Raw genomic sequence first — 57671 nt, 5'->3', positions numbered from 1 at the left:
TTATCTGGATCAGACAAGCTTTGAAGTCCCTGACTAATACCATAATTCGTTCGAAGGTCCCGTTATAAAAGTCGTCACGCATCAGACAGGTATTAAACGCCACGGGCAGGCCTATATCATGACACATTTTAACTCCGTCCAGCATAGTATCCCAGGCTGAATTGCTCCCCATAAATCGATTGAAAGCATCGGCATCGGGGCTGTGCAGGGAAAACATAATCGCAGTTACATGCAAATCTTTAAGCTCGACCAGCTTTTCTCTATCCATACCAGCGCCCGTGGAATTTATCCAGATTTCCGACCTGACATCAATGGCAGAGCATAACCTCTTCAAGCGGTCATACACTAGAAAGGGCTCGCCACCCTCAATATTAAAAAAAGCAATTCCCATCTTCTGAAGTTTGCTCACTGTCCTGATCAAAATCTCTATATAGACATCCTTGCCCTTATCAAGTTTCTGATAACAGTAATTGCAACTATAGGGACAGGCCGACGTAATCGATAATAAAACCGTTGTACAGGGCATTCTTTCTGAGAATTGACTAAATTTCTGACAGGCCGTGTAAAAAGCCTGGGATGGAAAACCCGGTACATAAAGTCCTATTCTAGTCTTGCCATTAATTGTGACAAACTTATTATGCTGCATCCTGGATACAAAAAATAGCAGCCTTTTTAAGAGAAGGATAAACCTCTTGAAGGAAATATCCCCATTCCAAAGTAAAGGGATAAAGTGAAAAAACACGCTTAGTTTCAGCCTGAGATTAAAGACTGTTTTCTGTCTACCAGTAACATTATTTCCTTTAATCATGCCACCCTCTTTCAAATCAGACCGTGGTCTTTGTACCATGAGACCGTTCGTTTAATACCTTCCTCAAGGCTATAGACATCTCTAAACTCGAGGATCTGCTTGGCTTTCTCCACTGAAAACTCTAGATTGTCATAGAACATATTTACCCTACCGCGAGTCAGGAGTGGCGGATTTGAAGAATTAACCAGAGTGTATAAAAACTCCATGAGCAAAGCGACAGGATAGGTCAGGGCCTTGGGAAGATTGCCTGGCTTTTTTACTCCTGCCTCAGAACAGAATAATCGATAAATTTTGTCCATGCTTTCAACCTGTTCATTCCCGACAAGGATACAGTTTAGGCCTGCCAGCTGTTTTGTGTAGGCCGAGACATAAGCCTTAGCCAGGTCGCCTGCGTAGATGACATGAAATTTATTCTGCTTTGCTCCCGGCACAAAAGGAATTCCAGCCTTGGCAGTCTTGAGGTATTCATAAAACCCTCCGTTCAATTCCCGCTCCCCATAGACCCAAACAGGCTCTAAAATAGTCAGGTTTAAGTCCAGCGTAGCTGCAAAGGCTAAGGCCTCTTTTTTGGCTAGAGCTTTGGTATCGCGATAGTAATTCAACTTGCAGGGGAAAAGGTGGTCTCCGAAGTACCTGTAATGAGAATTATAGGGTGAGCCTTCATCCTTAACGATAGGACTATTCTCTTCGCCATAAACGGAGTTGGAGCCTGTCATGAGGATGTTTTTAATCCCGGCCTGAACACAGGCCGTCAGTACATTGACTGTGCCCGTTACATTCGTGTGATAAAAATCATCGTAATCTCCCCAATCGGCTACTTTGGCGGCATTATGAATAACCCAGTCGTAGCCGGTGAAAGCCTTGGTCAAATCCCCGGTATTCTTGATATCACCAATCCTAAACTCTACGGGTAGACCCTTTAGGTTAGCAAGGCTACTGCCCTTTCTGACCAAACAGCCAACCTGGACCCCATTTTCACAGAAGGCTCTTGTAATGTGACTTCCAATAAAACCTGTCGCTCCCGTAATCATGACTTTATTCATTGTTGTCATACCTCTTTAGAAGAATTAAGGCATTATGCCCACCGAAACCGTAAGAAGCCGAAAGGGCATAGTCAATCGGAGTTGCAAGGGTCTCTAGAGGAAGATTAAGATTATTTAAAGGTTCAGAGGTTAAGTTCCCATGGATTTTTGACTCATTGATGGATAGGGCCATGACTGCCACCTCGAGAGCGCCGCTGGCTCCGATGCTGTGGCCAAGGATTCCCTTAGTGGAATTGATATATGGTTGAGCATTTTTAGATCCGAAAATCCGTTGGATTACTTTGGCTTCAATGTCATCGTTGGCAATTGTGCCCGTACCATGGGCATTTAGATAGTCCAGCTTGATTCCGCTGGTGATCTTCTGAAGAAGGCTAGCGATGCTGGCCCCGGAGGGATCCATTTGGACAATGCTGTAAGCATCGCTACAGGATTCATACCCTACAATCTCAGCATATATGTGGGCCCCTCTTTCTCTGGCCTTTTCTAGTTCCTCTAAGACTAAAACACAGCCGGCTCCTTCATTAAATAGAAACCCACTTCTCTCTTGGGAGAAGGGCTGAGGCCTCCCGTCTTTTGCTCTCGTGAGGGTTGACAGCATGTCAAAGCCTCTCATAATTCCGCCATTTTTTTCGACTAAGGCTTCAACACCACCCGCTAGGATCACATCACATCTGCCGTCCAAAATAGTTCTGTAAGCCTCGCCTAGGGCATAGCTCCCCGAAGCGCAGGCCGCATTAAGGGTATAACTGAAACCTTTAAGGCCAAAGAGTATCGATATCCAAGCGGCAGGAGAATTGGTCATCAGCATAGGAATAACCATTCGGTTGTAACGAGGTTTGTTAGGATTAAAATTAGATCCCGATCCAGAACATGATGCAGACGCAGAATGGTCAGTCTCAGCCGTATGGGCGGAGTAGGCTTCTAAGGCGGTTTGAAGACTACTCATCCCAATGCCCATGATGATACCACAGTCTTCCAGACCCTCAACCTGCCAGTATTTCTCAGCATCATTAATCTTAAAGCCCGCATCCTCCAAAGCCAGCATCGTGCATAGGACCGAAATTTTCGAGGACTCCTCCATCAATCCTTCAAGTGATTTATGAATTCCAAACTCGCTTAAGGAAAACTCCGGTTTAGGTACGAAATAGCGGGATTTGAACGTATAGTTCTGCTCATAACTATTCGGGATTTCCGCTATACACGTTTTTAATGTAAAAATACCTGTAGAGAAATCCTTTTTGCCAATCCCTATGGCTGTGGCCGGTCCTAGTCCGGTAATTACAACTCTTCGTTTCACATTGTCCTCCCCCTAAAATCGAGGTGCGATGTTCGAGGCACGAAGTTCGAGTGCCTGTAGTCTTTCGGGCTTCCAGTGAACTTGTTCAGCTAAAGCTCAACATCAATACTTCGGTGACGAGAGCATCCAGTATAGCTCATTTCCATGCACTGTTAGAGCCGTTATTAAGGCGGCATGGAGTCTAGTTCAGGAAATTCACCACCGCTTGTAAATATTCTTTAGGATATGGGAAATCCCTAGCACTTAAATCGTAAGAGGCTAAATCAATTTCCCTACCTCTCTCCTGAAGTGATTTTGTCCCCTCTTCTCTTACTTGACCGATTTTATAAAACTTCAAGTTTTTCTCCTGGGCTTCATTTAAAAACTCTTCTTCAACTTCTTTTCTTAGAGTAAAAAGCAATTCATACTCTCCGCATTCACCTAAGAACAGAAGTTCTTTAGGCACGTTAAGGGCCTTAGCAAGTAATAAGCCACTTTTCACATAAGGCAGGTTACCTACAACGAAACCCGTCCCGCTCATCTCCGAAACAGTGTTGAGAGCATTAAAGACCCCATCACTGGTATCAATACAGCAGCGGCTGTGACGTTTTATCATCTCTGCCTCTTGGCATCTCAGCCGAAAGGGGTTTTTCCATCTGTCCATTAGATGTTTGACTAAGGGATTTTCAGCGTACAGCACTAGGGCGGCTTCAACATTCCCTCTGCCGATTGGGCCTGTAATAAAGATCCCGTCTCCAGCGTTTGCCCCACTTCTTAACAGAGGCGGACCCTCCAGATCCCCAATGACTGAACCTGTATAGCGCCAGGTTTCGGAGGTCCCAAAATCCCCCCCGATAAAAACAGCCCCGACTTCCTTGAGCACTTCGGCAATTCCGAGAGACAATTTTTCGACATAGTCCTTCGTCCAAGAATTTTGCATAACCAAGCTATGGGCGTAATACTTAGGTTTTCCCCCTGAGGCCCAGATGTCGCTAATACTGCCGATTGCCATGTTCCAGCCTAACACAAAGGGATCCTCAACCCGAAATAGATCTTCTTGGGAAAACTCGTCTAGATTATATAGAAGACTGCAGCCATGAAAATCGACGATTTCCGAGTCGGCCTCAAAGAGCTTATTCCGCTGGCTGGCACACCTAGGCAAATGCTTATGGATAACCTCAATCATTTCTTTTTCTTTACTCATCAAGAACCTCACACACATATCAAGTCTAAGGGGTCTCGGGCAGTTTCAATCAGACAGGGAAGAAATCCTCTGGGATCACCATCAAACTCCAATTCGGGATTTCTATTGTTACCGTATACTTCGATCGATGAGGCGTATTGCAGGGACATCGTCTTGTTATTGGTAAACCTCTTTCCGCTGTATAGCTTACTGATCACACCGGCCCAATTAGCAACTCTTAGATCATTAATAAGCAAGGTATAGAAACGGCTGTCCCCGAGGCTTAACAGGTTATTTACTTTAATTCCTGAAGCTATGTAAGTTGTCTTTCCTACAGCGATATTGTAAACATTTTTGAGAACCTGTTCTTGTCCGTCAAAACTAACTGTAAAGTTACTAGGTTGATACTTAAGCAAAGATTTAATTAAGGAGACAAATGTCCCCGCGATATCGCCGATATAGTGTCTGATCCCACTATTAGCCCCTCTGGCTATGGAGGCCCCCAGACCGATATTGGCACAGCAAGCGAAATAGCCCGTTTGGACATGTCCTCTTTCATTTTCCTTACTTAGAGGCAGACCCTCCATCTCAATGTCATAGACACTGGTATAGGTTATTTTACCTATGGGAATTTTCTCGCATTTCCCCGCAAGGATTGTGTTAAGAGCCTGCTCGCTATCCAGAGGTACATTATAGCTCTTACATAAGTCAGGGCTGGAACCGGTGTGAATTACACCCAGCTTGGAATTGGAAATTCGATGGCCCAACGTATCATAAAACCCATTAATTACCCGGTTAATCGTTCCATCTCCCCCTACAGCAACGATGACATCATAGCCCAATTTATTCCCTGTGACGGATAGGGTATAAGCATCATCCAAGGCGTCTGTGAGTTTATAGTCAAATTGAAGTCCGTTGTCATGAAAGAAGGCCAGGATTTTCTTAATCTTTTCCTTACTTCCCCCTCCAGAACCGGGATTCATGATTAAGAAATAGTTCATGAGCATCCGATCCTTTGAATAATTTCCGCGGCTTCGGCCACTGAATCTTCGCTGAGATTGGCTCCGGCAATCAACCTTACCCGTCCATCATTGATCGGGACGGAGGGCTCAATGAACGGTGTGGAAAGAATCCCTTGGTCATAAAGCATTTTGGCCAGGATAAACGTTGCTTCTTTACTGCCGCATTGAATGGAATTAATAGGGGCCTCACCTGGCAGCACAGTAAATCCTCCTTTAACCAGGCTTTTATATATCTCTTGTTGATAGGTAACCAGCCTACCTTTAATCGTCCCAAATTCAGAATGAATAATGTCCAGAACAGCCTCGGTGCCAGCCAGAACTGCCGGCGACAAGGCTGTAGAATAGACTAGATGAGGGCAGTAATATTTAAGATAGTCGATCAGTCTTTTTTCACCGCTGATCATTCCACCTGAAGAAGCCATTGCCTTTCCTAACGATGCCGTATAAACCCCTCGGTATCTGCTTATCCCCTGCTCCTCAAGGATTCCACGCCCTGATCCGCCCAACACTCCTATGCCGTGGGAATCATCAATCACCGGCAGGGCCTGGTATTTCTCACACAATTGCACGATCTCCTTAAACGGTGCAACACTGCCCTCAGTAGAAAACACCGACTCAGTCACGACAAAGACCTGCCGATACCCTACGGAACGCTGTAAAATGCCTTCTAAATGCTCCAAATTATTATGAAGAAAGGGCCTGATTTTACAGCCGGCCGCTTTGATCCCCTGGATCAAGGAAGAATGAGCACATCGGTCAAATATGATCAGATCCTGGGGGCCGGCAATAGAACTAAATAATCCATTATTAGCCTGGTAGCACGAAGGCAGGAGGATTGTCTCCTCCAGCCCTACAAAGTTTGCTAATTTTTCTTCCAGCCTTTGGTACAAATCGCTGTAGCCTGTAGCGATCGGTGTGCCGCAGAGTGATACTCCATATTTTTGGACAGCTTGTACTGCAGCCAGCTTTACCCTCTCGTCGGTTGCCAGGCCCAGATAGTTGTTGGATGCCAGGTCAATCATCGTATGTTTATGCACCAGTATTTTTGCATCCAGTCCAGAATCCATTCTCTGGTAATAGGGATTATGACAGGCAACCTCGGCCGGTCGCTCATCCAGGCTAAACCGGTTATAAAAATCATTCAAATACATGCCTATAATCTTGTACCCCCTTAGCTCTTAGCTTTACGACAATATCATTGACAGTAACCACATCTGAAAAATCCTCTTCAGATAGGGTTGTAGCAAATTCATCCTCTAGATCCGCCAGAATCATCAGTAAGTCTAATGAATCCACATTCAAGTCTTCACGCAAACGACTCTCCAGGGTTATTTTCATATACCTTTTGTTTAAAATGTGTTTTAAGGTAAAGATTACTCTGTCTTCCATTTCAATTCACGCCTTTCCACTATAAATTAGAACATTTTTGGTAACAACGTGTTGGTTGATCGGAATCACACATAATGGCACAAATATTACAATTGATACATTGCGCAGAATAGTTCAAGTCTTGCACTAGCTTTTCAGCGAGGTTCGGCTCACAAATAAAGGGTCTGCACAGACTGATAAAATCAGCAAAGCCATTTTCTAGACACTCCCCCATCTCCACTCCCTTCCGGAAACCACCCACACTAAGAATGGGGATAGTTGTCAAGGATTTGGCCATTTTGGCGTACTCAAGATTATAAGTAGGCGAAAACGGTTTGAGTTTTACCCTCATCAAACAAAAAACCAGCAAGTTATGAAGTGTTTTCCTTATACCATGATTGGTTTTGAACACTGGGTTATGCCGGAAGAGCACTTTGCAGGGTATTTCCCCGCGAAAGATATTCAAGGCATGATCCATCGTTCCATAACTGATCTCTAAGCCATCGACTTTTTGAGCATCAAGGAACCGTATCAGATTGACAAACTGTTCGGAAGTGAATTTGGTAAAGTAGTCATCACTCCCACTTACCTTGACCAACAGAGCAAAATCATAGCCACACGTCTTTCTAATCTCCTGGATAACCAAGCCCAGAAATTTCGTACCGATCCTGCTCTTAGCATCAACGCCAAATTCATCGGTTCGACAATTGATTGACGGCAGCAGAAACTGATGGATAAGGTAGCCATGGGCAGCATGAACCTGAACACCGTCAAATCCGGCCGCTTTAGCATACCCTGCGGCTTCGGCAAATCGTTTGACCAGCGCATACACTTGATCAGTAGCCAACTCTCGAGGAGAACCTCTAAAATATAAGGACCTTTTATTAGACACTCCCCAGACATCCAGCCCTGTTTCTTTTTTCCTGGTCTGTCTCCCAGTGTGAGCCAACTGCATAAAAATCTTACAGTCGTATTTATGAACCTCATTAGTAACCGGCAAAAAGTATTCGACCATTTCCTGACGATCTATTCTGACCTGACCCGGCTGCATCGCTTTTCCTTCGGACGAGATATACGCAAAACCTGTAATGATCCCTCCCACGCCTCCTGAGGCTAAAGTTTTATACAACAGGCAGTATTCTGGGAGTGGATAACCTTGATGATCAGCCATACCCTCGAAGGTTGCTGACCGGATAAGTCTATTTTTCAACCGGCAGGGGCCCAACGTTGCCGGTTCAAATAATTTCATAACAGCCCTCCCAATTCGATATTCGATATTCGATATTCGATATTCGATATTCGATATTCGTAGTTCGTAGTTGTGGTTCGTGGCTCGAATATCGAAAGCTGAATTTAGCGCATGGATAAGTCTGACTGAGCTTCAGTTCAAGTTAGACGCCATAGGAAGAAGATTTTCTTCATGATTTAGGATCAGTATGCAGATCAAATAAGAATCCTACAAACATATAGGAAACTAAAAAAAGGATCATTGCCAGTTCTGTGTTGAATAGAGCAATAAGGGTTGCCTGGCCACAGATACAGGCCCGAAAATTAGTTGCCAAAGAATAATAAGTTCTTTCTCCCTGAGGGTTTTTAAAGAAAAGATACCCCGTCCACAGTTCCAAAAAAACTGTTAATCCAGCTAGGATAAGGAAAATAGTGTTGACCCTAGCTTCAATATAATGATTAAAATATAGTGACGCGAAGATCGCTGCGGGAAGAAAAGCAGAGATTGCAGCAAGATACCTGGATTTCTCGATCCCCAGCAAGACGATTAGCGTCCGTTTTTCTGTGGCCTTATCCCCTTCATAGTCTTTGAAATAAGTATAAAAAGTCATCAATCCGTTCATCACAGCTACTAGGATTAACACCGAAACCCGGCTGGGTGTAAAATACGGGGACTGAGTTGGGCCTGCTGCCAAAAACCCGAAGGCTGTACACATGGAAATCATCAGTCCAAAGCAAATATTACCGAAAATGCCATAACCTTTGGCGTACTCATATAAAATGTTCAAAACTATTCCCCCGATTGCAGGAATAAGGGCAATTGGTTCCAGATACAGGTATGTAATCAATAACGTTATGATCAGCAGCGCACCTGTTAAGAGCAAGGCATTTCCTGGATCCAGTTCACCGGTAACCATCGGACGGTGAGGCGCATTGACCTTGTCCTCTTTCAAACCTAAGTAGTCATTGATAATTTGGTTAATCCCCCAACTGAGAAACAGCATGCTCAATATTAAGGCTTTTTTTTCCGTTGCCGGAATTATTTCCACTGTCTGAAAGGGAGATTTGGCAATATATTCGTAAAATGCCATCCCGATCCAACCTGAAATTCCGGTTACAAAAGCGTAGTAAAGCCTCATTGATTTGATGTAAGCCTTAATGAATTTTACCATTTCAAACCCCACAATCATCGGAAAGCTCCTGGAGTCTCGTTTTGATAAATCCATAATCAAAGGAAGAACAAATTCTCCTATCCTGACCATCTAGAATCCGATAGTGCTCCGAGACTATATTCTGCTGGATTCGAAATTCATCAGTCCACTTAATATTTATCCACCACACCTTCCCCCCCATGGTTTTTTCCTTACGTTCATAATCGGTAAAGGCTAAAGAAAGGATAATATCTTGTGGGTCCCCTCCAAAGGTCATCTCTAATATTTCACTATTTCTAAAAATTGTACATAGGGTTACAGAACCCGCCCAACTCAGAGTGGATCGGCCTTTTTCAATCTGAACGAGGGTCTTCTTGGATATACCCAAAATGTCAGCCATTTTGTCCTGCGTAAATTGATTTTCAATGCGGATAAGTTTTAATTTTTCAGAGGCCTTATTTATAAAATCAAGTCTGGTCATAAAGTAACACTCCTTGAGTGTAATTTTACACTATCGGTGTCATTTGTAAATAAGGTAATAGCAAGATACCAAAATTAAATAGCAAAAAAGATGCCTGTCAGGCACCAATTGTCTTTCTTGAAAAAGGGGACTACAATCCCTCACTTAAGCTTGCAGCAAAAGTGGCCTGTGTTCTGAATTCGACGATTGAAGAGATCTTTATTTTCGAAGACAGCGATTTAGAGTAGATTTTTTGCTAAAAAGTCTGAAAACAGTGTTATAATTCGTTATCTATAAAATTCAAAGGAGGCAAAAGGTATGCCACAAGAAAGTTATGATTTAAAACGCCGGGCTAAAGAACAGTTAAGTGGCAATTGGACCCAAGCGGTTATCGTATGTTTTATTGCGTGGCTTCTTACACAGGCCTTTGCAAACGGAAATGAGATTCAGACTCTACGAAATGTATGGCAGAATGGTGAACTGGTTAGTGTCCCTACGACCAGGCACTCCTCAGGCCTGGGTGATTTAGTGTCCTTCATTTTAGCAGGTCCAGTAGCCCTCGGGGTAGCAGGCTATTTCGTTAAGCTGATGAGGAATGAAGGACCAGTAATCAAGGATATGTTTGGCGGTTTTAAATTTTTCCTCAAAACATTTGTTCTGAATCTTTTGATAACTGTTTTTACGCTATTATGGATGTTACTTCTTATTATTCCAGGAATTATTGCCATCCTAAGATATTCCATGGCCTATTATATTCTGTGCGATAACCCTCAACTCAGTGCCTTAGAAGCCTTAAAACGAAGCAAACTCATGATGGTTGGTTATAAATTTGACCTATTTAAGTTATGGTTAAGCTATTTAGGGTGGTTCCTTTTGGGAATAATAACACTCGGTATAGGGTTTTTGTGGGTTATTCCTTACTACAATACTGCTTTGGCTAACTTCTACCAGGACTTGAAAGATTATGGGAATTAAATACCCATAATTGGGGTTCTGTACACATATCGTCCAAAAGTCCGGTAGAGGGACCAGTGCCCAAAACTCAATATTGAATGTAACAGAACTAAATAAGTTACATTTAGCTGATTAAATAGACATAATTTTCATTGAGTTTCTATGTATCGGTAACAACTAGCAACTTATTCCAAGTTTAAAGCAGACATCGACGCAATCTATAAAATGGCTGCAAGCCCTTGTGGATATGACTGATAAACGACGTATGATGTGCGGTAGCGCCTTCTCTAAAAAACAACTCTCTAGGTACATGTTTTCCCAACCTAATGCGTTCTTCATATGCGAACTAGGGGCTGTGCTGAAACTTTGTTTCAGTACGGTCCCCTTCGTCGTTATTAATGCAATAAACTCCATAAAATGTACAAAAAAAGAAAGACGGCAACCATCATACACTGAAGGCTGCCATCTTTCTCATATTATGGGCTATACAATGTAGGCCCCATTCTAATTTAACCTTGGTCATTCCTTTGAGTATAAATCGCCTGACACCAAAATTGCCTTTGATATTACCAAAGACGCTTTCGACTTCTACTGGCCTCAGACTTCGCATCTCTAGACCGTACTCACTCGTTAAGTTAGCCCGCGCTTGAGCTTTTAGTTCATTACCTCGTCTATTAATGTAAATCCGTTTGTTGAATTCTGGTTTATCCGTCTTCTTTATACATCGATCCCGATAGGGACAATCCTTACAGTCGTCGCTTTCATAAACACGGACTAAACTTCGATACCCGTTTTTGCTTTTTTGAGTTTTTTCGTAGCGGAATCTCAGTATCTTGCCATACCCACAAGTGTATTCGTCTTGTTTTTCGTTATAGTGCCAATTCTGTACTCGGGTTAGATCTGCCTTCCATTTACGAGTTGTTTCTTTGTGAAAGGTGTTGTATTTTATGTAGTTTCCCACTTTGGCTTCTTCGAGATATTCATAGTTTTCTTCGCTACCATATCCGGCATCCGCAACGATGTTCTTTGGAAGTTTGCCACCTAGTTCTTTTTTTTACTCCCTCTAAATGCTCCTTCATACAGCTGGTATCTCCCGCGGATCGATGGATGCTATAACCTACTACAAATTGGTTCTCTGTTCCTATTTGGACATTGTAACCGGGCTTTAACTGCCCGTTTTTCATGTGATCTTCTTTCATTCTCATAAAGGTTGCATCGGTATCGGTTTTAGAATAACTGTTCCGTTCGGCAAGGAGTTCTTCCTGCTTTTCGTATTTCTTCATTCGAGGCAGGTAATCGCGCTCCATCAGTTTTTTGGCTTTCTTTAGTGTTTTATGTGGGGTTCGTGGTTAACTTTTCATCGATTCTCTGTACGGCTTCTTCTATAGCTTTGGCATCAATTGGTTTTTCTTCGCCCAACTCCTCTAGGTTTCGATCCCCATATTCGTTCTGTTCTTCATCATTAGTATGTTGGGCATACAGTAAAAGCTCTTTGCATTTTTCTCGAAGCTTCTCTTTGTAGCGCTTGGTTGATTTCCCCCAGACCCAGCTGTACTTGTTAGCATTGGCTTCTATTTTGGTTCCGTCTAAGAAGTAATTTTCTAATTTGATGTGTCCTTGCTTAATTAATAGCTCGACCACTTCACTAAATACTTCGAGGATGATGTCTTTCATTCGCTCGCCACGGAAGCTATTAATGGTTTTAAAGTCGGGTACATTGCCACCGCAAAGCCACATATACATGATGTTTTCTCGCGCAGCTTTTTCAATTCGTCTACTTGAATATATTTTATCGGCATAGGCGTACACCAGCAATTTTGTCATCATAACTGGATGAAAGCTGGATCGACCTCCTCCTGGATATTTGGCAAATAGAGGTTCTAGGTTCATTTGATCTATAGCACTATTGATGACTCTCACCATATGATTTGCTGGTATTAAGCATTCTAAGTCAATGGGAAGGCTCAATTGTTTTTGATTATATTCTTTGAAGACGATTTTGTTATGCACTTTTTGTCCAGGCTTTGACATTCTAATACACCTGCTTTTGCGTTTTCTTTCTACATATATTTTACCATTACTCCACTCTAAAATGGCAAAAAACAGTCTAAAACTTGCATTTTAGACTGTTTTTCTTAGCTGTGTTTTCACACAGCCCCTTCAATGAGAGAGGCCTAAACTATTATAGTTTTTGACAGAACCACAAACGATAGAAAAACTGTAACTATTATTAAAGTTTCTACTAGATAAACTGTCTGAATGCCATTGAGATTGATAACATTAAATTGAAAAAGCCCTGATAATATTATTAGAATACTAACGATAATAAAATAACTATAAAACATTCCCTTTTCTCGTATCAGTTTTGAACGTTCGTCATTTTCCTTAAATTGAGGGTGAAGATAAGCAAGGCAAAAAGCCATAACACTGATTCCGAACATTACAAGTTCTTGTCCGGTTGGAAAGACACCTCTAGTAATAGAGGATATGCCAAATATCCCACTAAATAACAAAAAGATGAAACCAAAAAAAATGTAAAGTCGTTGTCCAAATTTATTATCCATTTTTATTACCATCACACCTTTTCTTTGTAGTTTTATTTAATTAAAGTCTTGATACTAAAGAAATTAAATTATTTCTTCACCTTCTTTAAGGCTGGTAATAACCCTACTACGATAAACTCACCTTGATATATTTCGAAATCTACCTTCCTTAGTGTTTTTTCATGATACATTTCCCCTCTCCATAGTTCTGATATTTAGAGTATAAAAGGGGTACAAAAGGTTACAAGTTAATGGCGAACTTTTAAAGAAAAATACAGTTGTATAGCCGATAATTACATACCTGGGATAATTGACTTAGAGTAGGGAAACCCGGCGTCTTACTGTTAAATATTGTCTTAGCGTGTGTTTTAAGTCATTTGGTTGGCAGTACCCCTAATTCCCCATTCGCTTCTCCATCGCTTTGATTAAAAAATCATTCAGTATTTTTTTATACTCGCCATGCACCTGGGGATCAATCTTTGCCAGCAAATCCATCTCATAAGTCAGTTCCTTGAACGCTTTGTCCAAGGTCTCGTAGCGAAAAGCAACTTTACCGGTGAGCAGCTTGATCTGGGCAGCAGCGAGCTCGTTGCTAACCCTTTGGTAGCTCTTCAAATTCGAATTTTCTGTGAGTTTCTTATTCTCCATGACCTTTTTCTCAACATCCTGCTGAAGTTCTTGCTTGGACTTTCGTAAATCATTGGTTTCTTTTTTCAGGTTGTCGCACTCCCTGGCCAGCTGCGTGTTTTTCTCCTTTTCGTCATTAAGGGCTGTCTGGAGACCTGCCTTCTCTTGTTGGGACTGTTTCAGATCATTAACCGCCAGCTGCAGCTCACGGGTAGTTAGGCTTTCAATATCTATATCATTGATGAATTGCGCCCGATCCTCTTCCGGCACCCCCAGAAGAATGAGCGCGTGGGTGTAGCTCAAATTCGGCAGTTCCAGGGCCTGCGCTTCTGAGCCGCGTAAGGCGGGCTGTTGGAGCCCGTACGCATCGTAGAGGCGCATCAGTTTTTCAGCCCTGCTCTGGGAAAAGCCCACGGACTCTTTCAGCCACTTAGCCCATTCCCCAAACTTGAACAGGCCCTTGGCCTCTGTCAGCCGCCGGCCGATTTCGATAAAGTTGTTAAGAACCATTTTCTCGGTTTGGTGTTTAATGATATTAATTTCAGCCGCGATTAATAGCGGCGTGCGCTCGGAGATAATATCACCCATATTATTCACGGATCCTTTCTCTTCCTTATCCATATAATATGGGACTATCCCGACAAGGGTGAGAGCTTTCTCCTCGGCTTGTCCCCAAAATCGTACGCGCGTACGATTTTGGGGACAAGCCCAGCGGGTCGGCATTACCTGTTTTATCTTCCTCAAGAATCCTTCCTTTGGGGAAATCCCCGGAATCCGCGCTCTTCGGGGTAGCTTGTTAGTCTGGATAATATGTGACAAGCAGGAAGAGTTGTGTCACCTTTGGACAAGGGAAATCATAAACTGTACGGACAAGCCGCAATTTATGCAGCCTGTCAATCCAGAGGAAAGGAGGTGAGTATGATGGCGGTCGTTGTAACTCCTTTGAATTCGGCACTGGTTGTCGTATACCAGGCCGGGCTCACCGCCCTCGGCGCTCCGATAAAAAGGCAGAAAGGCCTGAATTACCTGAGATTCGAGGCCTCAGAACAAGCTGTTCACGATGCGGCCCATGCTTTATTCAGCCTGTCCCAGAATCCGGTGCTCGACGTACTCTACCGGAAGACCTTTGAGCTGACTGATGAATAACTAGCTGGAACCTGATGTAAGGAGGTGGAACTATGTCCCTCTCAACAAGTAAGGTGGTCAGGTTGACGTTTAATACCACAGGCGGCAAAACCTTCGCGATTACGATTTCTAATCCGAAGGAAAACCTGCAGTTGACTGAAGCCGTGGCCGTTATGGATTCGCTTATCGCAAGTGATATATTCTTAACGCCCAGCGGTGCCCTGACTGGAATACGGGATATAAAGGTCATTGATACGACAACCAATGACCTTTACGACCCTCCCCAGGCCTAGTCGCCCCCTTTTAGCTTTAAAGACAGGGTTAATAACCCCCAGTTTCAACTGAGGAGCAGACTGCTGACAACGTCATATTTGTCGGCAGTCACCATGCTATTGACCTTGAAGGAGACACCGCGCGACTCCAGCCCAAATGACGACAATGCACCTATGGACCGACGATGAGAGCGTCCGAGATCGCTGCAAACGCATTTCGTTCCCGGAGATGTTTTCAACATAAGGGACAACTGGACACACCTATTTTTCCTTTTGCGGTGAGTTCTGCTCCCACTAGAAGTTGCTCCAAGCTTAACTAAGCTAGCTTAGTCAAACTCAAAAATGGCAATTTTTAATCATATCCTCCGGACACGGCCTCCACTACGTCAAACTAGCGATTGAGCGGTCCTTCTAACTATGTTTTCTTTGCATGAGGACCATTCTTTCCACGTGCTTTGAGTAGACAATAATGATGTCGTCAGGACAGGGTAGTTCCTTGGCGGAAGGATATCTTTCTAGGAAACTCTTCTCCGAAACTGTCTGCCTTCAATTCTCTTATCCGCACATTTATTGTGTAAGCATAATTTTATCAACTCAATACTTTGGAAGTACTGCTACAATATTACCAATAAGTAAAAATTACGTGCAATAAAACTTTCAAAATATATTGTGGTTTGAGAGTTTTTCAGCGGCTATTTCCTGCAATGCTTCTACAAGAGAAAGATTTTTGTCTATATTATCTTTGTGGAAGATAGGAAGGAAATTATTCTGGTCTGACCGTTCTTTTGACCAGTTGCCACCAAGCAATCCATGAGCCAAAGTGCCATAGGCAATAATTCCAACTCCCAATTCTTTTGCAGCAGGCAAAAGCTCCTTTTCCATCTTACGGTTGAAAAGAGAATATTGCATTTCTACAAAACGAATAGGATGGACAGAATGCGCCCTTCTTAATGTTTCGGCATCCACTTCGGATAGTCCGATATGTTTGACATATCCAGCTTGAACTAGCTCGGAGATGGCTCCGACTGTCTCCTCGATAGGTATGCCAAGGTCAATTCTTCCCGGCTGGTATAGTAGTGTAGGGTGTCCTGCAACCGCTACTTCGTCTTAGTGGGGTGAAGTACCTATTTTTTTTACATTCCTAAACTTTCATCTATTATAATTACCTCCGCGTCAACACCTTTCATCTTCTTAAGATGAATATTCAATGTATTACATATCCTGTCAGGGCTTGAGCAATTATAGCAGCGATCGCCCTTAACTGCACAAGGATTTTTATAACCAAAACGCTTTACATTTTGGGGAGCAGCGATGTTACGAGCACGCCATATAGCCTTTTCAAGAGTAGGTTCAATTTTGTTTGTCCCAAATACAAAGATAACTTTTTTATGTCCAAATAATGAGCCTGCAACTCGATTTCCAGTCCCATCAATGTTCACCAGTTCACCCGTTTCCGCTGCTCCATTAACTGATGTGAAAAACACATCGGTCAAAAGTGCTTTTTGAGCAATTTCTTTGAATTCAAATCCAGAATATTTTCCTGGATCTACCACTGAATTATGCTTCGATAAGAGTTCTGCAAGTTTCATTGATGCAAGCGTTGCCGAATCTCCAAACCCAACGGTATACCCGTTTATATTTGCATCAACATATTCCGCTGCCGCTGTCGATGTTTCAAAAAAAAATAAAACCTTATAACCATTATGTTTCAATGATTGAATGATTTTTTCGTACTTCATTGTTGGACTTCTCCTTTTTGATAAAATTCATTATGTTGACAGAAACCATTCCTAATAAAATTAATAATGTCCCTAAAATTCCCATAAGACCCAAACTCTCATTTAAGAATATCCTCCCTAAAACTGTTGCACTGGCAGGACTAATGGCACAAAACAATCCAGCACGTTCAGAAGTTGTACGACTCTGGGCCAGCGGTTGGAGTGTAAATCCGAAACCGCTGCAAACGATTGCTAATATAAAGATAATTCCCCACTCAGAAAAGGTTGCGGGTATATCAGGGGTCTCAAATAGAAAAGCAGCAATTATACTGTACAGCCCAATAAATCCCACCTGCAAAATTCCAAGTGTCAAGGGATCATCTTTTCGGCTGATTCTATCTGTTAATATGATTGAGCAAGCGTAAAATATCGCAGCCATCAAACATAGAAATTCTCCTGCTGACAAAGAAAACGAACCGCTTTTCAAAGTTAGCAAGGCAACTCCCAAAAGAGATATAACTGAACTCACAATTACTGGAACTTTAGGAGGTTTTCTGCGCAGAACTGCTTCAAAAAGCGGAACAAATACAATAGCGGTGTTTTCCAGAAATGCAACGGTAGAAGCATCCGTCGTCTTAAGACCAGAAACTTCCGCCGCCATAACTGTAAAAAAAGCTGCTCCCAGCAGCATTCCTCTAAAAAGTGTCCTGCCGGAGGCGCATCTTAATCGTTTCCATCCAAATGGCAACAGGAAAAGAAAAGCAATAAGAAATCGTAGACTAAGAAGCGAAAAAGTCCCCATATCACGAATACCGATTTTTGTCATTACAAAAGAAGTGCTCCGCGCTAAAATTACTAAAACAAGCAGTATTTCCGCTTGTTTCTGCGAAAATGCTCTGTTTTTTATGTAAATCTTCCTCCCTTGCATCCTTGATAATACACCTTGGAGTAAGTCTTCATTATTGCCCTCAATATTCCTCATTATTATTTGATATAGCATTAAGAGTATCATAACTAAATACCGTTGAAAAATGCTTATAATACCCCTATAATATAAATAATACTTTATATTATAGGGGTATCTAAATGACGGAATTGGAAATAGAAGCATTTCTAACAGTGATAAAAACAGGCAGTATTACAGCTGCAGCTAAGTATCTGTTCGTGACGCAACCCGCACTCAGTCGCCGTATTCACGCCTTAGAGAGTGATTTAGGATACTCTTTAATAAAGCGCAAAAAAGGGGTGCGTACAATTGAGCTTACAAATCAAGGCAAGGCATTCATATCGGTAGCTGAGAAGTTACAGGCTGTATGGCTAGAGGCACAGGAAATCACAAATCTTGGCAACAGTAAAATATTTTACGTATCCTCTATAGGTAGTGTTAGTTCTTATATTTTGCCCTCTGTCTTTCGCCTCTTTATGAAAGACCATCCGGACTGCCGTCTTGTCTTCCATAACCATCATTCAAGGGAAGCATACAGCTATATTGAATCGAGACAAATTGATTTGGCACTTATATCTGATAACCAATTTTCACGAACAACAGAAACTGTCCCCGCTTTTCGAGAAAAGATGCTACTTGCCACAAACGGATTATCAGAATTGGAAGAAAAGGTTCATCCCTCAGTGCTTGAGGTAAAACGAGAGATACGACTTCCGTGGAATCCCGAATATGATTTATGGCACGACTACTGGTTTGGTTCCACTGCTGGATCTAAAGTAATCCTTGATCAAATGTCGCTATTAGAGGATTTTTTAAATGAAAACAATACATGGGCAGTAATTCCAGCAACTGTAGCATACCACCTTGTTAAGAATAAAGACGTCACTCTTCACGAATTGCTTGATCCTCCACCAGATAGAATAATCTACTTTTTGATACCCAAGAATCAAAAAAACGGTTATGTTGAATCATTCCTTTATAAACTAAATTATATCCTCCAAGATCGGGAACTGGTAGAATCTTTTCTGTAATAAATAGGTGTTTATACCTTTTAACGATGCCTATACTTTTTAACGAAAGGTAAGATTTTTGGGGGTGCCTCTTTGAACGACAGAGTGCAAAAACACAAAAAGCACCGTCTCAAACGATGCTTAATCTACCCTAAAACGCCGAAAAGCCCAGTATTACTGGACTTTAGTAAAAACACAAGCGTCTACAATCGACGTTGGAAAACTCAGCCATATAATGTCACACACCGACTACACAGACCACTTTATTTAGGAAGAATGCCTTATGTTAAACGTAACAATACTATGAAACGTTATAAGTGTAGCAATCCTTTAAAGAGAAAATTAGCTTCTATAAGTTATCGGAGGCCACCTCATTCCTATTGTAACGAGGTGGCTTGTTGTTACCCCCAATAGTCCTTTTCTGATCAGAATTCAATTCTACCCATTCACTTTTTCCTCCACCCTCATCCCACTCTTTAATTCAAATACAAAATGCGTCGGTGTGAGAATTTTGGTATGCTACCCCAGATAGGACAGTGAAATAAAAAACTGTTCAGTCTGGGGGTAATTATGTCACAACAGAGAAAAATTCCAGTAAATGAGATGGTACGAATAGTAGAATTGTATCTCTTAAAAGGATATTTACTGCAATATTTATGTCTATCGCCAACCAGATTCCCCTTGAGCAATGCTCTGCGTTCCTTCTCATCCTGAACTTTATCAAATATCTCTTTGGGGATGATCGGCTGGTGGTTATCATTGACTATATACTTCTGGGCCTGACCTTTATTCTCTTTGCGCTTATGATTGAGGAAATCAACAGTGATCGTTTTTTGTAATAGTACGTCTCCATAATACTTCTCATTTTCCAACATTCCGCTTATAGTTGAATCCCACCATCTTTCACCTCCAGTAACGGTTTTTCTTTTATTTTTCATTAATCCTTTGGCAATAGCAGCATAGCTTTTGCCCTCCAAGTATTCCCGAAATACCCTGCGAACTAGTTCTGCTTGTTCTTCATTTATAATGAGTTCACCATCTTCATTTTTATCATAGCCGAGAAACCTTGTTGTATTGACGAGCACTCGACCACTTTCAAACTGTCTAGCTATCCCCCACTTGGTGTTCTCAGATAATTTTCTACTATCATCTTGCCCCGAGGATACAAAAAAGATGCCGTGTGAAGCTGATATCCCCTTGGCGGAATCGTTTTTTCACAAAAGCGTTTTACGGCATTACCCTTATACCTGATTATTTTAGAATTTTGTGTATCAAGAGGTGATCCAATTCCATCAATGATGGAATAATCGAATTCCAGTAAAACACATTACCATATTATATTTGTCACAGGTATCAATAACGTTATCGTCTCTGATGGATCCGCCCGGTTGTGCGATATATTTTACACCACTTTTATAAGCACGTATGATATTATCGCCAAAGGGGAGGAACGCATCCGAGGCTAATGAAACATCCGTTATCTGCTCTAGCCATGCTTCTCTTTCTTCTCTTGTAAAAATCTCCGGCTTTGCTTTAAAAAAATACTCCCAATTACCATCTGTTAGTATATCCATGAAGTCATCACTAATATATAAGTCTATACAATTGTCTCTGTCAGCTCTTTTAATTTGCTCCATAAAAGAAAGATTCAATACTTTGGGATTCTGACGTAAGAACCAGTTATCCGCTTTCTGTCCTGCCAGTCTTGTGCAGTGAATTCTGGACTGCTGTCCAGCACCAATTCCAATTGCCTGACCACCTTTTGCATAGCACACAGAATTTGATTGAGTATATTTCAACGTAGCGATTGCAACAGTAAGATCAATCTTAGCCTGTTCAGACAGAATTTTATTTTTTGTAACAATATTTTCAAATAATTCATCTTTAATAACGAGTTCATTTCTTCCTTGCTCAAAAGTTATACCAAATACATCTTTTCGCTCAACAAGCTTTGGAATATAATCCCTATCGATCTGAATTATGCAGTAATTCCCCTTTTTCTTATCACTTAAAATAGAAAGTGCTTCCGGTTCATAAGAAGGAGCAATAATACCATCAGAAACCTCATTTTGAATTATTTTAGCTGTGGCAATGTCACAGACATCGGATAATGCTATAAAATCTCCATACGAGGACACTCTGTCTGCACCTCTTGCTCGTGCATACGCATTTGCTAATGGAGATAATTTCATATCATCGGCTATCCAGTAAATTTGGCGCTCTACATCCGTTAGAGGAATTCCGACGGCAGCACCAGCGGGAGAAACATGCTTAAAAGATGTTGCAGCAGGAAGCCCTGTTGCTCTCTTCAATTCTTTTACTAATTGCCATGCGTTCAATGCATCCAGCAAATTGATATATCCCGGTCTGCCATTTAAGATTTGAATTGGAAGTTCGCCTTCTTGCATGAAAACTTTAGCAGGTTTTTGGTTTGGATTGCATCCATATTTTAATTCATATTCCATCATATATATACCTCCCTGAAATAATATATATAACAAAAAACCGCCTGGAAACCTCAAACGGTTACCCAGACGGTCGGCTTACAAATCCTACTGCGCTCCCCGTGGTTTCTTCCACTTCCGTCAGTTACGCAGTTTCTATTTCAAATATACCATAATTTACTTAATAGATAAAGGTAATTTCAAAAAATAAGTGTTATAGATTTGCCAGTCACTAATTACAAAAAATACAAATCTATTACATTACTATTCTGAAGCCATATTGCCTTATTCTTAAATCTTGATATATTCCTTCAAGGTATTTCGTCAGCTCTTTAATTATTATTTGGTTAAAGTGCAAATACTCGCCCAAACCCCTTATTTATCAATGCTTTCCCCACGCTCAAGCAAGCAAACCGTTTCTGTATGCGCCGTCCATGGAAACATATCCACGCACTAAACTACTCAATCTTCTCCAACCTATCGTATAAATCCGTTCTTCTCTCCTGATCCCAAGAACTGTAGATCATTTCGGACAGCTCGGGGGGGATGAGGTAGGGACTTTGCACTATAGATTAGAACATTTTTTATCAGCCCAAAGCAAATATTAGCGAAAATACCATAACCTTTGGCGTACTCATATAAGATGTTCACAACTTTTTCCTCGATAAAGGTGGGCGCCAGTCAAGTTTTCTTTAAGTCTGTCAACCGTTAATCCTACTCAACATATAATATTAAGCAAGTCATTAAATCATATGTAATTGTGAGGGGATAACAACATGAGAGATAACTTTGATAAGCTTGCCGAACGCAGAATTCAGGAAGCTATAGCCCGCGGTGAATTCAAAAACCTGAGGGGTGAAGGAAAACCTGTAAAGATTAACGGCCTTTATTTTCTACCCCAAAAACTTAGAGCAGCGTACACTGTTCTGAAAAACTCAGGGTATCTCGACAAAGCCATTCAAGAAAACAAACGGTTTCCGTCTCCCATAACTGAAGAATTAAACCTACCTAACGTGAACCCTTCTATTTCAAAACAAGAACTTTCGGCAAAGATCTTTGATCATAACGTGATGATGGATTGTCTACGCAGAAGATAATAGTTAGTTTCTTTTCCAATTAATATCTAATCTGTTAACACTAATCATGAGAATGAATAGGAGAAGCATCCCCTAAACCCATAACTGCTGTTTTAATGCGCTGCAACCCATCTTCCAGCACCGAACGAGGGCAGCCTAAATTGAGCCGTTCGAAGCCTTCTCCACCGAGTCCAAATGAATAACCGGCATTTAGACCTACACCCGCCTTATGCACCAAGAATTTATGTAATTCTTTCGGTTCCATCCCTAACGCTCTAAAATCGAGCCAGATCAAATAGGTGCCTTCCGGTTGAATCGCCCGAATCTGCGGTAGCTCCTGATCGAGGAACGACATTAGAAATTCCACATTTCCCTTCAAGTACTTCATTAACTGGTCTAACCAATCCAGACCATACTGATAAGCCGCCTCCAGCGCCGTTATCCCAAAAACATTCGGGTTATGGACACCTGTCAAGTTAAGTGATGCTTGAAACGCTTGACGATACTTGGCATTAGGAATGATTAGATTAGAGTTTTGTAAACCAGCTAAATTAAAGGTCTTGCTTGGAGCTGTACAAACTATCGATTGGGCAGCTAACTCTGGAGAAAGAGAAGCAAAAGGAAGGTGTTGATATCCCTCATAGATAAGATCACCGTGAATTTCGTCAGAGATAACTATGATATCATGGGCCAAGCAGAGCTGTCCTAAGCGTTCGAGCTCCCCTCGATCCCAAACTCTTCCGACAGGATTATGAGGGTTGCAAAGAATCATCATCTTAACACCACTCGCAAATTTCTCCTCCAAATCCGCAAAATCCATAGTATAGCGACCGTTTTCTAATGTAAGTTGGCTGTTAACAACCTCACGCCCATGATTCTGTATGGCATGAAAGAAGGGCGGATAAACTGGGGACTGAATAAGAATCTGCTCGCCGGGTTTCGTTAAACTCCGGATCAATTCATTCAGAGCAGGTACAATTCCTGGACTGAAAGCAATCCACTCTCGTTGGATCGCCCAACCATGACGCTTCTGCATCCAGTCGATAATTACTTGGTAATAGCTTTCCGTTCCGCTTGAATAACCATAAATTCCATGCTGCGCACGCTTCACTAACGCCTCAACTACGGCTTCCGGAGCTTTAAAGTCCATATCTGCAACCCAGAGTGGCAATATATCGGCACGGCCAAACGTTCGTTGATTGAAATCCCATTTTATACACCCTGTTTGTTGCCTGTCGGTTAGCTGATCAAAATCACACTTCATTTAATCGCACCTCTTCCTCATTTTGTTGTAGTTTAGATTACCACTAATCATAGATTAAGATTCAAATACACATCATCCAGCTCGTCTTGGGTTATTCCTATGTATCGTAAAGTTTCTCTCTGAGAAGAGTGATTTAGCAGCGACTGAATTCGGGTTACGTCCACCCCAGCTATGTAAGCATGGTAACCAAAAGTTTTCCGTAACGTATGCGTACCAATTTTGTCCTTAATTCCAACCATCTTTGCTGCGTCATTGATGATCCGATATGCTTGTTGCCGCGTAATCGGCCCACCGCCTTTGCGCGAAGGAAATAAGGCCATTTCAGGAAGAGTACCCAAGAGATATTCTTTTAACGCTTTGATTACTGTATCGCTAAATGGAAATGTCTTAGTCTTTCCTGTTTTCTTCTCTCGGATTGTAATCCGATCTTTAACTCTCCCCTTTTCATCCGTGACGTCAGATACCTTGAGCTTTAAGAGATCACTAACTCTAAGTCCGGAATTGATACCTAAGGTAAAAAGCACATGATCTCTCAGGTTGCTTCCTCGGAGGACCTTTTTCATTGCTTCGATTTTTTTTCGATCACGTATGGGTTCGACAAATTCCATGCAAAGCGCCCCTCCCTCTTTCACTTTAATTCAACGCGTGCAAACCCAAGTTCAATCGGTCTTAATAACGAGTTTTAGCCTAATGTGTCATAAATTAGTATACCACTTATTTATGACACATTGAAGCCTTAGCTCTAAAATTACCAAGCAAAGAAAAGAGCTGAAACCCATTGGTACGCATAGGTTTCAGCTCTTTTCTTGAATGTTACACACTCTCCTTGTGTAACATTCGATTAATGCTCTGAAAATCAATAGTAATTCATTGCTTTTGATCTGAAAGTTTCGTTTAAAAATTTATCTTTATACCATATTACTCCAATGGTATACTATATGTATTCCGGTATACCTATGTAAATTAGTTTTATAAACATGTTAAAGTATACTATATGAAAGTCGAGAGGTATCTACAAATGAGCGAAGAAATGAATATCGTAAGACCTGACTCTTATTCCGTCAAAACAACCTCAGATGTTACAGAGAGGATCCAAGAGTTAACCAAGAAGACCGGACTGAATCATAAGGATTTATTCGCTGCAATGGTGACGCGGTATTACACTGAGCTTGAGGCTGGAAGCGAGATTGATCGCAGTGATGATATGCAACAAATCCGGTATCATCTCAACCGAGCAGAAAACATCTTTATGGGGTCTTTGCAAAAGGTACAGGACCTAAAAAAAGATTACGCGGAACGCCTGGAAGTCCAAAAGGCGCAACATAAAGTAACTCAGGAAGATCTGCAGAAGAAAAACACCCATTTGGCAAAAGAACTGGAAAAACTATCAATTGCTCTTTTCGATGCTGAAGCCCGATTTAAAGAAACTACTGAACGTAATCAAGAATTGGAGGAAACCAATCGAGGCAACCGGATGACCATGGATTTATTAAGTCAAAAGATACAAGAGCTTGAGCTAAAAGCTGCAGCACTGGATCCACTGAAGGTTGAGATTACTGACCTTCAAAATAAAACCCTCTCCTACCAGCAGGAGCTTACCCAACTCCATTCAGAATTAAGTTCTGCTCAGCAAACTATTGCTAACCTCGAGCAACATCGGACTGAGATGGAAGAAGCTGCTCACAAGCAAGTAAAAGAACTGAAGGCCACTTATGAAAAGGACACTCAGCAGCTGCGAGATGTTCATAAGCTGGAATTAGACAAAACACTCCTTGAGTCTGAACGCCAAATTTTAGAAACCATCCAAAAGCTTAAAGAGGAACATGGACAGAAGATCGAAGATCTATTGGATAAAAACGACAATTTCAGGACTAAGAATCAAGAATTAACGGAGAAGATTTTCTCTTTGGAACTGGAGCGTTTAAGATTGAACGACTAATGATAAAAATATTAGTCCCCTGTTTTTGGGCAATATAAAACCGAATAATTGCCGTGGTTTGGCAATTATTCGGCTAATTTCTAATCCGTCCTATAGTCATAACCTTTTGTTTTTTCTGAGCACTTTGTAAGCATTTTCGGCAGAGGCAGTTATCCCTTTTAAGTCATAAATAAATTGAGACCTTTTATTTACTAAAAGCTCAGACGGTGATCCTGTAGTGTGATTTAAATCACATCAAAAGTGCTACTTTAATAACAGCACTACTCTCAGATTCGATATATACTGATTACAGCCTCAAATATTGGATTTAATCCTGCCCTTATTTATGAACCTGTACAAAAGATATCTGAAAGGGGTTATTATCATGAAACGGAACATTATCAAAATAGATGAAGAAAAATGCAACGGATGTGGCCTTTGTGTCAATGCTTGTCACGAAGGGGCCCTGCAACTGATCGACGGAAAAGCGCGGCTTGTTTCTGAAAGCTATTGTGATGGTCTTGGTGACTGTCTGCCCGAGTGCCCGACCCATGCCATCGTCCTTGAAGAGAGAGAAACTGTCGCTTATGACGAAGAGGCTGTTATGAAACATATGAACAAAAGCAAGCCACAGTCTGAACCTACTCTTGCCTGTAGTTGTCCAGGCACCCAGGCAAAACGTCTTGACAAGAAACAACTTGACGTCATACCAGTTCAATCCGGTGAAAACTTACAATCACAACTGGGTCAGTGGCCTTGCCAATTAAAATTAGTGCCGGTAACGGCGCCTTACTTTGATAACGCCCATTTGCTGATAGCGGCTGACTGTACGGCCTTTGCTTACCCCAATATTCATCAGAAGTTTATGCGGAACAAAATCACACTGATTGCCTGTCCTAAACTGGATAACATTGATTATTCGGAAAAACTGACGGCTATATTACAACAACACGAAATCAAAAGCGTGACAATTGTAAAAATGGAGGTACCATGTTGCGGCGGTATTCTGCAAGCTGCAAAGAAAGCCCTTTCCAACAGCGGAAAACTGATCCCCTGGAATGTTGTTACAATATCTACAGATGGGAGAATATTAGAGGATTAATCAATCATTCTTCGCGCACAATAGCCCCTACCTAGAAATGAAGTGAGACCTATATCCCGGACACAACAAATAAGAGCCTTCCCATGGTAGAATAAATCTACTGAGGGAGGGCTTTTATAGACGAAGTTTAGAGAAAGCACCACTCAATAATAGTTCAGAACACAGGTTATATATGGCCTTACATCCGTAGTTTTCTTATACATAGAGCCTTTACGTGTAACTTATTATTTCTCATATGCCTTAATTAATAATTTGTCGCACAAACCAAGTCGATCAATTTTACTTTCTAAACCAGTAGATCGAGGCGTTAAGAGTTTCTTCATATAAAAAAACCGCCATAATTAGTATTTGAGACTATAAAGCCTCTTATATTAATCATGGAGGATATGGAAATAATCAACTTCAGTATGTTTATTTTATACATCTTTCTAGAAACTTTTCTATTGCTAGTTTGGCAACTTCGCCAAAGTCTTAAAAGACTCCTGTAAATCAACGTAAAGTTTTTTATATAGTTCATAATAATCTTCATACACTTTACGTGTTGAGAGATTTGGATTCTGAATGCTTTTCTTGACAACGAGATGGTCACAGGCGTTTTCTACAGAATCATAGATCCCTGCCCCTACTCCCGCTAGGATTGCCACACCTAAGGCAGGTCCTTCATCAGCTTTGATGGTACTTACAGGACAACCGTACATATCTGCAAGCATTTGTCTCCAGACTGAGCTTTTTCCACCGCCACCGCAAGCGATCATATCTTCAACGTTTACGCGCATTTCTTTGAAAACGTCAACGCATTCGCGTTGGGAAAAAGCAACACCCTCCATCACTGAACGAATCATGTTAGCTCGGCTATGTGAAGCTGACAATCCGAAGAATACCCCTCTACAATAAGGGTCTGGATGCGGAGAGCGTTCACCCATCAAGTAAGGCAAATAAATAAGTCCACCTGCGCCAGGCATCACTTTTTCAGCAAGCCTATCCATGACAACATAAGGGTCAACACCTAACTTTTCAGCCTCAATCATTTCCTCTGAGCAACAGGTGTCTCTTAACCATTTTAGCGATAAGCCGGCACCTAAGGTGCAGCTCATGACCGTCCATTTTCCTGGTACTGCACTGCATAGTGTATGCACCCTTCCTTTAAGGTCAATGGATACATCATCCGAAATTGCATAGATTACACCGGAAGTGCCAATCGTAGTAAAGGCACTGCCGGCCCTGACAACCCCTGTGCCCACGGCAGCTGCTGAGTTATCAGCTGCGCCGCCCACAACAATTGTGCCCGCACGAAGCCCAGTCAGTTCAGCTGCCCTCCTGTGAATCTTGCCGGTGACGTCCGGTGATTCATATATTTTCCCTAACATAGACTTATCAATATTAAATTTAGATAATATCTGATCTGACCATGCCCGTTTAGCTATGTTCATAAGCTGCATTCCTGAAGCATCTGACACTTCTGTAGCATATTCACCTGTAAGCATGTAGCGAATATAGTCCTTAGGCAACAAAATATGGGCACACTTCTCATAGACTTCGGGTTCATGGTTTTGGACCCAAAGGATTTTAGAAGCTGTAAAGCCAGTAAGAGCAGGATTTGCGGTAATTTCAATCAGCTTTTTTTCACCGATTATTGTATTCATTTGGTTACATTCATTGGCTGTGCGCTGATCACACCAAATAATTGACTTTCTTAAGACCATCCCGTCTTGATCGAGCATGACAAGTCCGTGCATCTGGCCCGAGAGACCTACCCCAGAAATTTCCGAGGCATCAATTCCACTCTTCGTGATCACATATTTGATACCATCACATGTGGCATTCCACCAATCAGCAGGGTCTTGCTCTGCCCAACCATTAGCTGGCTGATATAATGGGTATTCAATCGTTTTTGCCCAAATTGCGTTGCCTTCCAGATCAAATAATACGGTTTTTGTACCCGAAGTTCCTAAATCAACGCCAAGTAAATATTGCATCGCGCACCCCTCCTGGCTATTAATACACATTTTGATAGTAACCTAAGCAATGCTAATCAATTTTAATAACTGCTTTAACGACCTCTTCTTTATGGTTAATTACAAAGTCAAAGGCTTGAGCAACGTCATCGAAAGCAAATTCATGCGTAATAATTCCCGATATATCAATAATGCCCTTAGAAATAGCTTTTATCGCTTGGGGGTAAATATTTCTGTAACGGAATACTGATTTAATTTCTGCTTCCTTAGCCATAATTTTGGCAAAGTTAAATTCAATTATATCTTGGGGTGCCATACCGACAAGAACGATACACCCGCCATTTTTTACAAGATACGGAGTTTGAGCAATCGTTTTGGCAGAGCCTGCTGTCTCAATGACAATATCGACGCCTTCTTGGTTCGTTAGTTTGTCAATTTCCGCAAGAACATCCACTTCTGCGGCATTTATAACTGTCGTAGCGCCCAGTTTCTTGGCATATTCAAGCCTTTTAGGAATAACGTCAACTACCGTAATATCCGTGGCACCAAATGCTTTGCAGGCCAACAGCGTTACCAGACCGATAGTACCTGCTCCAAGGATCACGACGGAATCTCCTAACTTCACATTTCCTTGCTTTGCGGCATGCATGCCCACGGCTAAAGGTTCAACCAGCGCGCCTTCTTTGGTGGAAATCATATCGGGCAGCTTAAAGGCCATAGTTTCGGGAAAGGCGATATAGTTCATTAGACAACCGTGATAAGGTGGTGTTGCTAAAAACTCGACATCGGGACAAAGATTGTATCGGCCTGTCTTGCAAAATTCGCATTGCCCACAAGTACATCCCGGCTCTAAGGCAACCCTATCTCCGACCTTTAGTTTTTCAACGCTTGATCCAACGGCTACTATTGTGCCTGCACATTCATGACCCAAGATAAAATCACCATTGACAATGAAATCGCCTATTTTTCCATGTTCCAAGTAATGTACGTCAGAGCCACAGATACCTACATATTCAAGTTTTACAAGAACTTGTTTTTCTTTCGGTACAGGGACTCCAATTTCCCTGATTTCCAATTCATTGAGACCAGTCATGTATGCTGCTCTATTTTTCATGGGGTATTCCCTCCTCGGTTTAATTAGTTAAAAAAGGTACAAGCTTATAAAAATAATGCCGCCCTTTGTCAACAGGACATTCATCCCTGAGGGAGAATGTCCTGCGACTCCAGAAAGCCATACTTGATTATTTAATTGTTCCCGATTTCTTGAGAATTTCAATGTATTGATCCACATTATCCTTGTTAACGAGCGGATTACCGATGTCAGTATTAATTTCTTTTTCTGCACCAGTTAAGAGTTTGTTACTGGAATCGAGTAATTTTTCTGCCAGTTCATTGGCATTTTGTAAACAGGTCGATGTCATTCTACCGTCTTTAATAAGAAGCATTGCTTCAGCGGTTCCATCAACACCATAGGCAAGCATATGAGCATATTTCGGATTGTCTTTTACTACTTCAAGGGCACCAGCAGCCATGTTGTCATTCATGGAAATAACAGCGTCAATCTTATCGTTGGCTTGAACCCAGTCTTCCATGAGCTTCATAGCTTCATCTTTGTTCCAGTTAGCAATTTGCTCACCGACAATTTTAACATCAGGACGTTTATCAAAGAACTCTTTTTGCCAGCTCTTACGTCGTTCATCAGCATGGAAGTTACCTGAAGGTCCTTGTAAGACAACAACCTTAGCATTCTGTGGAACTTGGGTTAGAGCTGCACGAGCATTAACCGCTGCTTGCTCGTAAGGTTGAGCATCAACTGAAGAGGCACCTTTGATACCAGAAATACGTGCGTTTGTTGTGATGGCAAAGATTCCAGCATTAACAACCTTTTCTACGTAAGGTCTTTGGGATTCGCCACTATTTGGTTGCACAATAACTAAATCATATTTATTAGTGATAGCGTTTTCGATCATTGAGTTTTCTTTATCATCATTAGCTTGACCATCGAAAACTTCGAGTTTAATATTGGGATATTTTTTAGCTTCCTCTTTGACGGAATTAGCGAGCCAAGCCGCAAATGAATCAGATTGGGCACGGGCAATATAGGCAACCTTATATGTTTTCTGGCTGCTATCCGTATTACTCTGAGCAGGTGTTGTCGGTTTTGTTGATGAACATCCAGCTAATAAAACGATTACTAGTAACATTGAAAAGACGCTTAATAGAGTTTTTTTCATTCTTTTCTCCATCCTTCTCTCTAGTTAATTTTTCTATTTTAAACAGTAAGGCTTTGTGATTTAGTTGTTGGTTGGTAGATGACTACCTTTCAACTTAAGTTTCTGTCTTTATAAGCCTTTTCTGATGTTTTATTTTTTATCCTCTAGTTTGCCTAACATACTGTTTGCTCTTCGGTTCCTTGTGTGAATATCGTAGATGACAGCAAGCGCAATAATTGTGCCACGAACTATTTGTTGCATATAGGAATCTACATTAGTCAAGTTCATAATATTGTCGAGAAATCCTACAATGAACGCACCGGCAAGCGTGCCGCCCACTGTACCAACCCCGCCGGAAAAACTCGTTCCACCAATAATTGCTGCTGTCAGAGCTGTAAATTCATAATTGACAGCACCATTGGGCAGTCCAGCATTGACACGGGACATAAATAGGACACCAGCAATTCCCACAAAAATACCATTGATAATAAATGCGGTATACTTAGTCTTATGGACGTTGATCCCTGAGGCAATTGATGCTTCTTCGTTACCTCCAACAGCATATAGGGAACGCCCAAAACGAGTATGATTTAACAAATACCAGGTGAGAATTGCGATAAATACAAGAAAAATAATTGGTATTGGAATCACACCGATCGATCCCTGTCCTAAATCTGTAAACTTTCCAAGCTGGAGGATATTCTGCCCTTTCGTGAATAGGAGCGCCACACCACGAGCTACTGTGAGCATTGCCAACGTAGCAATAAAAGGAGGTGCTTTAAACGTACTAATCATCATGGCATTGAGTAGATTACAGATAATCCCAGTCAGAATACCAACAGCGATTGCGATTAACAAAGACCCTGTCGCTTTATAAGCAGATACAGCAAAAACTCCTGAGAGTGCAAGGACGGACCCGGACGACAAATCCAGCATTCCGCTAATGATAAGCATCGTTGCACTGAGGGCCAGAATAGTGGTTACTGCCAACTGCCTAGAAATATTCGTTAAGTTATTAACCGATAAAAAGTTGGGATTTGCTAATGAACAGACTATAAATAGCGCTATTAGAATCAGATAAATGCTATATTTCTTTTTTGCGGTACTCCAAAAATTAGTTCCTATTTTCATATTAGTTCACCCCGTCAGATGTTAAAGTTCCAGTGGCATACTTCATAATAAGTTCTTGAGAAAAATCTTCTCGACTTATCTCCCCTGTAATAGTCCCTTTGGCCATGACATAAATTCGGTCACACATACCAATTACTTCAGGAAGTTCAGAGGAGACGATGATCACAACTTTACCATCTTTGGCCAGATCCGTCATGAGCTTATAAATTTCAAATTTGGCACCGACATCAATACCACGTGTCGGTTCATCCAAAATTAGAATATCTGGATTTCTGATCATCCATTTGGCGAGAACGACCTTTTGTTGATTACCTCCGCTCAATGAGGCGATCGGTGTATCAATCGTTGGTGTTTTAATTCTCATTTTAGTAAGAATATCGGAGACAATTTTCTTCTCAACTTTTTTATGGTTCCTAAAACCATAAAAAACACTTTTCAAGTAGGATAAGGTTGTGTTTTCCTTAACGGAGCGCATCGGAATTATTCCGTATCTTCTTCTATCCTCTGAAAGCATTACCATACCATTATCAATGCTCTGTCGCACGTTTGTAATGGTAACTTCCTTACCTTTAATTTTCACTACACCTGATGTTTTACCGTCCAGACCATATAGAGAACGCATAACTTCAGTTCGTCCAGCACCCATTAGCCCTGCGAATCCCAGAATTTCGCCTTTTCTAACATGGAAACTGACGTCATGAAACACGTTACCGCAATTCATGTTTTCAACCTGAAGCATATCTTCTCCGATCTTAACGTGTTCCTTAGGATATGTAGTCGTAAGTTTCCGACCGACCATCAGAGCAATCACCGTTTCAATGTCTAACTCTTCCTTCGGATGACTCTCAACAACCGTACCATCTCTTAACACTGTTATTTCATCAGCTATCTGGAAAACTTCATCTAATTTGTGGGAGATATAAATAATACTTACCCCTCTAGCTTTCAGCTCTCTTATTTTAACAAATAGTTTCTCTACTTCCTTCAGAGTGATCGCTGAGGTCGGCTCATCCATGATTATGATGTCTGAGTTGTAAGAAATCGCTTTAATGATTTCCAGCATTTGGATATCGGATATCGTCAAATCTTTGAGTGGTGTGGTAGGAGAATACGGTAAATTTTCAGCCCTTAAAAGCTCTGTTGTGCGTTGTCTTACCTCCTTCCAATTAACATTCCCAAACCTATTGACGGGGAGGTTGCCGAGAAAAAGATTCTCTTCAACGGTCATTTCTGGAACGTAACTCATCTCTTGAAAAATCATTGAAATCCCTAACGTTCTTGCTTGGATAGGGTTATTAATTTTTACAGGTTTTTCATCAATGAAAATCTGACCGCTATCTGGTTGATAAATTCCATTGATGATTTTCATTAATGTAGATTTTCCTGCCCCATTTTCCCCACACAACACATGAACGGAACCTTTTTTTACAGTGAAGTCAATTTTATCAAGAGCTTTAACACCTGGAAATGATTTCTCAATCTTCGCTACTCTTAACTTAATTTTATCTTTCATTTTCTTCCCCCATGAGATTTTTTGGTTTAATATGTCTCATGCTAATCCTAGAATCAGTTTAGAACCTCACCTTTAGAGACTTCACATATTTGTTAACATTTAACCAATTTCTAGCAATTTTATAAATCAAGGTGATTTATGTAACCACTTTTGTAAATTAGTTTTAATAAGATTATAACGTTTTTTTAACTTAAGTCAACAAGATATAAAATAAAAAAATATATATTCAGAATTTACCTTTAATTGAGAATTGTGAAGCATCGTTCACTTACTCAACTTCGCGGGGTTTTTATGTGACGAGATGTCAAGCTCTTCTTTAGCATTGAAAAGATGAGCTGTAAATGTTGGTAAGTTGGACATGAAAAAATCATCCTTGCTAATTACAAAAATCAATTAAGTAAGGATGACATCATCATGGTAAAATTTTGCCAGGTTTCAAATTACACATTATTAATGAAACTTTCAACATGTTGTAGAGCAGCACCAACAGCAGTTGCCTCTAGCTTATACTTACAGACATGCAGATAGCTTCCATCAACTTCAAACGAATTTTTTCTTGATACTAATTCTCTTAAATACTCCAGGTATTCGTCCATGTACGCTCCAGCATATCCTCCTAGGATAACATTACAGTCATAAAGCATTCTCAAATTATTAATTATGACTATTAAATGAGTAAGATATTCATCCCAAAGAGCCTTCTGTGGTCCACTTTCTAGTCTTAAGAGCCTAAAGAACTCAGCTATATTTCCGTTGGTACTATCGGATAAAATCTTAGCTGAGCAGTAAGCATCAACACAACCTTTTTGTCCGCAGTAACAAGTACGACCATCTCTGACAATTGTCATATGTCCAAATTCACCACTACGTTGATTTTGTCCAGAATAGATATTTTTACCGATAATAATCGATCCACCAACACTATTATTAAGCGAGAGATATACGACATTCTGGATATTATCTTCGTCCCATAATTCTGCAAATCCTGCGGCATTTGCATCGTTACTCAAGATGCATGGATAGGGGATAAACTCTGAGAAAGCCTTGACGTTTCCCTCTTGGAAATCAATCACTGTAGCATAATTAACGATTTGTTTATCTTTTGATAATATGGCAGGCAAAGCGATGCCAACTCCCAATATTCTCGAACTATCTATTTTGCATTCCTCAATAAATAGTTTAACTAAATTGCCAACACCTGCAAAATAGGTTTTGGAGTTCACAAAAGGATACTGCTTTCGTACATTATTCAGCAGTTTACCGCTCAAATCAATCAATACAATCCCGACATGATTACGCGTAATGTCTAATCCAATAGCATACTTAAGGCAATTATAGGTAATCGCCTTAGCTTTTCTGCCTCCGGTAGATTCAAATAAACCTGTTTCAATGATTAAATCTCTTTCTTGTAATTCTTTAAGATTTTGAGTAACGGTAGGTAAACTCATATTTAAAGTCTGAGCTATTTCTTGAATAGAAATAGGGTCATGCTTATATAAAAATCTATAGATAGCATTGCGATTAATTTTTCTCACTTCGATGCTATTCACTCTACTCGTTGCCACTTATCTAATCACCACTTTCATAAATGTCTTTTCATAATGTCATTTATATTATTCTATTTCAGTGGATTTTGCAATATTTATCCAACTCTAATACAATTCCACATTTTTCAGGGAATTCCTTCCGGATTTAACAAGCTAGCTGCCAGAGCCTCGACACGAAAAACGCCTTTCTTTGGGATTCTACTCACAAAAAGTAAAAATTTCTCCTACTGAGCCTGTTGGCAGTGGGAGAAATTCCATAAAACCGAGAGCTGTGTTTATTAGATTTGGCTTCCTAAAGCACTCCTTTAAATTACCTTAGCTACATTACTCATTACTCTAAATTTATCAGCAAGTAAGGCAATAAATTCAGAGTTTGTTGGCTTCTGCCGCTCAATATTCATTGAATAGCCAAAAATCCTTTTTAAGGTATCTGTTTGTCCACGCTCCCATGCTAACTCTATCGCATGCCGTATTCCCCGTTCTACCCTACTAGGTGCCGTTTGATACTTTTTCGCAATACCTGGATATAGTTCCTTGGTTACAGCTCCTAACAATGAGACATCCTCTACAACCATCGAAATGGCGTCTCGAATATATTGGTATCCTTTGACATGAGCAGGAATCCCTATTTGATGCATGATCGCAGTCACCTCGGAGACCAAACTATGCTCGCTCCTTACTGTTGTCACGATTGGAGTAGCTGGAGCGGAAAACTGAGACGGTTGATCTGATGGAATATTCTGAACCAAGGAGCGTATACGGTTGCACAAAATATCCATGTCGAAGGGTTTTAAAATAAAGTAGTCAACACCAAGCATCATCGCTTGATGAGTTAGGAATTCCTGTCCAAAAGCCGTTTGCATAATAATTTTGGGCCGCGTCATGGAAGTTTGAGAATTAATGCGTTCTAATACACCTAAGCCATCCAAATGAGGCATCACTAAGTCTAGAATTATCAAATCTGGTTGCTGAGTTTGAATATACTCCCAGGCTTCTAAACCATTGTTAGCCACACCAACTATGTTGAGATCTTCCTGACCTTGAAGATAATTCTGTAACAATTGACAAAAATTACGGTTATCATCCGCGATCATAATTTTTACTTTCTTACCCATTCAGCAAACATCCCGCCTTAATAGTATTCCGGATCAACTTTTTTCTTGTAGACTATTGCCACGCCGGTTTTGTCATTATACGATATGTCCTATGTCGAAATCGTAATAATTTCGGTAGCTCGGGAAAAAAGTGGAAAAGACTGATGAACTAAGGGTTTTAGGCTATTAATCCAAATTTTTACATGCACTTGTACTCGAAATAATGTTGAAAGGCTAAGGAATTTGAGAATTACTGAGGAATAACGCTAAGTTTTATCGATAATTTATCTCTTAAACGGAGTGTAATTCATTATCCAACATCCGCCTCTGAGTCTTGATCGGAAAATTGACTATAATAGAGATCTGCATAGAAGCCAGCCTTAGCGAGCAGATCTTGATGATTCCCCATTTCAATAATTCTTCCTTTATTCATCACCAAGATAAGTTCTGAATCGCGGATAGTAGACAACCTGTGGGCAATGACAAAATTAGTTCTGTCTTTCATTAAGTTGGCCATAGCCTTTTGAATTAAGACCTCTGTTCTTGTATCAACACTGCTGGTTGCTTCGTCAAGAATCAAAATAATCGGGTCGGCCAGAATAGCTCGGGCTATGGTAAGCAACTGTTTTTGCCCCTGAGAAATATTTGTTCCCTCTTCGTTGAGCACTGTATTGTAGCCATCAGGCAACGTTCTGATAAAATGATCTGCATGGGCTGCCTTGGCTGCCTGTACTATTTCATCCATCGTTGCTCCTTGTTTACCATAGGCTATATTATCTTTAATGGTTCCGTTAAACAGCCAAGTGTCCTGCAATACCATACCAAACATTTGCCTCAGTTCGCTGCGTTTTATATCTCTTATGTCTACCCCGTCAATCCTTATTATGCCCGCATTGATTTCGTAGAATCGCATCAGAAGATTTACTAGGGTGGTTTTACCCGCCCCGGTCGGACCTACAATGGCTACGGTGTGCCCCGGCTCTACATTAAGGTTCATATCTTCAATCAGCGGTACATCCTCTTCATACCGGAAATCGACGTGTTCAAAACAAACCCGACCTTTCGAGAATTCGATGACTTGGGCATCGGACTTTTCAGGTATCTCTTCCTCTTCATCAAGAATCTCGAAAACTCGTTCCGCACAAGCTACAGTGGACTGAATGATGTTAGCAATATTGGCAGTTTGCGCAATGGGCATCGTAAAGGACCTTGAATATTGAATAAAAGCTAAAATATCACCTAACCCAAGAAGGTTCCGAATAATCCAGATTCCGCCCACAATACTGATTCCTACATAACCTAGATTGCTAATGAAATTCATAAGGGGGTACATAATACCTGAAATAAATTGAGCTTTCCAGCCAGCTGTGTTCAGCCTGTCATTAATTGATTCAAATATTTCAATGGAATCTTTCTCTCGGCCAAAGACCTTTACGATTTTATGCCCAGTATACATCTCTTCTACATGACCGCTGAGTTGACCCAACTCTTTCTGCTGGGCCGCGAAGTATTTCTGCGATTTCTTGGCGATTGTGGCAGTTGAAATAATATATAACGGTAATGTTACAATGACTATGAGAGTGAGTACAGGGCTAATGGTTAACATCATAGCAATGTAGCCAATAATAGTGATTAATGAGGTAATAACTTGGGTTATGCTTTGTTGCAAAGTGGTTGCGATAGTATCGATATCATTGGTGACCCGGCTTAATATATCGCCATGGGGATGTTTATCAAAATATTTTAGGGGTAATTTGTTCAATTTTAAATCAATCTGCCGGCGCATATCCCGTACAGTTTTCTGTGCTACCCCCGACATCACCAGACCCATAATTAAACTAAATACGGCGCTAATAACATACATTCCAAAGAGAATTAGGACAATCATCCCAATGTAATGAAAATCATACTCTCCATTGGTTTCGCGAATAGCCCGAATTACCCCATTTATTTGATCCGGGGTCAGTTTTACATTCTCTTCCCCAGTTTGGGCATTACCCGGCATTTTCTTACCTAAGTCCATTATTTTCCGGACTATGTCAGCCTTTTGGTTAGGGTCTGTCACCGTACTTAGCTTAGGCAGCTGCATGAACTCTTGCACGGCTTTAAGAGCATCTGGGTCTGTAGGTACCTGTTGACTTAACCCTACTCCTGGAGTTGGCATTTGCCTCATTTGCACGTTGATTTGCTGAACAGCCTTAGTTTGAGCTTCTGACATTTGTTGAATCATCATCTTAGCCATATAGCCATCCTGTAGCTTATTCATTGCCTTGCTGGCCACTTTAGGCGCAGCTATGGTAAAGATCGTACTGGCAATTGCAAATACAACGACAACTATTAGATTAATTTTATGGGGACTTAAATATCTTAAGAGCCTTTTTAAACTTACTTTAAAGTTCTTAGCTTTTTGGACAGGTGCGCCAAAGCCACCGCCAAATCCTCCACCCGCAGGTCTTGGAGCAGGTTTTTGTGGCCTATCTTGCTCACTCATGCAATTTCCTCCTCCGACAACTGCGATGCTACAATCTCACGATATACCTCGCTGGTGACTAATAGTTCCTTATGAGTTCCCATTCCGGAAATCTGTCCTTTATCCAAAACAATAATATTGTCGGCATCCATAACTGTACCTACTCGTTGGGCAACAATAATAACCGTTGCTACTGCGATTTCCTTTTTTAGAGCTACTCTGAGTCGGGCATCTGTTTTGAAATCCAGAGCAGAGAAACTGTCATCAAAGATATATACTTCAGGTTTTCTGGCCAAGGCCCGAGCAATGGAAAGACGTTGTTTCTGTCCGCCCGATACATTGGTACCACCTTGAGTTATTTGGTGTTCAAAACCACCTTCAAAATTCGCGATAAATTCACTTGCTTGAGCAGTTTCCGCGGCATGCTTGATTTCTTCATCTGTGACCTGGTCGTTGCCAAATCTAATATTCTCACTAATCGTTCCAGAAAATAGCTGAGCTTTTTGCGGAACAAAACCAATTTTAGAGCGTAAGGTTTCCTGTGACATCTCCCGCACATCGACGCCATCAATCAAGATACTCCCACTATCCACATCATAAAATCTTGGAATTAAATTGATCAACGTTGATTTGCCAGAACCGGTACTGCCAATAATAGCGGTTACTTTCCCTGGCTGAGCCGAAAAGGATATGTTACGCAAGGCAGGTTCTTCGGCTCCATGATAAGAAAAGGTTACATCTTTGAATTCTAGGTTGCCTTTTTCTGTAAAGACGTCTTTTGTTTCAAATGGATCGGTAATTTCGGGGACAGTATCAAGGACTTCATTAATTCTTACTGCAGCGGCTTGGGCGCGAGGGACCATAATAAACATCAATGATAGCATCAGCATTGAAAACATAATCTGCATAGCATACTGGGTGAATGCTGCAAGTGCTCCCAAATCCATGTTGCCATCACTTATGCGGATTCCACCAAACCAGAGCACAGCCAAGGAAGTAAAGTTCATAACCAGCATAATGGAGGGCATCATGAATGCCATGATCTTATTGACTTTAATATAATTATCTGTCAGGTCAACATTAGCCTCGTTAAAGCGTTTCATTTCCAGTTCCACGGTATTAAAAGCACGAATGACTCGAATCCCTGTGAGCTTTTCGCGGAGTACAAGGTTCATTTTATCAATTTTAACTTGAACTAATCGAAAAAGTGGGATCATCCTTGAGGCAATTAAGGCAATAACTGCAGCCAAAATAGGTATGGCAACCGCAAGCACCCAGGTCAGCTCTTTGTCTTCCTGTAAGGCCATAACGATCCCTCCAATTGCCATCATCGGAGCACTAACCATCATTCGTAAGATCATCACTGCCACCATTTGAACCTGGTTGATGTCATTAGTTGTTCTGGTTATTAGTGTTGAAGTACCTAATTTATCAAATTCGTGCAGGGAATAGCTTTCAACGATTCGAAATACCTTACTTCGTAAAATTGTACCTAAGCCCACAGCAGATCTCGATGACAAATAACTGGCTAAAATGGAACACAGCGCTCCTCCACCAGCAACTAAAAGCATAAAACCTCCAATGTTTAGAATCTTGCTGGTGTCGCCTTGCATAACTCCGTCATTTATAATATCTGACATCAATGTAGGAAGATAAAGATCTCCCAACGTTTGTAGAAATATTAAAACTAAAGCACCTGCTATCATTGCTGAGTATGGTTTTAAAAACTTAAACAGTTTCAGCACGCCAAAAACTCCCTTCTCTATTTATTATTTCCATTTCTCGATTTGCTATTACTTTACTAGATCTAACAATCAATTTGATCTCATGCTTAGGTTGATTATTGTTATTTTTTTTAAAACTTAAAAAGCCATTTGCTTTATAATGCAAATGACTTTTTAAGCAAATATTCATGTAGGAACTTCGAAATAATGATCCCACTATCGCTTACTCAGGTATTGATTATGTATTTTATTACAAATATTACAATAAACCACGCCAATGTAAAAAAAGTTTAATAAATTTTGACTTCAGTTATCAATATAAAAAGCCAGCAACAATTAAAACCTGTGCGAAAATATAAGTACTCATGATAAGTGTCTCATAATTTTTTAAAGGTGCATTGAAGTTATTATATGCAAGTACTGTATCAGAGACAATGAATAATAAGGAACCTATGAATGGCAATATAAATTGTAGTGTAAACCCGTTCCAAATACAGCATAAACTGGTGAAACTCATCATCAGGATGATACACATATAAATAACAACCGGAACGATCATTTTGTCCAGGTTTGGCCTAAGTATTCTCAGAAGCGCACAGCCATATACAATATATGGGATTAAAAACATTAAGAACCAGGTTGGAATAACTTCAAAATCTGGTATTGACTGTAGAAAAGCCAAGATGTAAAGCAGATGACCAACAAGAAATGAGAATAAACCAATTGCAAAGAATATTTTTTTTGATCCCCATAACAAAGAGACGTCACCAAGAAAACCGAAAAATAAAGCAGTTACAATAAACCAGTTAATAGGCTCTGCACTTGTCAAATAGAAAAGAATAATTAAGGGCACAAGCAAGGGTTTGGTCAGCACTTTAAGTGTTTCTTTTCTATTTCTGTCGGCATACAAGTTAATGATAAAATCTATGATAAAGACCATTACTATCAGAATTTGTGGAAACATACACACCTCCAGGTACTAATTTGGTATAGAATATTTGTCTAGGCAAATATGTATTACTTGTACAAGGCTTCCTTAACCTCAGGTAAATCCAGCATATCGAGTGTTTCAACCAGCGGTTTGCCTGTGTTTAAGTCATATCCCATGGCGTTAAAATAGTTTATCTTTCCTTTATCAAAATCATTTTTAATCATTGCGTTGGGACCTCTCTCTAAAGGCGGGATGCCCCTTGCCCTATCCGGCATCTTAAATTCCATAGGGTTTAGGCCTTCTCGAATATTGAATGAATGGCGAAGAGTTTTTATTCTGCGTGCTATGTGCAAGTATTCTTCAAAACCTAGGTTCCATCCTGTCATAGCGTTAGCCCATTCAATGATAGGTGGTGTAACTCCTTCGTCAAAAGCAAAAGCACAAAGTCCAAACCCGTTAATAAGATCCATAAAGCAGCTGGCATCTCTTAAACTATCACCCGGAGCTTCATCCGTGCACTTATTCTTCATAGGATGAAGGTTCTTGTCTGTTAACTTCTTACTCGGTGCTTGTCTATATAAACTGCAACAGTCCAGAGTACTGGTATGTCTACCCGGTGTTGGTTCTGCTTCATATCCAACCCCTAAACTCGTACCATCGGGATTGCGTGGGTCATGCATCGGTAATTCTTGTCCTCTCACATGCATAGCATATGCTTCTGAGCCTTTTCCAAAATGTTCGGATGCTAATTTAACGCCGTTCATAAGATATTTTCCAATTCCTTCTCCGTTGGCAATTTTTTCTACCAGTTTTACTACCGCCTCTTCATTACCCCAAGTTAACACCAAACCCTCCGTATCGGTGGAGTTGATTACCTTGTTTTCATAGGCTTCAAAAGCCCACGCAACAGTATCCGCACAGCTGATTGTATCAATACCAGCACGGTTCAACAGATCATTAATCTTGATTATACTGGGCATATCATTGCAAAGCAGCATGGTACCAAAACCACAAATCGTCTCGTACTCGGGCTTATGAGTTTCTGAAATAGGATAGGATCCTCCCTTAACAGCTACTTTTCCACCACAACAAAGTGGACAGTTGTAACATCCATACTTGTCTGTTTCGTATTTAGTTACCGAATCATTGGAAATTTCTTGGGTTAACCTACCTGGAAAATCGATATAACCGACACCTTTCCAATTTTTAACCGGCGAATCACCAGTGTTGGCTGAATAGGCTACTGTGCCGGATGTTCCCCATGTCTTCATAGCGTATTTTTCTATTTCTCCACTTATGGATGGCATCATTTCATTTTCACTTAAAAACCGTATAGCGCCCGATAATATTGGTATATTTGTCGCTTCATTTAAGATTTTATCTTTCAATGGATGTTTATAGATATAGAACTGCCGGGCAAAATCCTCGACCAATTTTGATATCGTCTGTTGGTCAAAGATATTGACGTTCTTGTTACCACCAAGACATACTGCTTTCAAGTTTTTAGAGCCCATTATAGCACCTAATCCGCTTCTTGCTGCCAGCCTTCCTTTATCAGTTACGACCCCGGAAATCCTTGACATTTTTTCACCGCCCGGTCCGATGCAAGCTGTTTTAAAGTGAGCGCCATACCTGTTCGTCAAGCAATCAATCGTATCATTGGAATCCTTTCCCCATAAATCAGTGGCATCTATGAGCGATTTCTTATCACCATCGATCAGTAAGTAAACAGGTTTTTCACTTTTACCCATGAAAAATATACCGTCATATCCAGCGGACTTAATTGCAGGAGCAAAATATCCTCCACAATTAGCGTCGCCCCAAGTATTTGTTAACGGACTTTTCCCCATAATCATCCAGCGCCCTGAGAAAAATGCACCAGAGCCTGTTAAGAGGCCGCTCATCATACCGAAAATATTTTCCTGACTCAAAGGATCTACCCCAGGCTGGAGTTTGTCAAAAATTATCTTTACGCCCAAACCATAACCTGTCAAAAACTTCTTGTAAAGGTTATCTTGTATTTCCTCTTCCTGTAGGTTTCCTGTCGTCAGGTCTACCCAGAGTATTTTTCCCATGTAGCCAAATGGCATCATTTTACCCCCTTCTAAATTTGCACTTTATATTAATCAATAATCGTAAAAACGACCACCCATTAAGGCCGTCTAGTTCACATCTTCGCTAAAAGTGGGGATGCTCTTTTATTTGAAAACTTATTAAACTAAAATTCTACATCTACACAACAATTCCTCTCAATATTACAGAAGTATTCCAATAAAAAGCAAAAAATGTCAAACCGTTCAAAAGAAACGATCTGACATTTCAAGATTGACTTGTTCTCTCCTAGCATATTAGCAACTACCACTGCAACTTCCGCAAGTTCCGCCACAACCTTCGGCATGGTCCACCTTTGGCTTGCGTATTTCAAAACCTCCGCCAGTCTTACATTCGATATAGTCAACAATGGTGCCCTCTAAAGTAGCAGCCAGTTCTATATCCGTGAGTATAGAAATGCCGTATTCTTCATCAACAATATCGTCCTCAGTTTTTGACTCCTCAAGAGTCAAGCCGAAATTCGGAATACCACAGCCTTCACTCACAAGATAAATCCGAAGAAATGCGTTTTCTTTATTCTTAACTTTTTGTATTTCTTTAACTTTTTGGGCTGCAAGTTCTGTTATTTTAACCATTAAGTTGTCACTCCTTTAAAATTAATATTCAGTCAATTTCTTAAGAGTTCTTCATAAGTTGCTAAATACCTCCAAATCGACATATAAAAACGTTGTCTTTTCAGCGTCACGCTTCCAGCCGCGGTTGTAGTTAAGTTGAGGAATTTCATCCCAATTTTTGTTTCCTAAACTGAATCCAAGAATATAAAATAGGCTCGATTGAAGCAAGGAGTATTAAAACAAAATAGGCAATAGCACTTCCTTTGCCCGGCAGAAATGCCAGAACACTCAGAACAAACCCCGTAATAAACCATACAATTCCACCATGGCGGTGAGACTTTGCCCATACAACCTCATTGGCAAGAGTCCAAGGGGTTTTAATACCTACAAAATAGTTCTGTTTAAATTTCGGCATCAAATTTCCAAGAACTATAAAGAGTATACCTATCATTAATTTAATGATGGTATCCACTTTAATAAAAGTAGCTCCCAGACTTATTGAGATAATCACCATATGCATGATAGCAAAAAACAAGACTAGAATTAGTCTTATGATAAAGTATTGTGGTTTAAATCGTTCATAATTTTCTTTTTTGGGATCAATTCTGGGTAAAACAGTTGCCATGATAGTGATTAAAATTCCGATTACCGGGATCATAAAAACCCATGGAAATTTGGGGTGCCAAGCATTAACCTGACCATATATATTCCAGTGCATCGGTATTTGCTCTGGTAGCCTATCAAACACAAAAACCGTAACAATCACCGGAAGCATGGCAATTGACCACATTAATCTCAACAGCAGCTTTTCATTTTTCATTTTGATCAACCCCTCTCAAATCAATTAACCAGGCCATAATTTCCTCAATTACTGATGTATTCAGCTCATAGAAAATGTATTTACCCTCTCGTCGATCCGATACAAGTCCACCATCTTTTAAAACGGAAAGGTGGTGGGATACCGTCGCTTGAGTCATCGAAAAGCTGGCAGCAATATCTCCCGCAGTCATATCACCATTTTTGAGCAGATTAAGGATTTCTCTTCGAGTTTTGTCTGACATTGCTTTGAGTGATTCATGAAACCCCATGCTCCCCCTCCTTTCATTTAGATGATCTTCTAAATGAAATTTTAGTACATCTGAGGCAAAAAGACAATAGACATTTAGAAGATATTCTAAATGTCTGTTTATATCAGTAATTATTAGGATCAACAAAGGAAATGTCTTGTTGAAGTATGCTAGAAATGGTATCCTTTTGAGTAGGTAAAACATATTGTAAGATTTGGTAGTGGGATATTGCGTAATGACCCTTGATTAGGATAATAGAAAGGGAGGAATTAAAGTGGAAAAACGCAAAGTCTATATGGACAAGATTGAGGCTAACCTAAAACAATATAATGCAAAATTGAGTCAGATGAAAGCTGAGATTTCTTTAGCCAAGGCAGATTTGAAATTAGAGTACCTTAATCAAATGGATAACCTGGAAAGAAAAAGAGATGAGTTCATGGTTAAATACGAACAACTCAAAGAAAACAGTGAACACAGCTGGGAAGATGTAAAAGAGGGAACCGAAAAATCGTGGAATGAGCTGAAAGATTCAATCGAGAAGGCAATTTCCCGATTCAAATAAGCTAGAAGTTATCCAATACAGCTTTCTAAAAAAACAGTATGGGGGTCTTTATTAGTGTTGCACTGATTTAGACTCCCATTGTTGTTTTAAGGAAAAAACCTCCAAGCTCCTTTGATGACCAAAAATATCCAAAAGGTCGAGGGGCTCATGCTTGGATCATCATCAGGATGTATTATTCAAGCAATTGATATTATTATTCGTAGCGTAAAGCATCGATGGGATCGAGTTTAGCGGCACGGTTAGCCGGGTAAAGACCAAATATAATACCAATACCCGAAGAAAAACAAAAGGCAAACAGAATCGTTCCGAATGATATAACGATGGGCATTTTTAATATCCAGGAAATAACTGCTCCTATCCCGATACCCAACAAACTGCCTATCCCCCCTCCCAGTGCGGCAATGGTAGCGGATTCCACCAAGAACTGAATTAGAATGTCGCTGCGCTGCGCTCCAATAGCCATCCGCAGTCCGATTTCTCGGGTACGTTCAGTCACAGAAACAAGCATAATATTCATGATACCGATACCACCAACCAGCAAAGCAATCCCTGCCAAAGCACCGAAAACCGACGTGATAATGGTAAGGATTGAACTGAACTGCTCCATCATCTGTTCATTGGTCTGAGCCTGATATCCTTTCTTCACCGCATGCCGCATCTCTAGAATACTAACGCTCTGAACAGTAGCAGCTTTTAATTGATCGCCTTTCTTTACACGCACTATAGCTTGTTGAATTTCCTGATCATCACTTATGTCCAGTAGTGTTTTGATTGGGATAAAGGTGTTAGACCTCTGTGCACCCAATAAAGACGCCACAGGTTTAGTCACCCCGCAGACCTGAAAAGCAAGGCTGTTGATACGCAAGGTTCTTCCAACTGCTTCATTACCGGGACCAAACAGATCATCCGCCACCGTTTGGTTGATTACCACTACCCTGCGGGCCATCTGGTTTTCCGCCTCGCTAAAAAACCTCCCTTGACTGAGCCCTGTTTGGTCCACTTTCAGATAATCGGAACTGGTCCCAATGAGTAGAGTAGTCTCTTTCTTGCGAATCGTCTCTATTGCTGCCAGATAGTTCAAATACTTGACAGGAACCACAAAATCAACGCTGTCCATGGAACTTTTGAGAAGTTTACAGTCTTCCAAAGTCAACTTGCCTTTTTGCCCGTTGTCATTAGCTTCCGGTACCAAGGTAAAACTGTTAGCCCCCATTCCTTCTACTGCCTGGGCTACTTGTTTATTCAGGCTTTGCCCTAGGGTGACGATGACAATGACCGCCATCACCCCAATGATCATACCCAACATTGTCAGAACGGAACGCAGCTTATTCACCCAGATTCCTTCCAAAGCTCCCGCGATCATTTCGGTAAACTTCATGCTAGGCCTCCTTGCTCCAACCACTCCTCCAACAAACGCCGTGCGTCTAACGGCTGATCCACTTTTTCACTATTTACTATGCGCCCATCCCTAAAATGGACAATTTGTTGAGCATGACGGGCAATTTCCGGCTCGTGCGTTACCAAAATGATGGTGCTGCCCTGACGATGCAGCTCTTGAAATAAAGACATGATTTCATAGCTGGAAGCACTGTCCAGATTGCCGGTCGGCTCATCTGCCAGCAGTAGGCTAGGGTTGTTGATCATCGCCCGAGCAATAGCCACCCGCTGTTTCTGACCTCCAGACAGCTCGTTGGGACGGTGACCGGCATGGCTAATCAACCCGACCCGTTCCAGAGCCGCAGTTGCCAAAGCTTGTCGTTGTTTACTGCCCACCCCGGCATAAAAGAGCGGCAGCTCAACATTTCGCTGAGTGTTGAGCCGAGGCAGAAGATTAAAACTCTGGAAAACAAAACCGAGCTTGCCATTGCGCAAGATCGCTAGCTGGCGTTCATCCAAGCTCCGAGTATCCACCCCATCCAGCAGATAACTTCCTTCTGAAGGATAATCCAACAGTCCAAGGATATTCATCATTGTCGACTTTCCCGATCCAGATGGTCCCATCACCGCCAGAAAATCCCCATCATTGACGGTGATATTAACGTTTTTTAGAGCTTCTACCTTGACGGTACCCGTGTTATAGGTTTTGTATAAGTCTTTTATTACTATCATTTTATGCGGACCTTGCCTCCATCCTGGAGTTTACCAGGGTTGGTCACAACTTGGTCATCCTTGGCCACCCCTTCTTTGATCTCCATTGTGATGCCATCGCTGATCCCAGTCTTTACTTTGGTAAGCCTGGCCACTCCATCTTTAATGATAAAGACACTGTCCTCTTCATCATCCCTAACTACCAGCGCTTCAATGGGCACCACCAAGGCCTGGCTGTCTGCAGTCGTAATTTCCAAGTCGACATTATAACCGGGAAGCAGTCGAGTAGCGCCTTCTACACTCACAATAACAGGCAAAAAGGTATCCACATCCTGGTTTTTCTTTGTCTTTGTCACTACCTCCAGACCTACCTGAGTAACCTTTCCTTGGTACTTATCCCCCTGAAAAGCGTTGCCGCTGATCTCCGCCGCTTGTCCTACCTTAATCTTCCCGGCTTCACTTTCAGGCACATCTGTACGAATGCTAAGAGATGCGAGATTCCCGATTGTCAATAGCGGTGTATTCACGCTGATTTGATCACCTTGATTAACTGAAATGGATAAAACTTGTCCACCGCGAGGAGATAACAAGCCCTGCTGGGCCGTTTGCTTTTTCACTAATTCCAACTGCAGCCTAGCCGAGTCGACAGACGCCTGCAACGATTGCAGGTAAACCGGCGCTCCATCCTGAACCCGCTGCAAATCAGCCTGAGCCTTGTTATAAGCCGCCTCGCTACTATCGAAATCAACCTGAGCTTTTTCCAGTTCAGTCTGAGCCACTGCTCCATCCTTAAACAACGCCTGCTCGCGCTCCAAGTCATCCTTATCTTGTTTATAAGTACTTTCAGCTTGAGCAAACGCCGCCTGGGCAGAAACCTCTTCCGCAGTTAGTCCACCAGAACGCGCTTGATATAACTCCGATTCCGCAGAAGCCAGCTGTGACTTAGCTTCTGCCAACCTTTGATCTGCATTGGGAATATACAGATCCATTAAGACCTGACCGTCAGTCACTTTTTCTCCCATCTGCACGCGAATGTTTTTGACTGTCCCAGAGACTTCACTGAAAACAGTCTCGCGATCATTTGTCACAACATTACCTGATGCCGGCACCTTTTCTACCAGATGCTTCTCATTCACCCTTGATACCGACACCTGCTCTACATCTTTATTATTAATTCGGTAGATATTTAAACCAACTAGAACGGACACTAGCAAAATCGCCCCGGCAACCAATAATATTTTCTTAAATGAAGCAGACTGTCTGGGCCCTCGGCTGGGGATCAAATTAGATGCTAACTGCTCAGAGGCTACCTGCTCTGTCAATACTTTCACTCCTCTTAATCTCTGACAATGAGCTAAATCGTCTTCAACTCTGACAATAAATCTTTTCACTTAAACTCTAATCAAAGATGCCGACTCTTATTTTATACGACCGGAGTTTTTACCAGCAAGGCCATGACAACCACATAAATTAACCAAATCACTCCCAGAAATAAAGCCAGCCCCCGAGCTTTCTTTTGCATGGCGATAGATCCACCCATAATTAGCAGAATCAATCCCCAGATATTGAACAGTTCTATCTTGTCCATCAGACGATATAGAAGACTGGTAGAATCTGCGTTCCCCAAAACTATCGCCAGGCTGGTGCTGACCTGTAAAGCAGCTTTAAATCCCATGGTTTTGATCAGCACGGTAGAGATCACAGTTTTTATGACCGCAGGTATCCCGGCAAAGACAGCTACAGCATATAATTGTTTAAAACGAGCCTCACCAACACTGAACTGGTTAAAGAGAGCAAGAAGAGCGGCCATAACCAACCAGCTCAAAGGCAAAACGAGTATTGTCCCACCAATCGCTCCCGGCAGTACAAATTTCATCGCCAGATCAATCTGAGCTTGATTCGCCCCGCTGGTAACCATCGTCTGCTCGGTGAATACTTTAGTCTCGGACATGATTAAGAGCGTCAACGCTAAGTTAAGGACGATAATAATTAGACCTGGCCATAAAATCCGGGGCTCCTGGGCAATGTCAGCAAAAGCCTTACTCGGAGAAATAATGACCTTCCCAAATCTCTCTGCAAGTGACATTTTTGATTTTTCCATAAGAAACATCCCTCTCCAATATAGTAGTGTTCAAATTCCATATTTAAGCTGTTATTTCCAACCTTCTACTAAATAAGTTAACAGTGATCCCTATATAATGCGCAAAAATATTCATCGATCTTTGGATAGATGTGTTTTTGCGCAAATCATTTTAATTATTACTACTTTCTACATCTTCCTTTCATATCCTCCCAAGACTAGTAAAATAGTCCAAGATAAAACAAAGAAGCTAGACCATCTAAAGCGACAACCTAGCAAGAGAATAACTCTATCAACCTTTTTGATTAACCAATTTACTCTGACAACTCATTAATATATTTGGGCGAAACCCCTCCACCCCAATTTTCTGAGGGAACTCCAATCATGCAGCAGTTTATATCTCTTCCGTCAATGCCGAGGTAAGTATGTACAAAAAAATGACTCTTTCAATCAACTTCTTTTTCGTTTCAGTGCTTCTGCTGGGTACATTAAAACCTTTTCTATACCATAGGTTTTGCCTATTTCATAGGCACCCATCCGTATCTTCTTAGCACCTATTTTGTTGCTTGATATTCCATCACAACCGCCCTTTATAATTATTCCTTCATAATTACTGTCCAGGGCCTTGGTTAAATGCTAGGTATCATTTCAGGATTTACAGCACTTTTTATCGTAATAATAACATATGTTTCTGTTTCAAATCACTTAATTTCCGAATATCTTAACCACGCCTATACTTGCATAAAAAAATAATCTCTTTATTAAAATTAATAACTGGATTATAATTTATTCGCCGAAATTCACTTCAACTACTTTCAAAATTAAATCACTAATTAATTGCACGCAAAGAATTTTAGGCAGTAAAAGGAGGAGTTTGCAAGTGTTAGCGGAGTTTACAATTAATAATGACCCCTTGCGTCCTAGTATCTGTACTAATCTATGTTCAGTATGTTACCGAAATAATAAGCAGAAAAAAATTGGCTGCTGTACTTATGAGCCAGAATTTTGTCTTTTCGACTTAGTTTTTTTATTTCTCTATTACCCTGATCATTATGGGTTAATATTGAAAAACGGTCAGCTAATTAAAGGATATAACGGAATTATGCTAGAAATGAAGTCAGACTTAAACCAATGTCCTTTTGTAAGTGACATTGGTTGTGTCTTACCAAAGGATGCCCTGCCTCCTCTGTGCCGATTATTTATATGTCGCCAAGCAGCTATCTTTGGTCCCGCCATGATAGAAGAAAAATTTGATTTATACTTTTCAAGTAAGGAATATCAGTTAAACAATTTCTTAAATACTAAACTGATAGATGACCAGGATATCACTAACTCAAGACTACACAACTTTATAGCAGAAATTTCTCAGACTATAAACACAATGATATCAGGAATCAATAGAATTAACTTGCCGATAGAATCTTTCAAAAGAGAAATAAACATTGAGGATTTTGGATCACTCCTATAGTTTTGAACGCCTATGTCTAATAGGGATATCGTGTCACCCCAGGCAGAATTGCACGCTAAATTTTACGACTTTAACCGGGCCTCCATTGGTTTTACCATCCGTAGACTAAATCTCTAACCATAAAGAAACCAAAACAAATATTTTGATCTCTAGTTCTTGAACTCTAGCAATGTATAAATAGGGAAAACATTTCTAATAGCTTCTCCATTGCCCAATGTCCAACTAACAGTAATGTTTAAGTCATTGAACATTTTGCTATAGTCTTTTGTATTTAATCCACGCGCATCAAATACAACATATTTTGAAGACCTTGCGAAATCCTCTTTTCCAACATTGTTTTGTTTGTAATCACCGCTTATGCTGGATCTAACTCTGTCGTAATGATCAATACTATATAGTACATCCGAAATAGAAATCTCTCTACTTTTCATACTTTTAGAATTCAAAATGCCAACTTTTATCGTTAGCTTTTTAAAGTCCTCACGCCTCGCTTCGGCTGACTTGTTTACATGACCAATCATATTAAATTCTTCCTCAGAAATTGAACTAAGTACTACACTCTTCTGTAGTTTAGGAGTTTCGACAGAATTCAACAAACCAGAAGATAATAACACCACTGCAAAAACAAGAAAAAATAAAAGGCTTAGCCTATTTTTTAGCTTCCTCAAGAGTTCTTCCCCCCTTCTATATACTCACGCCATTATTTTTACCATACTTTACTCCTGCAAGGAGCTACGTGTCTTGTCCAAGATACGCTCTCATTATACATTCTACATATTTTGGATATATCCCTGTTGATTAATAGATCTCCCAAAATTAAAAAAACGAAACGACGATCCGATATTAATATAGTTCTTTCGAAAATTTGCAATAACTGCAGAGTGTTTCTTAAAATCCATACTGTCGTGAATCAATAAGGCGCGAATGAAGTGGAACCCGTCATTCTGACTTATAAGGTACTGATGCGTTTCTCAAGTACTAAAACTTTTTTGGTTAAACGTTGTTTAACTTCTCCAGTCTCTATAAAGCCCATCCTTATCCAAAATCCAAGCCCTTTTTCATTGCCAAATAAAACTCCTAAACGGATCTTATAAAATTGCTGATTAACAACCCATTCTTCCAAAACATTATATGCCTTATTTCCGATTCCTTTACCACGGCTGTTAGGCTCAAGTAGCATTAGACCTAAAGTCAACGTTTTTGGATTGGGATAACCTTTGATTAAATCAAATACGCCTACCATTTGCTCTTGTACATTGTATACGCCCAGTACAACTTTGTCCTGATCCTCAATTCCATCTGGCCTTGCCTTAAATAAATCTTGAGCTGCGCTCGGTTTTACTGGTGCCTCATCTTCAAATGTTAGATAATCATTAGATTTTTCCATCAATATTTGGAGTTGAGACAAACTGTCTATTGTAAGAATCTTTAATTTTATCTCCATCTATCAAACCTCTTTTTAGTATTTCATTACCTCGGGCACTAAAGCACAGATTAATTACTTCATATAATATCTTAACTTAATCAATCTCTAGCCCCATATGGATGGAATCCAAATACTGACCGCTAATTAAGAACTCCCGACTACTTGTTCCTTCTGTGTTAAAACCTGATTTTCTATATAGATTAATCGCATGATGATGGTCGCTGCGGACCCTTAAATTGATCTTCTTAATTATGTGCGACTCTCTCGCCCAGGTAATCAGGCAAGTTATTAATTCATTACCTACTCCTTTACCCCAATGCTCCTGTAAAACCGTGATCCCGAACTCTCCTGTATGCCTTATGCGTGGTCTTAAGCCTCCTCTAAATACCAATTGCCCTACCAGTTTACCATTTATGAATGCGCAAAGCATAAGCTGATTATCTGATTTAGTAATAGTACTAATAAGTACCGCCTCTTCGTCTTCGGAAACACCAAATTCTCCTTCACCGAACGTTAGATTATCTGTCTCTGTTCCGACCTTATTTATATAGTCTAAAATAATTGAGGCATCTTCTTCATATGCCTTACGAATATAAAGAACCTGTCCACTCCGTAGTTGACAATACTTCATCTCTTGCCACTCACTTTTTATGATGTTTAGTCCTCCCAATATGTCATAAGCATCGTTATATGGTTTTATTCACCACAATGACGTTTTCTAAAGTCTCTTGCTTAACCGGATTAAACCGAACGAAAAATGTTGTACCTTGTGGTCCTGTGTCAACATCGATTGATGCATTGTGACTTTCTGCAATATTATAGCACATTGCTAGCCCCAACCCAGTTCCACCTTCTTTAGTGGTATAGAAAGGTGTTCCAAGCTTCCCTACAGCCTCTTTCCCAATACCGGCCCCCTCATCCTGTACACTTAGGACTACACCTTCGCTGTCTGTAAATGTTCGAATAGTTAGACGGGACTGTTCTCTCATTGCCTCTAAACCGTTATGACATAAATTGAGAACTAATTGATGTATTTCTTTGGTGCTCAATTGAATATCAGGGATTTCTTGAGGAATGAACTTTATGAGCTTATTTTGATTGAAGGCATCCGCTTCTATCATTGGATATAAATTATTTAGAATGTCGTTAAGGTTTTGACATTTCAGTCTGGTTGGTTGGTTTCTAGTAAGTGACAGGAATTCTGTGATAATGGAATTTGCCCTGTCCAGTTCACTGATCATAAGGTCAAACGTAGACCTCTGAGTTATATATTCCTGTTTTGCCCCGAGAAACTGGAGGTAACCTCGAACCGTAGTCATCGGATTTCTAATTTCGTGTGCGATTCCTGCTGCCATTTGCCCAACCAAATTCAGACGGTCAAGTCTCGCCATCTCTGCTTGCATCTTTTTTAGCTCGGTGATCTCGGTATAATCGAATAAACCACATAACTCGCCATCAATTTCGACGACCTCTGCTGAAAGAAGAGCTTTACCAAAAGTTCCGTTATGTTTTGGAATTGAAATCTCCAAATTATCTATTGAACCTTGTTTCTCCAAACAATAAAATACCTTTTCTGCTTCTTCAGTTGGTGATCCTAATTCGCACGGTGTTTTACCAATGACTTCATGTCGAGCTTGATTTCGTGCTTTGGTAAAACTTTCATTGACATCTATGTAACGGCGATCAGATAATCTAATAATGCTTTTCTGCTGTGGGCTAAGGTAAAACGCCTTCGCAAAGCGGTCTTCAGCTGATTTAAGGGCACGCTTAATTAGTTTAATTTCTGTTTCACTTTGCCAAGCCTCTCTCTCTGCCTTTTGAAGTTTCTCGAATTGCAACTTCCAAGCTTCTGTGGTTTTCTCAACTAGTTCCTCCAATTGTGACTTATGCATGTCTAGTTCTCTTGCCATATATATTATTTCGGTTATATCCTCCATGGTTGCAATTGCACCACAGATATTACCGGTGTCGTCTCGTAAAGGACTAGCACTCCACTGCGCGATCTTAGAGACACCATCTTCCCATATAAATTCCAACTCACATCTGGTAATTTCTTCACCGTACCATGCTGCCCGTTGAATCGGTTGATCTTCTGCCGCGATTGGCTTACCCTTATGGTATATTTTCGCAGTGGGCTGCTTTTGTGAAGAATAAGAAAATTGTTCCCAAGGTTCAATGCGCAAAAACTTTGCCGTTATTGGATTATGTACGATGGTCTCACACGATACATCAGTGGCGATAGAAAATCCGCCAGGAATTATATCAAGAAACTTTGAGTTCCCCAAAGTTTGTCGAAGACTTGGATATGCTTCGTTTAGAAACTTAGAACTATTCACAGCTAATCTCTTCTTTCGTAATTATTTGAATAGCCAAACTATGGTTTTCTGATTTCGACGTTTTTCCATAAAAATCCTCTAATCGTTATTACGTTCATCTTAAAATTCGCTAACGAGATAAAATTGCTATGTACGCCCTCACTAAAGATCTTGACAATTCATTGAGGGCATGGTACCGTGAAATTGAAAACCGATAATGTAGAGATCAAACCGTAAGCGCACTTTCAGAGAGTCGGAGAGGCTGGAAATCCGGCAGAAAGCGGTACGGCAAATGGACTACAGAGGGCGCAGGGAACGAAAGCTTAGGCTTTTTAGTATGTCGCGACGCAAAGCCAGCGTTATCAGGCTAAGAGTATGTTGGCACTCTTTAAAGTTGGGTAGTATTATATTACCAAGCAAGGTGGCACCGCAGACGTATGGTCTGTCCTTGATTACGGATATCCGTATCAGGACAGGCCTTTTTATTTGTTTTTGGTGACTCTGCGTGTCATCTCAACAGCCAACAAAATTTTATGAGGGGAAGGTTAAAATGAAAAAATTATTTGCAAGTTTACTAGTCTTTATGATGCTTCTGGTTACTGCCGGTTGCAGCACGGGAAAAACAACCTCCGATGGCAATACTTCAACCCACGTGACTCAAGTAGGTGTCATCCAGCTTGCCGACAACGGCGCCTTTACCGACATGCGCGAGGGCTTTATCAACAAAATGCGCACACTTGGTTATTCGGAAGATAAAATGGTTTTTGACTACAAAAACGCCAATGGCGACACAGCTACACTTAATTCCATCTGTCAGACCATGGTGGATGAAAAAAAGGACTTCATCGTGACGATAGGAACTCCGGCGTCACAAGCTATCGTTAATATGAATAGCGGCATCCCGGTATTTTATATCTCAGTTTCCAACCCCGTTGGAGCAGGTATCATCACCAATATAAATGTACCAGATAAAAATGCGACCGGTACCTCAAACGCCATCCCCGTCAGTGAGATGTTCAAACTGTCTGATAAGCTGACACCCAACCGCAAAACCTATGGTCTGATTTACAATACAAGCGAGATAAATTCCGTCACGACTATTAAAAATGCCAAAGCGTTTATGGATGGAAACGGGTTAAAGTATAAGGAAGCCGTAGTGACCTCCTCTTCAGAAGTGCAGCAGGCTACCCAGTCTCTGGTGGGCCAAGTGGATGCATTTTTTATCCCCAACGACAGCATGGTGCAAAGTGCGATGCCACAGGTTGCTGAAATCGCCAAAAATGCCAAAATTCCGGTGTACGGAAGCTCTGCAGTTATGGTACAATCCGGTGCGTTTGCTACAATCAGTATTGATGACACCACGATCGGCGGTATGACGGCAGATATGGCAGATAAGTTCTTAAAGGGTACTCCCATGGCGAAGATTCCATCTATTACAGTGTCTGATTTTACCACCGTCATCAATAAAACCACCGCGGATGCTATCAAGGTGACAGTTCCGCAGGACGTGCTGAAAAGCGCAAAAATTATCCAATAATAACGATCGTTATTCTCGCAGGAGGCAGGATTTATGACTCTAATGATAGGCTCTGCTCAGCTCGGATTGATTTACGGTATGCTGGCGCTGGGAATCTATATTTCATTCCGGATACTCAATATTCCCGATCTGACTGCTGACGGGAGTTTTACGCTGGGACTATCAGTATCGGCCGTTATGACAGTAGCCGGTTACCCATTTCTCGGCATCCTGCTAGCCATCGTGGCCGGTGCTGCGGCAGGAACAGTTACGGGTCTGCTGCAAACCAAACTGGAGATTCATCCCATACTGGCAGGTATCCTGACTATGAGCAGCTTATACAGTATTAATCTTTATATTCTTGGCAGCCGCAATAACCTGTCGTTGATCGGCAGTGACAGTATTTTTAATCAAATGGCCTGGCTATCGGTAAACAAGGAACTGATGAAAACCCTGATACCGCTTATCTACTGCTTTTTTTGCGCAGTTATTCTGATCTGGTTTTTCAAGACTCATCTGGGCCTGTGCATTCGCGCTACCGGCAATAATGAGGATATGGTCAAGGCTTCCTCTATCGATGTAAACGCCATGAAAGTCCTAGCTCTGGCTATATCGAACGCCTGTATCGGCTTGTCCGGCGCGGTGATCGCCCAATATCAAGGCTATGCCGACATCAGTTCAGGTATCGGCATCATGGTGGTAGGTCTGGCTTCCGCTATCATCGGTGAAGCTATTTTTGGCCGCCGTTCCTTGACAATGGGCCTGACCTCCGCTATATTCGGCTCTCTTCTTTACCGTTTTATTATTGCAGCAGCGCTTAAATCAAGCATTTTCCCCGCCTATATGCTCAGAGTTGTCTCTGCAGTGATTGTGGTCATTGCTTTGTCCATACCCGTAATTCAAAAGCGCATTCAGTTGAGTAGCATGAGAAAGAAGGTGCAGCGAGATACTTAAAATCATAAACGCTAGCAAAGCCTTTTTAGCAGGCACACCTAATGAACATGTAGCGCTAAAGAATGTAAGCCTCTCCCTTACCAAAGGCGAATTTGTCACCATCATTGGTTCCAACGGTGCAGGCAAGTCCACGCTGTTTAACGCTATTGGAGGCACTTTCTGGCTGGATAGGGGCAAGATTCTGCTGCAGGGAGATAACATTACCTACATGGCTGAACATAGACGGGCATCCATGATTGGCCGATTGTTTCAAGATCCAGTGAAAGGTACGGCCCCGGACATGACGATTGAGGAGAATCTCGCTCTTGCCTATAACAGAAAAAGCAAAAACGGCTTGCGCATCGGTGTGCATCGCAAAGACGTGCAAATTTTCCGCGAGAAAATCGCGCAGCTTAACATGGGACTCGAAAACCG

The 57671-nt window shown here is 41.0% G+C and carries 52 protein-coding genes, 2 pseudogenes and 1 riboswitch (2 of these 55 cut by a window edge); of the genes and pseudogenes, 12 read left to right on the top strand and 42 right to left on the bottom strand.

Annotated features, from left to right (window positions below; all coding sequences use genetic code 11):
• The 10 genes from DSBG_RS01495 to DSBG_RS01450 all read right to left on the bottom strand — a co-directional run.
• Positions 1-646, bottom strand: the 5' portion of a protein-coding gene (locus DSBG_RS01495; protein WP_242877376.1) for a radical SAM/SPASM domain-containing protein. 485 nt of this gene lie to the left of the window's left edge; only the first 646 of its 1131 coding nucleotides appear in the window; the start codon lies at positions 644-646; its stop codon lies beyond the left edge, outside the window.
• 173 nt (positions 647-819) lie between these two features.
• A complete protein-coding gene (locus DSBG_RS01490) occupies positions 820-1851 on the bottom strand; it encodes an NAD-dependent epimerase/dehydratase family protein (RefSeq protein ID WP_068962458.1) in 1032 nt (343 codons plus the stop codon).
• The gene (locus DSBG_RS01485) at positions 1844-3148 is read right to left on the bottom strand and encodes a beta-ketoacyl-[acyl-carrier-protein] synthase family protein (protein WP_068962457.1); all 1305 of its coding nucleotides are present in this window, start codon (positions 3146-3148) and stop codon (positions 1844-1846) included. Before DSBG_RS01485 ends, DSBG_RS01490 begins: the two co-directional genes overlap by 8 nt.
• 181 nt (positions 3149-3329) lie before the next feature.
• Positions 3330-4331, bottom strand: coding sequence for a thiamine-phosphate kinase (locus DSBG_RS01480; protein WP_068962456.1), 1002 nt, complete (start codon positions 4329-4331; stop codon positions 3330-3332).
• Between the two features lie 8 nt (positions 4332-4339).
• Positions 4340-5311, bottom strand: coding sequence for a diacylglycerol/lipid kinase family protein (locus tag DSBG_RS01475; RefSeq protein WP_068962455.1), 972 nt, complete (start codon positions 5309-5311; stop codon positions 4340-4342).
• Positions 5308-6483, bottom strand: a complete 1176-nt coding sequence (locus DSBG_RS01470; protein WP_068962454.1) for an aminotransferase class I/II-fold pyridoxal phosphate-dependent enzyme — start codon at positions 6481-6483, stop codon at positions 5308-5310. The genes DSBG_RS01475 and DSBG_RS01470 overlap by 4 nt, the downstream gene beginning before the upstream one ends.
• Positions 6470-6721, bottom strand: a complete 252-nt coding sequence (locus DSBG_RS01465) for an acyl carrier protein (protein WP_068962453.1) — start codon at positions 6719-6721, stop codon at positions 6470-6472. The genes DSBG_RS01470 and DSBG_RS01465 overlap by 14 nt, the downstream gene beginning before the upstream one ends.
• Before the next feature lie 19 nt (positions 6722-6740).
• Positions 6741-7949 (bottom strand): NADH:flavin oxidoreductase, encoded by a 1209-nt coding sequence (locus DSBG_RS01460; RefSeq protein ID WP_068962452.1) that lies wholly within the window; start codon positions 7947-7949, stop codon positions 6741-6743.
• Between the two features lie 169 nt (positions 7950-8118).
• Positions 8119-9117 (bottom strand): UbiA family prenyltransferase, encoded by a 999-nt coding sequence (locus DSBG_RS01455; protein WP_242877375.1) that lies wholly within the window; start codon positions 9115-9117, stop codon positions 8119-8121.
• The gene (locus DSBG_RS01450) at positions 9101-9559 is read right to left on the bottom strand and encodes a helix-turn-helix domain-containing protein (RefSeq protein ID WP_068962451.1); all 459 of its coding nucleotides are present in this window, start codon (positions 9557-9559) and stop codon (positions 9101-9103) included. Before DSBG_RS01450 ends, DSBG_RS01455 begins: the two co-directional genes overlap by 17 nt.
• Before the next feature lie 297 nt (positions 9560-9856).
• Between DSBG_RS01450 and DSBG_RS01445 the strand changes: the two genes are divergently transcribed.
• Positions 9857-10513 carry a DUF975 family protein gene (locus DSBG_RS01445; RefSeq protein WP_068962450.1) on the top strand — a complete coding sequence of 219 codons (657 nt, stop codon included), beginning with the start codon at positions 9857-9859 and terminating at the stop codon, positions 10511-10513.
• 424 nt (positions 10514-10937) lie between these two features.
• On the opposite strand, the pseudogene DSBG_RS24270 reads toward DSBG_RS01445, so the two are convergent.
• The 3 genes and pseudogenes from DSBG_RS24270 to DSBG_RS01430 form a co-directional block, all read right to left on the bottom strand.
• A pseudogene (locus tag DSBG_RS24270) lies at positions 10938-12523 on the bottom strand (IS1182 family transposase).
• A 143-nt stretch (positions 12524-12666) separates the two neighbouring features.
• Positions 12667-13056: a hypothetical protein gene (locus DSBG_RS01435; RefSeq protein ID WP_068962504.1), complete on the bottom strand. Its 390-nt coding sequence runs from the start codon at positions 13054-13056 to the stop codon at positions 12667-12669.
• Between the two features lie 372 nt (positions 13057-13428).
• A complete protein-coding gene (locus tag DSBG_RS01430; RefSeq protein ID WP_068962503.1) occupies positions 13429-14250 on the bottom strand; it encodes a DUF3102 domain-containing protein in 822 nt (273 codons plus the stop codon).
• A 333-nt stretch (positions 14251-14583) separates the two neighbouring features.
• Here DSBG_RS01430 and DSBG_RS01425 point away from each other — a divergent pair, with 333 nt between their 5' ends.
• Positions 14584-14808: a DUF1659 domain-containing protein gene (locus tag DSBG_RS01425; RefSeq protein WP_068962449.1), complete on the top strand. Its 225-nt coding sequence runs from the start codon at positions 14584-14586 to the stop codon at positions 14806-14808.
• A 32-nt stretch (positions 14809-14840) separates the two neighbouring features.
• Entirely contained in the window at positions 14841-15080 is a 240-nt protein-coding gene (locus tag DSBG_RS01420; protein WP_068962448.1) for a DUF2922 domain-containing protein, read from the top strand.
• 636 nt (positions 15081-15716) lie between these two features.
• Here the strand turns inward: DSBG_RS01420 and DSBG_RS21545 are convergent.
• The 3 genes and pseudogenes from DSBG_RS21545 to DSBG_RS01405 form a co-directional block, all read right to left on the bottom strand.
• Positions 15717-16118: pseudogene (locus DSBG_RS21545) on the bottom strand (aldo/keto reductase); the annotation flags it as partial.
• Positions 16119-16192: 74 nt separating this feature from the next.
• Positions 16193-16798 carry a lactate utilization protein gene (locus DSBG_RS01410; RefSeq protein ID WP_068962446.1) on the bottom strand — a complete coding sequence of 202 codons (606 nt, stop codon included), beginning with the start codon at positions 16796-16798 and terminating at the stop codon, positions 16193-16195.
• Complete coding sequence (locus tag DSBG_RS01405; RefSeq protein ID WP_068962502.1) at positions 16761-17705, bottom strand: DMT family transporter; 945 nt, start codon at positions 17703-17705, stop codon at positions 16761-16763. Before DSBG_RS01405 ends, DSBG_RS01410 begins: the two co-directional genes overlap by 38 nt.
• A gap of 158 nt (positions 17706-17863) precedes the next feature.
• On the opposite strand from DSBG_RS01405, the gene DSBG_RS01400 reads away from it, so the two are divergent.
• Positions 17864-18754 (top strand): LysR family transcriptional regulator, encoded by an 891-nt coding sequence (locus tag DSBG_RS01400; protein WP_068962445.1) that lies wholly within the window; start codon positions 17864-17866, stop codon positions 18752-18754.
• Between the two features lie 455 nt (positions 18755-19209).
• Here DSBG_RS01400 and DSBG_RS01395 read toward each other — a convergent pair whose 3' ends face one another.
• Both DSBG_RS01395 and DSBG_RS01390 read right to left on the bottom strand, forming a co-directional pair.
• Positions 19210-19818: a recombinase family protein gene (locus DSBG_RS01395; protein WP_068962444.1), complete on the bottom strand. Its 609-nt coding sequence runs from the start codon at positions 19816-19818 to the stop codon at positions 19210-19212.
• A 207-nt stretch (positions 19819-20025) separates the two neighbouring features.
• Entirely contained in the window at positions 20026-21201 is a 1176-nt protein-coding gene (locus tag DSBG_RS01390) for a phosphoribosylaminoimidazolecarboxamide formyltransferase (RefSeq protein ID WP_068962443.1), read from the bottom strand.
• Between the two features lie 53 nt (positions 21202-21254).
• A riboswitch (ZMP/ZTP riboswitch) is annotated at positions 21255-21336 on the bottom strand.
• Between the two features lie 617 nt (positions 21337-21953).
• Between DSBG_RS01390 and DSBG_RS01385 the strand changes: the two genes are divergently transcribed.
• Entirely contained in the window at positions 21954-22274 is a 321-nt protein-coding gene (locus DSBG_RS01385; RefSeq protein ID WP_068962442.1) for a DnaJ family domain-containing protein, read from the top strand.
• A 40-nt stretch (positions 22275-22314) separates the two neighbouring features.
• Here the strand turns inward: DSBG_RS01385 and DSBG_RS01380 are convergent, their stop codons facing one another.
• Together DSBG_RS01380 and DSBG_RS01375 are read right to left on the bottom strand one after the other, a co-directional pair.
• The gene (locus tag DSBG_RS01380; RefSeq protein WP_068962441.1) at positions 22315-23517 is read right to left on the bottom strand and encodes a MalY/PatB family protein; all 1203 of its coding nucleotides are present in this window, start codon (positions 23515-23517) and stop codon (positions 22315-22317) included.
• A gap of 47 nt (positions 23518-23564) precedes the next feature.
• Positions 23565-24125, bottom strand: a complete 561-nt coding sequence (locus tag DSBG_RS01375; protein ID WP_068962440.1) for a site-specific integrase — start codon at positions 24123-24125, stop codon at positions 23565-23567.
• 410 nt (positions 24126-24535) lie between these two features.
• Between DSBG_RS01375 and DSBG_RS01370 the strand changes: the two genes are divergently transcribed.
• Both DSBG_RS01370 and DSBG_RS01365 read left to right on the top strand, forming a co-directional pair.
• On the top strand, positions 24536-25456 hold the full coding sequence (locus DSBG_RS01370) for a coiled-coil domain-containing protein (RefSeq protein WP_068962439.1): 921 nt from the start codon (positions 24536-24538) through the stop codon (positions 25454-25456).
• A gap of 364 nt (positions 25457-25820) precedes the next feature.
• Entirely contained in the window at positions 25821-26537 is a 717-nt protein-coding gene (locus tag DSBG_RS01365; protein WP_068962438.1) for an ATP-binding protein, read from the top strand.
• Between the two features lie 446 nt (positions 26538-26983).
• On the opposite strand, the gene xylB is transcribed toward DSBG_RS01365, so the two are convergent.
• The 14 genes from xylB to DSBG_RS01290 all read right to left on the bottom strand — a co-directional run bounded on the left by xylB (position 26984) and on the right by DSBG_RS01290 (position 44869).
• Positions 26984-28513, bottom strand: coding sequence for a xylulokinase (xylB, locus tag DSBG_RS01360; protein WP_068962437.1), 1530 nt, complete (start codon positions 28511-28513; stop codon positions 26984-26986).
• Between the two features lie 52 nt (positions 28514-28565).
• Positions 28566-29606, bottom strand: a complete 1041-nt coding sequence (locus DSBG_RS01355) for an NAD(P)-dependent alcohol dehydrogenase (protein WP_068962436.1) — start codon at positions 29604-29606, stop codon at positions 28566-28568.
• Positions 29607-29733: 127 nt separating this feature from the next.
• On the bottom strand, positions 29734-30726 hold the full coding sequence (locus DSBG_RS01350) for a sugar ABC transporter substrate-binding protein (protein WP_068962435.1): 993 nt from the start codon (positions 30724-30726) through the stop codon (positions 29734-29736).
• Positions 30727-30855: 129 nt separating this feature from the next.
• Positions 30856-31836: an ABC transporter permease gene (locus tag DSBG_RS01345; protein WP_068962434.1), complete on the bottom strand. Its 981-nt coding sequence runs from the start codon at positions 31834-31836 to the stop codon at positions 30856-30858.
• Between the two features lies 1 nt (position 31837).
• Positions 31838-33349, bottom strand: coding sequence for a sugar ABC transporter ATP-binding protein (locus tag DSBG_RS01340; RefSeq protein WP_068962433.1), 1512 nt, complete (start codon positions 33347-33349; stop codon positions 31838-31840).
• Positions 33350-33789: 440 nt separating this feature from the next.
• Positions 33790-34914 (bottom strand): ROK family transcriptional regulator, encoded by a 1125-nt coding sequence (locus tag DSBG_RS01335; protein WP_068962432.1) that lies wholly within the window; start codon positions 34912-34914, stop codon positions 33790-33792.
• A gap of 287 nt (positions 34915-35201) precedes the next feature.
• Positions 35202-36011 (bottom strand): sporulation transcription factor Spo0A, encoded by an 810-nt coding sequence (gene spo0A, locus DSBG_RS01330; protein WP_068962431.1) that lies wholly within the window; start codon positions 36009-36011, stop codon positions 35202-35204.
• A 289-nt stretch (positions 36012-36300) separates the two neighbouring features.
• Positions 36301-38481, bottom strand: a complete 2181-nt coding sequence (locus tag DSBG_RS01325) for an ABC transporter ATP-binding protein (RefSeq protein ID WP_068962430.1) — start codon at positions 38479-38481, stop codon at positions 36301-36303.
• The gene (locus DSBG_RS01320) at positions 38478-40205 is read right to left on the bottom strand and encodes an ABC transporter ATP-binding protein (protein WP_068962429.1); all 1728 of its coding nucleotides are present in this window, start codon (positions 40203-40205) and stop codon (positions 38478-38480) included. The genes DSBG_RS01325 and DSBG_RS01320 overlap by 4 nt, the downstream gene beginning before the upstream one ends.
• Before the next feature lie 292 nt (positions 40206-40497).
• On the bottom strand, positions 40498-41148 hold the full coding sequence (locus DSBG_RS01310) for a lysoplasmalogenase (protein ID WP_068962427.1): 651 nt from the start codon (positions 41146-41148) through the stop codon (positions 40498-40500).
• A gap of 53 nt (positions 41149-41201) precedes the next feature.
• Positions 41202-43208, bottom strand: coding sequence for an aldehyde ferredoxin oxidoreductase family protein (locus DSBG_RS01305; protein WP_068962426.1), 2007 nt, complete (start codon positions 43206-43208; stop codon positions 41202-41204).
• Positions 43209-43463: 255 nt separating this feature from the next.
• A complete protein-coding gene (locus DSBG_RS01300; RefSeq protein WP_068962425.1) occupies positions 43464-43802 on the bottom strand; it encodes a HesB/IscA family protein in 339 nt (112 codons plus the stop codon).
• A 145-nt stretch (positions 43803-43947) separates the two neighbouring features.
• The gene (locus tag DSBG_RS01295) at positions 43948-44601 is read right to left on the bottom strand and encodes an SdpI family protein (RefSeq protein ID WP_068962424.1); all 654 of its coding nucleotides are present in this window, start codon (positions 44599-44601) and stop codon (positions 43948-43950) included.
• Complete coding sequence (locus DSBG_RS01290) at positions 44591-44869, bottom strand: autorepressor SdpR family transcription factor (RefSeq protein ID WP_009612804.1); 279 nt, start codon at positions 44867-44869, stop codon at positions 44591-44593. The genes DSBG_RS01295 and DSBG_RS01290 overlap by 11 nt, the downstream gene beginning before the upstream one ends.
• A gap of 253 nt (positions 44870-45122) precedes the next feature.
• Between DSBG_RS01290 and DSBG_RS01285 the strand changes: the two genes are divergently transcribed.
• Entirely contained in the window at positions 45123-45410 is a 288-nt protein-coding gene (locus DSBG_RS01285; protein WP_068962423.1) for a sll1863 family stress response protein, read from the top strand.
• Positions 45411-45603: 193 nt separating this feature from the next.
• Here the strand turns inward: DSBG_RS01285 and DSBG_RS01280 are convergent, their stop codons facing one another.
• The 4 genes from DSBG_RS01280 to DSBG_RS01265 all read right to left on the bottom strand — a co-directional run bounded on the left by DSBG_RS01280 (position 45604) and on the right by DSBG_RS01265 (position 49599).
• Entirely contained in the window at positions 45604-46788 is a 1185-nt protein-coding gene (locus DSBG_RS01280) for an ABC transporter permease (RefSeq protein ID WP_068962422.1), read from the bottom strand.
• On the bottom strand, positions 46785-47519 hold the full coding sequence (locus DSBG_RS01275; protein ID WP_068962421.1) for an ABC transporter ATP-binding protein: 735 nt from the start codon (positions 47517-47519) through the stop codon (positions 46785-46787). Before DSBG_RS01275 ends, DSBG_RS01280 begins: the two co-directional genes overlap by 4 nt.
• Positions 47516-48820: an efflux RND transporter periplasmic adaptor subunit gene (locus DSBG_RS01270; RefSeq protein WP_068962420.1), complete on the bottom strand. Its 1305-nt coding sequence runs from the start codon at positions 48818-48820 to the stop codon at positions 47516-47518. The genes DSBG_RS01275 and DSBG_RS01270 overlap by 4 nt, the downstream gene beginning before the upstream one ends.
• Before the next feature lie 101 nt (positions 48821-48921).
• Positions 48922-49599 carry a Yip1 family protein gene (locus DSBG_RS01265; RefSeq protein ID WP_068962419.1) on the bottom strand — a complete coding sequence of 226 codons (678 nt, stop codon included), beginning with the start codon at positions 49597-49599 and terminating at the stop codon, positions 48922-48924.
• 859 nt (positions 49600-50458) lie between these two features.
• Here DSBG_RS01265 and DSBG_RS01260 point away from each other — a divergent pair.
• The gene (locus DSBG_RS01260) at positions 50459-51046 is read left to right on the top strand and encodes a hypothetical protein (RefSeq protein ID WP_068962418.1); all 588 of its coding nucleotides are present in this window, start codon (positions 50459-50461) and stop codon (positions 51044-51046) included.
• A gap of 149 nt (positions 51047-51195) precedes the next feature.
• On the opposite strand, the gene DSBG_RS01255 is transcribed toward DSBG_RS01260, so the two are convergent.
• The 4 genes from DSBG_RS01255 to DSBG_RS01240 form a co-directional block, all read right to left on the bottom strand.
• Entirely contained in the window at positions 51196-51714 is a 519-nt protein-coding gene (locus tag DSBG_RS01255; protein ID WP_068962417.1) for a hypothetical protein, read from the bottom strand.
• A gap of 281 nt (positions 51715-51995) precedes the next feature.
• Entirely contained in the window at positions 51996-52490 is a 495-nt protein-coding gene (locus tag DSBG_RS01250; protein WP_068962416.1) for a GNAT family N-acetyltransferase, read from the bottom strand.
• A gap of 76 nt (positions 52491-52566) precedes the next feature.
• Complete coding sequence (locus tag DSBG_RS01245; protein WP_068962415.1) at positions 52567-53103, bottom strand: GNAT family N-acetyltransferase; 537 nt, start codon at positions 53101-53103, stop codon at positions 52567-52569.
• Positions 53104-53158: 55 nt separating this feature from the next.
• Positions 53159-54757 carry an ATP-binding protein gene (locus DSBG_RS01240; protein ID WP_207647205.1) on the bottom strand — a complete coding sequence of 533 codons (1599 nt, stop codon included), beginning with the start codon at positions 54755-54757 and terminating at the stop codon, positions 53159-53161.
• Between the two features lie 580 nt (positions 54758-55337).
• Between DSBG_RS01240 and DSBG_RS01235 the strand changes: the two genes are divergently transcribed.
• The 3 genes in view from DSBG_RS01235 to DSBG_RS01225 are tightly spaced (at most 33 nt apart) and all read left to right on the top strand, a layout consistent with a single transcriptional unit that may run on beyond the window.
• Positions 55338-56324 (top strand): ABC transporter substrate-binding protein, encoded by a 987-nt coding sequence (locus DSBG_RS01235; RefSeq protein WP_068962414.1) that lies wholly within the window; start codon positions 55338-55340, stop codon positions 56322-56324.
• A gap of 33 nt (positions 56325-56357) precedes the next feature.
• Positions 56358-57257: an ABC transporter permease gene (locus tag DSBG_RS01230; protein WP_068962413.1), complete on the top strand. Its 900-nt coding sequence runs from the start codon at positions 56358-56360 to the stop codon at positions 57255-57257.
• Positions 57250-57671, top strand: the 5' portion of a protein-coding gene (locus tag DSBG_RS01225; protein WP_068962412.1) for an ABC transporter ATP-binding protein. Its footprint extends 379 nt past the window's final position; only the first 422 of its 801 coding nucleotides appear in the window; it begins with the start codon at positions 57250-57252; its stop codon lies off the right edge, out of view. Before DSBG_RS01230 ends, DSBG_RS01225 begins: the two co-directional genes overlap by 8 nt.

The organism is Desulfosporosinus cupriresistens (assembly GCF_001707885.1).
Classification (GTDB): domain Bacteria; phylum Bacillota; class Desulfitobacteriia; order Desulfitobacteriales; family Desulfitobacteriaceae; genus Desulfosporosinus.
The sequence above is the reverse complement of the archived record's forward strand: the minus strand, read 5'-3'. Positions and strand labels throughout refer to the sequence as shown.

Excerpts from the sequence above, each read along its gene's own strand:
- DSBG_RS01490 (WP_068962458.1), bottom strand. The coding sequence starts at position 1,851 with ATGAATAAAGTCATGATTACGGGAGCGACAGGTTTTATTGGAAGTCAC.
- DSBG_RS01480 (WP_068962456.1), bottom strand. The coding sequence starts at position 4,331 with ATGAGTAAAGAAAAAGAAATGATTGAGGTTATCCATAAGCATTTGCCT.
- DSBG_RS01475 (WP_068962455.1), bottom strand. The coding sequence starts at position 5,311 with ATGAACTATTTCTTAATCATGAATCCCGGTTCTGGAGGGGGAAGTAAG.
- DSBG_RS01470 (WP_068962454.1), bottom strand. The coding sequence starts at position 6,483 with ATGTATTTGAATGATTTTTATAACCGGTTTAGCCTGGATGAGCGACCG.
- DSBG_RS01465 (WP_068962453.1), bottom strand. The coding sequence starts at position 6,721 with ATGGAAGACAGAGTAATCTTTACCTTAAAACACATTTTAAACAAAAGG.
- DSBG_RS01460 (WP_068962452.1), bottom strand. The coding sequence starts at position 7,949 with ATGAAATTATTTGAACCGGCAACGTTGGGCCCCTGCCGGTTGAAAAAT.
- DSBG_RS01455 (WP_242877375.1), bottom strand. The coding sequence starts at position 9,117 with ATGATTGTGGGGTTTGAAATGGTAAAATTCATTAAGGCTTACATCAAA.
- DSBG_RS01450 (WP_068962451.1), bottom strand. The coding sequence starts at position 9,559 with ATGACCAGACTTGATTTTATAAATAAGGCCTCTGAAAAATTAAAACTT.
- DSBG_RS01445 (WP_068962450.1), top strand. The coding sequence starts at position 9,857 with ATGCCACAAGAAAGTTATGATTTAAAACGCCGGGCTAAAGAACAGTTA.
- DSBG_RS01435 (WP_068962504.1), bottom strand. The coding sequence starts at position 13,056 with ATGGATAATAAATTTGGACAACGACTTTACATTTTTTTTGGTTTCATC.
- DSBG_RS01430 (WP_068962503.1), bottom strand. The coding sequence starts at position 14,250 with ATGGGTGATATTATCTCCGAGCGCACGCCGCTATTAATCGCGGCTGAA.
- DSBG_RS01425 (WP_068962449.1), top strand. The coding sequence starts at position 14,584 with ATGGCGGTCGTTGTAACTCCTTTGAATTCGGCACTGGTTGTCGTATAC.
- DSBG_RS01420 (WP_068962448.1), top strand. The coding sequence starts at position 14,841 with ATGTCCCTCTCAACAAGTAAGGTGGTCAGGTTGACGTTTAATACCACA.
- DSBG_RS01410 (WP_068962446.1), bottom strand. The coding sequence starts at position 16,798 with ATGAAGTACGAAAAAATCATTCAATCATTGAAACATAATGGTTATAAG.
- DSBG_RS01405 (WP_068962502.1), bottom strand. The coding sequence starts at position 17,705 with ATGCAAGGGAGGAAGATTTACATAAAAAACAGAGCATTTTCGCAGAAA.
- DSBG_RS01400 (WP_068962445.1), top strand. The coding sequence starts at position 17,864 with ATGACGGAATTGGAAATAGAAGCATTTCTAACAGTGATAAAAACAGGC.
- DSBG_RS01390 (WP_068962443.1), bottom strand. The coding sequence starts at position 21,201 with ATGATGGAATATGAATTAAAATATGGATGCAATCCAAACCAAAAACCT.
- DSBG_RS01385 (WP_068962442.1), top strand. The coding sequence starts at position 21,954 with ATGAGAGATAACTTTGATAAGCTTGCCGAACGCAGAATTCAGGAAGCT.
- DSBG_RS01380 (WP_068962441.1), bottom strand. The coding sequence starts at position 23,517 with ATGAAGTGTGATTTTGATCAGCTAACCGACAGGCAACAAACAGGGTGT.
- DSBG_RS01375 (WP_068962440.1), bottom strand. The coding sequence starts at position 24,125 with ATGGAATTTGTCGAACCCATACGTGATCGAAAAAAAATCGAAGCAATG.
- DSBG_RS01370 (WP_068962439.1), top strand. The coding sequence starts at position 24,536 with ATGAGCGAAGAAATGAATATCGTAAGACCTGACTCTTATTCCGTCAAA.
- DSBG_RS01365 (WP_068962438.1), top strand. The coding sequence starts at position 25,821 with ATGAAACGGAACATTATCAAAATAGATGAAGAAAAATGCAACGGATGT.
- xylB (WP_068962437.1), bottom strand. The coding sequence starts at position 28,513 with ATGCAATATTTACTTGGCGTTGATTTAGGAACTTCGGGTACAAAAACC.
- DSBG_RS01355 (WP_068962436.1), bottom strand. The coding sequence starts at position 29,606 with ATGAAAAATAGAGCAGCATACATGACTGGTCTCAATGAATTGGAAATC.
- DSBG_RS01350 (WP_068962435.1), bottom strand. The coding sequence starts at position 30,726 with ATGAAAAAAACTCTATTAAGCGTCTTTTCAATGTTACTAGTAATCGTT.
- DSBG_RS01345 (WP_068962434.1), bottom strand. The coding sequence starts at position 31,836 with ATGAAAATAGGAACTAATTTTTGGAGTACCGCAAAAAAGAAATATAGC.
- DSBG_RS01340 (WP_068962433.1), bottom strand. The coding sequence starts at position 33,349 with ATGAAAGATAAAATTAAGTTAAGAGTAGCGAAGATTGAGAAATCATTT.
- spo0A (WP_068962431.1), bottom strand. The coding sequence starts at position 36,011 with ATGGGTAAGAAAGTAAAAATTATGATCGCGGATGATAACCGTAATTTT.
- DSBG_RS01325 (WP_068962430.1), bottom strand. The coding sequence starts at position 38,481 with ATGAGTGAGCAAGATAGGCCACAAAAACCTGCTCCAAGACCTGCGGGT.
- DSBG_RS01310 (WP_068962427.1), bottom strand. The coding sequence starts at position 41,148 with ATGTTTCCACAAATTCTGATAGTAATGGTCTTTATCATAGATTTTATC.
- DSBG_RS01305 (WP_068962426.1), bottom strand. The coding sequence starts at position 43,208 with ATGATGCCATTTGGCTACATGGGAAAAATACTCTGGGTAGACCTGACG.
- DSBG_RS01300 (WP_068962425.1), bottom strand. The coding sequence starts at position 43,802 with ATGGTTAAAATAACAGAACTTGCAGCCCAAAAAGTTAAAGAAATACAA.
- DSBG_RS01295 (WP_068962424.1), bottom strand. The coding sequence starts at position 44,601 with ATGAAAAATGAAAAGCTGCTGTTGAGATTAATGTGGTCAATTGCCATG.
- DSBG_RS01290 (WP_009612804.1), bottom strand. The coding sequence starts at position 44,869 with ATGGGGTTTCATGAATCACTCAAAGCAATGTCAGACAAAACTCGAAGA.
- DSBG_RS01280 (WP_068962422.1), bottom strand. The coding sequence starts at position 46,788 with ATGAAGTTTACCGAAATGATCGCGGGAGCTTTGGAAGGAATCTGGGTG.
- DSBG_RS01275 (WP_068962421.1), bottom strand. The coding sequence starts at position 47,519 with ATGATAGTAATAAAAGACTTATACAAAACCTATAACACGGGTACCGTC.
- DSBG_RS01265 (WP_068962419.1), bottom strand. The coding sequence starts at position 49,599 with ATGGAAAAATCAAAAATGTCACTTGCAGAGAGATTTGGGAAGGTCATT.
- DSBG_RS01250 (WP_068962416.1), bottom strand. The coding sequence starts at position 52,490 with ATGGAGATAAAATTAAAGATTCTTACAATAGACAGTTTGTCTCAACTC.
- DSBG_RS01245 (WP_068962415.1), bottom strand. The coding sequence starts at position 53,103 with ATGAAGTATTGTCAACTACGGAGTGGACAGGTTCTTTATATTCGTAAG.
- DSBG_RS01235 (WP_068962414.1), top strand. The coding sequence starts at position 55,338 with ATGAAAAAATTATTTGCAAGTTTACTAGTCTTTATGATGCTTCTGGTT.
- DSBG_RS01230 (WP_068962413.1), top strand. The coding sequence starts at position 56,358 with ATGACTCTAATGATAGGCTCTGCTCAGCTCGGATTGATTTACGGTATG.